Here is a 57,517-nt window from a genome sequence, read left to right as displayed (position 1 = left end):
AAGAAGACTGTGAACCGCTCGTCGGTGTCCTTCGCGCTTTCTGCGCTGTCGGGATCCCCGTCCGGTGTCCGCTCGAGCGTCGCGAAGACGTAGGACGGCCACAAGTGCGGGGTCGTGTAGTCGTCGAACAGACCGAGCAGGTGCTCGTGGATGGTGTCGGGATCGGCGGGATCGTGCCGGATGGGTCGCACCGACACCCGGCCGGGGGGAGCGGTGCGCCGCACCAGACCGCCGCCGCTCTGCTCCTCGTCGAGGTGCGCGTGGCTGCGCAGCGGTTCGTGCCGATCGATCCAGCGCTGCAGGGCCCGCCGGAACCGCTCGGTGTCGAGGGGCCCGGGGACCTCGAAGGCCGTGCCGAGCCAGGAGTCGCGGCCCCCGCCGTACCGGACCCCCGAGGTGCGCCTGAGATGCGCCTCGTGGATGTACGAGGCGGGACGAGGGTCCTCGCGCCAGTCGTCCTCGGCCGCACACGGCAGCCATTCGGTGAGAACGCCCGGGGGGATCCGGTAGTCGGCGAGCTCGGTGAACTCCATGACCGCGTCAGGTTCGGAGATGCCGCTTGATGCGCGTGAGCATCGCGCTCATCCCTCGCAGCCGCAGCGGGCTGACCGCCTCGGCGAGACCGAGCGAGGCATAGAAGTCGTCGGGCACGTCGAGGATCTCCTGTGCGCTGAGACCGTCGAGTCCCTGCTGCAGGATCGATGCGAATCCGCGGGTGGTCGGGGCTTCGGCGGGGGCGCTGAAGTGGAGCTTCACCTGCGACCGGTCGGATGCGTCGACGGACAGGAACAGCGGCGACTGGCACTCGGGCACCGGCTCCATCGCCGCTTCCTCGAGTTCGGCGGGAAGCGGCGGGAGCTCGCGGCTGAATTCGAGAAGCAACTGCAGCTTGTCCTGACCTTCGACGGCAGCGAAGTCGTCGACGATCTCGGCGAGGGGGGCGGGAATGCTCATGCGGCCGGCGCTTCTCCGGGCTCGTCGCCCTTGGCGATGGGCACGCGGACGGCGTTGCCCCACTCGGTCCACGAACCGTCGTAGTTGCGCACGTTCGAGTATCCGAGCAGGTAGGTGAGGACGAACCAGGTGTGGCTCCAGCGCTCGCCGATCCGGCAGTAGGCGATCACGTCGGCGTCCTGGTCGATGTCGCCGTAGATCTCCTCGAGTTCGGGCCGCGCACGGAACCGGCCGTCGGGCGCCGCTGCCTTCGCCCACGGGATCGACACCGCGGTGGGGATGTGGCCACCGCGCAGGGCGCCTTCCTCCGGGTAGTCGGGCATGTGGGTGCGCTCGCCGGTGTACTCCTGCGGCGACCGCACGTCGACCAGCGGGCCCTTGCCCAGGTGCGCGAGGACATCGTCCTTGAATGCGCGGATCCGGGCGTCGTTGCGCTCGACGACCGGGTAACCGCTCGTCGTGGCGGCGGGGATGTCGAGGGTGGTGTCGCGGTTCTCGGAGATCCACGCGTCGCGTCCACCGTCGAGCAGGCGGACGTCCTCGTGGCCGAAGAGGGTGAAGACCCACAGTGCGTAGGCGGCCCACCAGTTGGACTTGTCGCCGTAGATGATCACGGTGTCGGTGCGGCGGATGCCCTTGCGATCCATGAGCGCGGCGAACTGCTCGCCGTCGATGTAGTCGCGGGTGACGGGGTCGTTGAGATCGAGATGCCAGTCGATCTTCACCGCACCGGGGATGTGCCCCACGTCGTAGAGCAGGACGTCCTCGTCGGACTCTACGACCTTCACTTCGGGATGACCGAGATGAGCGGACAACCACTCCGTCGACACGAGACGGTTGGGATCGGCGTATACCGCGAACGAAGGGTTGCTATCGGGTGCGACGGGCACATGGGCTCCTGAGGCTGTGGTGGCAGGTGCGCCGTCGATTCTAGGCGGTACCGTGACGGGACGTGACCCGCAGTGACACCCACGGCGACCGGCCGGCCCCGGTCGAGCTCGCATCGCGGGAGCACATCGACCTGCTGGTCCGGCGGTTCTACGAACGGGCCCTCGACGATCCCGTGCTCGCGCCGGCCTTCGACGTCCTCGCCGTGATCGGACTCGACGACCATCTGGTGGTGGTCGGCGACTTCTGGGAGCAGATCCTCTTCCGCACCACCCGCTATCGCGGAGCGTTCGTGCCGGTGCACCGGGCGCTGCACGGACACCACGGACTGACCCCCGCCCGGTTCGAGCGGTGGTTGCAGTTGTGGTGCGGGACCGTGGACGAGATGTTCCACGGCGTGGATGCCGAACGTGCGAAGACCAAGGCCGAGGCGATGGTGGGCTCGTTGCAGAAGACCTTGTACGGCGGCACGGCCCGATAGTGCCGGGTACGGCTCAGTTCTCGAGCGCCTCGACGGGGATCGCGGCGTTCTCGGCCCACAACCGGGCGACGGAGATGCCGACCTCGGCGAGGAGGCGCCGCACCAGCGGGAGCCCGATGCCGATCACCGACGACGGATCGCCTTCGATGCCCTCGACGAACCAGCCCCCGTGACCGTCGAGCGTGAAGGCCCCGGCCACCTCGAGCGGCTCACCGCTGTCGAGATAGGCCTCGAGTTCCTCGTCCGTGGGGATGCCGAAGTGCACCACGGTGCCGCTGTGGTCGGCGGCCTCCGCGACGACCTCGTCGTCGCGGAGACGGAGCACGGCATGACCGGTGAGCAGCTCGCCGCTGCGGCCGGCCATCGCCTGCCAGCGCTCGCGGGCCGCCTCGACGGTGCCGGGCTTGCCCTGCAGAGCGCCGTCGATCAGCAGCATCGAGTCGCAGCCGATGACGACGGCGTCGCGCAGCTTCTGCTCGCGCAGGACGGGCAGGATGTCGGTGGCCTTGGCGCGGGCAAGCTCGGTGACCACCTGCGCCGGCGGCGTGCCGGGGCCGAGGGACGCGATGAGCGCGTCCTCGTCGACCTCCGACACCTGCACCAACGGCTTCACGCCCGCCGCGTGGAGAACCGCGAGGCGGGCGGGTGAAGCCGAGGCCAGAACGAGCCGGGGCATGTCAGCCGCGGTTCGGGTACGAATACGGCGAGAACGGCGCCCACTGCCGGTGCGTCCGCGTCGGATCGCCCCAGGTCTCGGGCGGCCGGGTGTCGACCACCTCGTCGCCCGCCGACGCAGCGGCAGCGGCGAGCACGGCGACGAGAGCCGCGATCTCCTCGTCGGCGGGGTTGCCCTTGACGATGCGGATGGCAGCCGCGGTTTCGGCGACCGCGGTGCTCTCCTGGGCGGCTTCGGTCGCGTCGTCGGCGGCCGTGGCCTCGACCGCGGGCGGCTGCTCTTCGACTTCGAACTCGGTGATGATCTTGTCCTCTGCCGTCGCTGTCACAGGGCCCCCCCCCGGTACGCGTCCACACAGGCATCGGATGCCCACCGGGTCGCTGTCATGTCGATCCCTCTCTCGGGTTCATCGCACGTCGTCGGCGACGTGCTACGCCGTACGGTCGCGGCAGGACCGAGCTGCGCCCGGTCCTGCCGCCGAGCGTCACAGCGGAATGTTTCCATGCTTCTTCGGCGGGAGCGAAACCATCTTCCGCTCGAGCAGGCGCAGCGCGGAGACGATCTGTCCGCGCGTGTGCGACGGCGGGATCACCGCATCGACGTAACCGCGCTCGGCGGCGACGTACGGGTTCACCAGGGTGTCCTCGTACTCGTTCTGCAGCTCGAGGCGCAGCGCGTCGACGTCCTGACCGTTCTTGGCGGCCTCGAGCAGGCGCTTGCGGTAGACGAAGCCGACGGCGCCGGAGGCACCCATGACGGCGATCTGCGCGGTGGGCCATGCGAGGTTGACGTCGGCACCCATGTGCTTGGAACCCATGACGTCGTACGCGCCGCCGTAGGCCTTGCGGGTGATGACCGTGATCTTGCCGACGGTCGCCTCGCCGTAGGCGTAGAGCAGCTTGGCGCCGCGGCGGATGATGCCGTTGTACTCCTGCTCGGTGCCGGGCAGGAAGCCGGGAACGTCGACGAGCGTGATGATCGGCACGTTGAACGCGTCGCAGGTGCGGACGAAGCGCGCGGCCTTCTCGGACGCGTCGATGTCGAGGCAGCCGGCGAACTGCGTGGGCTGGTTGGCGACGATGCCGACGCTGCGGCCGTCGACGCGCCCGAAGCCGACGATGATGTTCTTCGCGCGCTCGGCCTGGACCTCGAGGAACTCGTCGTCGTCGAGCAGGCGACGAATGACCTCGTGCATGTCGTACGGCTGGTTCGGTGAATCCGGGATGAGCGTGTCGAGCTCGATGTCCTCGGCGGTGAGGGAGTCCTCGATCGCACCCTCGATCGGGTCGCTCGGCGCGAGGCGCGGTGCAGCGGCCTGGTTGTTGCTCGGCAGGTAGGACAGCAGGTCCTTGACGTAGTCCAGGGCGTCCTGCTCGCCGTCGGCGACGTAGTGCGCGACACCCGACTTGACCATGTGGGTGTGGGCGCCGCCGAGGTCCTCCATCGTGACGTCCTCGCCGGTGACGGTCTTGATGACGTCCGGGCCGGTGACGAACATCTGGCTGGTCTGGTCGACCATCACGACGAAGTCGGTGAGAGCGGGGGAGTAGACGTGACCACCGGCCGCGGGGCCCATGATCAGCGAGATCTGCGGGATGACACCGGAGGCCTGCACGTTTCGGTGGAAGATCTCACCGTAGAGACCGAGGGAAACGACACCTTCCTGGATGCGCGCGCCGGCGCCTTCGTTGATGCCGATCAGCGGACGGCCGGTCTTGAGGGCCAGGTCCATGACCTTGACGATCTTCTCGCCGTAGACCTCGCCGAGGCTGCCGCCGAAGACGGTGGCGTCCTGCGAGAAGACGCAGACGTCGCGGCCGTCGATCGTGCCGTAGCCGGTGACGACGCCGTCGCCGAGCGGACGGTTGTCGGCCAGGCCGAAGTTGGTGCTGCGGTGGCGAGCGAGGGCGTCGAGTTCGACGAACGATCCTTCGTCGAGGAGCGCCTGGATGCGCTCGCGAGCGGTCAGCTTGCCCTTGGCGTGAACCTTCTCGACTGCGGCCTCACCGACCGGGACCTTGGCCTGTGCTTGACGGTTGCGCAGGTCGGCCAGCTTGCCGGCGGTGGTGTGGATATCGGGCGTACTCGCCGCCTCGGGCGCGGACGGCTCCTGGACAGTGGTCATGGCCAGTCAGCTTAGCGATCGTCATACAAGGCCGCTGCATCGAGGTCCCGAAGGCCGGACCACCGCTCCGGACCTACCGGCGGGTAGGTGGCGAAGGCCCACTTTAGGCTGTGTACATGGCATCCGACCGGCCCACGACCGATCTCCTCGCCCTCCGCACACCGCTCGACGAGGCGGCGTTGCGCGATGCCCTCGTCGGCGTCGAGCGCGAAGGTTTCTACACACGTCTCGACGTCGTCGCCGACACGGCCTCGACGAACGCGGATCTGCTCGCCGTCGCCGCGACCGGCGACGACCGTCGCGTGCTGCTCGCCGAGTTCCAGCACGGCGGCCGCGGTCGCCACTCCCGCACCTGGAACGGTGTGCCCGGCGCGCAGGTCATCGTGTCGGTCCTGCTGCGGCTGCCCGAGTGCCCCCTGCAGAACCTCGGTTGGCTCCCGCTGTTGTGCGGCATCGCCGCCGTCGACGCTGTGCGATCCGTGACCGGCGTTGCGGCACAACTGAAGTGGCCCAACGACGTCCTCGTCGACGGACGCAAGCTCGCCGGGATCCTCGTGGAGGTCGCGGCCACCTCGCCGGTGCCCACGGTCGTCGCTGGCATCGGCATCAACGCCACCCTCGGACGCGACGAACTGCCCGTCCCCACCGCCACCTCGCTGCTGCTCGAGGACGCCACCGAACTCGATCGCACGCCGCTCGCGCAGGCGCTGCTCGCCGGCTTAGGCGAGCGGATCCGGGCGTGGGCCCGGGCGGGATGGGACACCACCGAACTCGCCGCGGCCTACCGCGAACGATGCGGCACGGTCGGGCAGCGCGTCCGTGCGATCCTGCCCGGCGACACCGAACTGCACGGCGTCGCGACCGACGTCGACGATCAGGGACGGATCGTGATCCGCCCCGACGGCGGGGAAGAGTCCGTGGCGGTCGCTGCGGGCGACATCACACATCTGCGACCGGTCTGAGCACCCTGCGACTGCTCGCATCGGTACAAGACCGACATATGCCATCGTGGGCGGTATGGGATACCCGGAGGACGCCCTCGCACCCGAGGAAGAGTTGCTGCTGCACCGGCATCCGCACTGGAAGTCTCTCGTACTGCCGACGGCCACCTTCCTCGTGTCGACGATGGTCGCCGGTTTCCTGGTGGGACTCGTCCAGGCGCGGCTCGACGGTGCCGCCGCGACCTGGTGTGGCCTCGCCGTGGCCGCGGCGTGGATCGGCCTCGTCGGCTGGCGGTGCGTCCCTCCCTTCGTCGGGTGGCTCACCACGCACTTCATCGTCACCGACCGGCGCGTCCTCGTCCGCACCGGTGTGCTCACCCACACGGGTATCGACATCCCGATGGGCCGGATCAGCAACGTCCAGTTCCGGCACGGCCTCGCCGACCGGATGCTCCGGACCGGCACGCTCGTCGTGGTGTCCGCCGCCGACGATCCCATCGAGTTCGACGACATCCCTGACGTCCAGCAGGTGCACGCCCTGCTCTACCGGCAGGCCTTCGACGCGCAGAACCAGCGCCCCGGTGACCGTCACACCACCCGCTACCGGCGCGACGAGCACGGGCATGAGCACCGCAAGGGGTGGTGACCGCGAGTCGTAGGTGCGCCGACGCGAGTCGTAGGTGCGCCGACGCGAGTCGCAGGTGCGCCGACACGACCCGCCGGTAATCCCGACGAAGCGAACCGCGATCCGTACGCTGGCGTGGTGACTGCCGTTCTACTCGCCGAAGACGACGACGCAATCGCTGCACCGCTGTCCCGCGCGCTGGGACGCGAAGGGTACGACGTGACCGTCGAGGACAACGGTCCGGCCGCGCTCGAACAGGCACTGTCGGGCAGGTTCGAACTGCTCATCCTCGACCTCGGTCTACCTGGGATGGACGGACTCGAAGTGTGTCGCCAGATCCGGGCGAGCCGCTCCGATCTGGCCGTGCTCATGCTCACCGCCCGCACCGACGAGGTCGACTTCGTCGTCGGTCTCGATGCCGGCGCCGACGACTACGTCGGCAAACCGTTCCGTCTCGCTGAGCTCATGGCGCGTGTGCGCGCGCTGTTGCGCCGGCGCGGCGGCCCGGAGAACGACGACATCGTGGACGTCGCCGGGATCCGGCTCGAACGTGCCGCGCGCCGTGTCCTCGTGGACGGCTCCGAGGTGACGCTCGCCAACAAGGAGTACGAGCTCCTGCGTGTGCTGCTCGAGCACGCGGGGCAGGTCGTCTCCCGCGACGCGATCCTCGAGGAGGTGTGGGGCGACGCCGACCTGCGCGGTTCGAAGACGCTCGACATGCACATGTCGTGGTTGCGCCGCAAGATCGGCGACGAGGGGCCGGCCGGGGAACGTCGCATCGCCACGGTGCGCGGTGTCGGTTTCCGGCTGAACACCGACTAGCGTCTCCGGCGTGCGCAGCCGCATCCTCAACGCCGTCCTGGCGACCGTGCTGCTCGTCGCGCTGTTGCTCGGCATTCCGCTGGCCTACACGGCGTTCCTGTTCGTCGAGGACACCGCCCGCCGCGACCTGCAGAACCGGCTCGAACGCATGGCCGACGAGATCATCGCCCAGGAGGGCACCGACGGATTCGTCGTCGGTGGTCTCGACACGAGTTCCCTGCGTCTGCTCGTCCCCACCGACGGGCGGGCTGTCGTGGTCTACCCGACACCCGAGAACGTCGCGGCGCGGCTGGACATCGGCACGCCGGTGCTCGGGGCGTCGATCGTCGAGTCGTTGTCGATGGGGACGTCCGGCTCGCTGCTCATCGAGGTGCCCTCGGAGAGCATGCGAACTCTGCAGCAGCAGGTGCTCGCCGCGGTGAGCCTGCTGGTGCTGCTGTCCGTGGCGGCCGGGGCGCTGGTCGCGGTGGCGACCGCCCGAAGACTCGCCGACCCGCTGCGCGACGTGGCGAACCGGGCGGCCCGTCTCGCCGAGGGCGACTTCCGCCCGGTGGCCCGGCGGCACGGTATCCCCGAACTCGATCGCGTCTCCGACGTGCTGGATTCGGCCGCCGTCGAGATTTCGCACCGCCTGCAGCGCGAGCACGCGCTCGTCGGCGACGTCTCGCATCAGCTCCGCTCCCGGATGACCGCGATCCGGCTGCGGCTCGACGAGTTGTCCACCCACGAGGATCCTGCCGTGGTGGAGGAGGCCGAGGCGGCCATGGCACAGGTGGACCGGCTGACCACCGCGATCGACGGTCTCGTGCGCCAGTCCCGCGACAGCAGTGCCGACCAGCGCACCGACGTCTCGGTGGTCGGCGAACTCACCGGTGTCGTCGCCGACTGGCGCGGTCCCTACGAGGAGGCGGGACGGGAGCTGGTGTTGCGCGGCGATCCGTCGTTGCGGGCGGCGGTGACCGGTTCGCGGTTGCGTGAGGCGGTGGCGGTGCTGGTCGACAACGCGCTCGTGCACGGAGGAGGCACGTGCACGGTCTCGGTGCGGCAGGTCGCGACCCGCGGCGACGTCACGGTGTGTGTCGAGGTGGCCGACGAGGGAGAGGGTGTCAGCGACGAGGTCGCGCCGTACGTCTTCGACCGCGGCTTCTCCGGGGGCGGGTCGACCGGGGTGGGACTGGCGCTCGCACGTGCCCTCGCGGAGGCCGACGGCGGTCGCCTCGAACTGCAGCGACGCCGGCCGGCACTGTTTGCGCTGTTCCTCGGCGCGCCCCGCGATCGGGACACCTGTACGCCGACCGGCACGCGCGAACCCCGCTAGACCGTCTTCCCGTCAGGAGCGGTCGAGCTGCTCGCTGGGCTCGCCCAGGGGAGCGTCCGGGACCATCTCCTCCGGAAAGACGAACTTCTTGAAGCAGTAGAAGCGGAAGATCATCTGCAGCAGGTTGCCGATGATGTACGCGCTGACGAAGTCGGCGATGTTCTCCGTCGCGAGGCTCACCTCGGGTACGCGCAGGTCGAAGACGTAACTCGAGATCCATAGCGGGATGAACGAGAGCACGACGCCGATACCGCTGACGAAGAAGAACAGGAACGCCTCGTGGGCGCGCTCGCGACCGCCGCGATTACGGAAAGACCATTCGCGGTTGAGGATGTACGAGCAGATCACCGCGACGACACCGGCGATGATCTTGGCGGTCACCGGCTTCTCGGACAGAACTGTGAGCTTGAGCGTGTAGAAGATCGCCGAGTCGATCACGAAGGTGGTGCCGCCGACGATAGCGAATTTGATCAATTCGCGATGCCGGAGCAACAGCCCCCGGAAAGGCTGGGGAACTCTGCTCAACGCTTCATCGACGATTGTCACTTGGAGAAGTGTACGAAACGAAGAGGTGAATTTCCGAAACCCGACCGCACATGTCGGCGTTCCCACACCGCTGGGCGGGCCGGTGGGAGGTCCCTCGACGCTCGGCGGGGGAGCAGCGGAACGACGTCACGACATGCTGTGACACCATGGACAGCCGTGACAGGCAGACCTGAATCGTCCCCCAGATCCGATACGCCCCGCACCCTGACGACGGGCATGCCGGTCGTCACGATGATCGGTGGTGGACAGCTCGCGCGGATGACCCATCAGGCGGCGATCGCGCTCGGCCAGACGCTCCGCGTGCTCGCCGGGAGCGCCGACGAACCCGCCGCGCAGGTCAGCCCGAATGTGGTGCTCGGCAGCCATGACGACCTCGACGCCCTCCGCCGCGCCGCGACCGGCGCGCACGCGCTGACCTTCGATCACGAGGGTGTCCCGACCGAACATCTCGAGGTCCTGCAGCGCGAAGGCGTCGCGGTGCTGCCGCCCCCGCAGGCCCTGATCTACGCCCAGGACAAGATCGCGATGCGCAAGCGGCTCGGTGAGCTCGGCGCACCGATGCCGAAGTTCGCGGAGATCACCTCCGTCGAGGATGCCCGCGCCGCCCTCGACGCGCTCGGCGATCCGTACGTGCTCAAGGCCGCACGCGGTGGCTACGACGGCCGTGGCGTGTGGATTCTCGACGACCACGCCGAACTCGAGCGGGTCGTCGCCGACCAGCTCGCTGCCGGTGTCCCGCTCCTCGCCGAGGAGAAGGTCGAGTGGACGCGCGAGCTGTCGGCGATGGTCGCGCGGTCCCCGTTCGGCCAGGGCGCGTCGTGGCCGGTCGTCGAGACCGTCCAGCGCGACGGCCAGTGCGCCGTCGTCATCGCCCCCGCCCCGAACCTGCCCGAGGACGTCGCCACCGCCGCCGAGCAGCTCGCGCTGCGCATCGCCGGTGAGCTCGGCGTCGTCGGTGTCATGGCGGTCGAGCTGTTCGAGACGCGCTCCGGTGAGCTGATCGTCAACGAACTGGCGATGCGTCCGCACAACTCCGGTCACTGGGGCATGGACGGTGCCCGCACCGGCCAGTTCGAACAGCACCTGCGCGCCGTGCTCGACTACCCGCTCGGCGACACGAGCCCGATCGCGCCGGTGACGGTGATGGCGAACGTGCTCGGCGCGCCCGAGGCGCCGGCGATGAGCATGGACGAGCGACTGCACCACCTGTTCGCCCGGATGCCCGACGTGCACGTGCACCTCTACGGCAAGGGTGAGCGCAAGGACCGCAAGATCGGCCACGTCAACGTGCTCGGCGCGCCGTCCGGGTCGATCGACGATCCCGAGTACGTCGCCGCCGTGCGCGAACGCGCGGAACGCGCGGCGCACTGGCTCTCGCACGCGGTGTGGACCGACGGTTGGAACGAACACACGGGAGAAATCGGTGAGTGACGTGGCACAGGGTGCACAGGTCGGCCTGATCATGGGCAGCGACTCGGACTGGCCGACCATGCAGGCCGCGGCCGAGGCGCTGGTCGAGTTCGGGATCCGCTTCGAGGTGGGTGTCGTCTCGGCGCACCGCACGCCGCAGCGGATGCTCGACTACGCCAAGGACGCCGCCGGCCGCGGGATCAAGGTCATCATCGCGGGCGCCGGCGGCGCCGCCCACCTACCCGGCATGGTCGCCTCGGCGACCCCGCTGCCGGTGATCGGCGTTCCGGTGCCGCTGAAGTACCTCGACGGTATGGACTCGCTCCTGTCGATCGTGCAGATGCCCGCCGGTGTCCCCGTCGCCACCGTCTCGATCGGCGGCGCCCGCAACGCGGGGCTGCTCGCCGCGCGCATCCTCGGTGCCTCCGATCCGGCGCTGCGCGAGCAGATGGAGAAGTTCCAGGCGGGGCTCGAGCAGATGGTGCTCGAGAAGGACGAGGCGCTGCGGCAGAAGCTGCTCGGCTGACGGAGCGTCGCCGTGCAGACGACCCCGCTGCTCGAACGCTGGAACCGGTGGGCCCGCGGGCACACCGGAGTGATCGACGGGGCGTTGGCCGCGGTGCTCGCGCTGTTCGGGGTCGCCCTGCACGTGGCGGACGCGCGATCGGTGGCGGGTCTGTTCGTCACCCTCGCGCTCACGCTGCCGCTGGCCTGGCGCAGGACCCGCCCGGTGGTGGCGGGTTCGCTCGTCGCGCTCGCCGCCTACGCGCACCTGCTCGTCCTGCCGGAGGTCCTGCCGATCGCGGCGATCGCGGTACCGATCGCGGTGTACGCGCTCGCCGCCTACGCTCCGCGGTGGGCCGCCAACACCGCGCTGCCCGTCGCGGTGGTTGGGGGCGCACTCGCCGGAGTGCTCTATTTCGGCTACGACGGCCGCACCGCGCTCGAAGCGTTCGTGACGGCCACCTTCGTCGCGGTCTTCCTCGCTGGTGTGTGGGCGTTCGGGCGGGTCCGCGGGTTGCGTTTGCGCGAGATGGATTCGCTCACCGAGCGCAACCGGTTGCTCGAACTCGAACGCCTCAAGGAGGCCGAACTGGCCGCCACCCAGGAGCGCACCCGCATCGCCCGGGAGATGCACGACATCGTCGCGCACTCGCTCACGGCGATCATCGCGCAGGCCGACGGTGGTCGCTACGCCGCCGCGACGAACCCGGAGGCGGCCGCAGGGGCGTTGACCACCATCGCCGAGACCGGGCGTCGCGCGTTGACCGACATGCGCGGGTTGCTGTCGGTGCTCCGTGAGGACACGCCGCGCGAGTTCACCACCACACCAGGCGTCGGCGACGTGCCGGCGCTCGTCGAGCAGATGCGCACGAGCGGGCTCGAGGTCGAGTTCTCGGTCGACGGGCAGAGCCGCGAGGTGCCCGAGGGACTGGGGCTGTCGGTTTACCGGATCGTGCAGGAATCGCTCACCAATGTCCTCAAGCACGCGGGTCCCCGCGCCCGCACCCACGTCCGTCTCGACTGGCGGCCCGACACGCTCGTCGTCGAGATCGTCGACGACGGCAGGGGAGCGGCGGCGCTCGTCGAGGCCCGCCCGGGTGGGCAGGGGCTGACCGGTATCGAGGAGCGGGCCCGGCTGCACGGCGGTCGCGCGGCGGCCGGTCCGAGAGACGGTGGCGGCTACCGGGTCCGTGCCGAACTGCCCGCACCGGCGGTCTCCCCCTAGGGTGGCGTCCGTGACCGAACCCGCCCGCGACACCCGATCCGACACGACCATCCGTATCGGGCTCGTCGACGACCAGCAACTCGTGCGCGCCGGTTTCCGCATGGTGCTCGAATCGCAGCCGGACATCGAGGTCGTCGTCGAGGCGTCCGACGGCGAGGCCGCCGTCGCCGAACTCGAACGGGTCCGCGCCGACGTCGTGCTGATGGACGTGCAGATGCCGCGGGTCGACGGGATCTCGGCGACGCGGTCGTTGCTGCGCTCGGCCGACGCGCCGAAGGTCGTGGTGCTCACAACCTTCGACAACGACGACTACATCGTCCAGGCGATCGCCGCCGGTGCGAGCGGCTTCCTGCTCAAGGACGCGCCGCCCGAGGACCTGCTGGCCGCGGTACGGACGGTGCACCGCGGTGACGCCGTGATGGCCCCGCGCGCCACCCGCTCACTGCTGCACCATGTCTCGCCGTTGCTCGACGGTGCGGAGCGGCGCGCGGTGCCGGTCGCGGTGCCCGAGGATCTGACTCCACGCGAACTCGAGGTGCTCGTCGCGATGGCACACGGCCTGACCAACGGGGAGATCGCCGAGCGGTTCGTGCTCTCCGAGACGACCGTCAAGACCCACGTGGGCCGGGTGCTGGCGAAGACGGGATCGCGCGACCGCGTGCAGGCGGTGCTGTTCGCCTTCCGCGCCGGTCTCGTGCATCCCGACGATCTGCTCGGCTCGGAGGAGTAGGACCGTGGTGCCATCCCGGAGACGACCGGTCCTCCCGGGGTAGGACACCGGGGCGGCGAAGATCGACTCGCGGGTCGATGTGCGTGCGCCGCATCGTTTCTAGCGTCGAAGCATGACTTCGATCAGCTCTTTCGTACCGGCATGTTCGGCTCAGGGGGTCGCCCGCGTCTACGGGCGCGGCGACGCCGAGGTGCGTGCCCTCGACGGGGTGTCCGTCGCCTTCGCGCGGGGACGCTTCACCGCGATCATGGGACCGTCCGGATCCGGCAAGTCGACACTCATGCACACCCTCGCCGGTCTCGACGGTGTCGATTCCGGGCGCGTGATCCTCCACGGCGACGGCCGCCGCGCCGACGTCGAGATCAGCACCGCCCCCGATGCGGTGCTCACCGAACTGCGCCGCGACCGCATCGGATTCGTCTTCCAAGCGTTCAATCTGCTGCCCGTGCTCACCGCCCGCGACAACATCCTGCTGCCGATGCGGCTGGCCGGCTCGCGCCCGACGCCCGAGTGGTTCGACGAGGTGACCGGCCGGCTCGGTCTGACCGACCGGCTCGACCACCTTCCCCACGAGATGTCCGGCGGTCAGCAGCAACGCGTCGCCGTCGCGCGGGCGCTCCTGCCGCAGCCCGACGTGATCTTCGCCGACGAACCCACCGGAAACCTCGACTCGCAGTCCGGCGGGGAGGTGCTCTCGATGCTCCGGTCGAGCGTGCGGGAGACCGGTCAGACCGTGGTGATGGTGACGCACGATCCGGTCGCGGCCTCCTACTCCGATCGGGTGGTGCTGCTCGCCGACGGCCGGCTCGCCGGTGAGATCGCGCAACCCACAGCGGATTCGGTGATCGATGCGATGCGCGACCTGCGCACCTCCCGAACGGTGGTGCCGGTCCGATGAGGCATCTCGTCCTGGCCCAGGCCCGCGCCCATCGGGGGCGGTACGTCGCGTCCGTGCTGGCGGTCTTCGTCGCGGTCGCGTTCGTCGTCACCACCCTCGTGCTCGGCGACACGGTGAGTGCGTCGGTCTCGAAATCCACGGCGGCCCGGTATGAGGGGGTCGCGGCAGTCGCTCTTCCCGCCGACTCCACTGTCGCACCCGACGAGGTGCTCACGCTGGTCGCTACGACACCGGGCGTCGAGGCGGCGGCGCTCGACGTCAGCGGTCCCGTCCGGCTGATCGGAGCCGACGGGTCGTCCTCGAACGGCACCGCGACGAGCATCGCACCCGAGGGCGCCCTGCGGTGGCAGCAGCTCGGGGACGGACGCTGGCCGTCGAACCCGGCTGAGGTCGCCGTCGGCTCGTCGTCCGGCCGGGCGATCGGTGACGAGATCACCGTCGCCGGCCCGACGGGTTCCGTCCCCCCGACCACCGTGGAGGTCGTCGGTGTCGTCGATCTCGACGGATCACCGCTCGCCCTGAGCCCGGGATCGGTCTTCGGCGACGCCGCGCAGGTGCGGTCGTGGTCCGGGGACACGACGGACTGGGAGGTCCGTGCAGTCGGTGACGCCGACGCCGTGCGAGCGGCACTCGCGCCGGTGCCGGGCGTCGACGTCGTGCCGGGTGCCGATCGCGCCACGGCGGTCGCCGACGACTACGTCGGGGACGTCGCCCTGCTGCGCAACGTCCTGTTGTGCTTCGCGGCGATCTCGGTGGTCGTGGCCGGCCTGGTCATCGCCAACACCTTCTCCGTCCTGCTCGCCGCGCGCACCCGCGAACTGGCCCTGATGCGCTGCGTGGGCGTGACGTCCACCCAGGTCCGCCGCAGTGTCCGCGGCGAGGCGTTCGTCGTCGGCCTCGTCGCGGCCGTCCTCGGCGTGCTCGGCGGGTCCGGACTCGCCGCGGCCGTGGTGTCCGCGGCGCGGGCCGTGGACGCCCCGATCCCGCTCACGTCGGTCTCGGTGACGGCCACCACGGTGATCGCGGGTCTGATCGTGGGAACGGGCATGACGGTGGTCGCCGCGAACGGTGCCGCGCGGGCGGCGACCCGCGTGCGGGCGCTCGCGGCCCTGCAGCCCCTCGAGACCCGCCCCGAACCGGTGCGCGATTCGTGGGTGCGCCGCATCTGTGCCGCGCTGGCGATCGTCGGGGGCACGGCCCTGCTCGGTCTCGGGGTCGTCATGGCGAACGTGCTCGTCGCGTGCCCTGGTGGACTGCTGCTGTTCGTCGGTGTGGTGCTCGCCTCCCGCCGTCTCGTGCCCGCCGCGGTCGGTGCGGTGGGGGACGTGCTCGCCCGTGCCGGTGGCCCGCTCGCGGTGCTCGCCGCCGGCAACGCCCGGCGCAATCCGCGCCGCACCGCGTCGACGGCCACCGCGCTGTTCATCGGCGTGACGTTGACCTCGACCCTCGTCGTGGGGATCGGCACGCTCGAGGCTGGGGCGCCGGACGTGATCGACGAGCAGTTCCCCGTCGACATGGCCGTGACCGCGCCCGAACGCGACGGGCTCGCACCGGAGGTGACCGAGCGGCTGACGGCGGTCGACCGGGTGAGCAGCGGCGCCGAACTCGCGGCGGTCGACCTCACGATCGGCGGCACGGAGGCGTCGGTCCTCGGCGTCGATCCCGCGGCGATGGCCTCGACCGTCCGGACCGACGTGCGCCTGCCCGAGGCCGGGACGATCGTGCTCGAACGCTCTCTGGCGAGGTCGGTGGGCGTGGACGACGGAGCCGTCATCACCGTCGGCGGCCCGGTGGGCACCCGCGAGCTGACCGTCGCCACGACCGAGCCGGGGATGCCCGACATGATCGAGTGGAGCGACCTGACCGCCGTCGCCGGCCCCGTCACGGCGGACACCGTGTGGCTGAAACTCGATCGAGGAATGTCGGACGAGGACCTCGTCGCCGTTTCCGACGACCTGTCTCGGGTCGCCGCGGCCGAGGTTCCGGGCAGCGAGGTGGTCGGTGCGGTGCAGATGCGGCAGATGCTCGAGAAGATCCTCGACACGATGCTGCTGATCGTCGGCGGGCTGCTGTCCGTGGCCGTGGTGATCGCCCTGATCGGCGTGGGCAACACGATGGCGTTGTCCGTGCTCGAGCGGCGACGGGAGACCGCGATGCTGCGCTCGGTGGGTCTCTCGCGGGCCGGTGTGCGGAGTCTGCTCGTGCGGGAGGCGTCGATCATAGCCGGCGTGGCGTCGCTGCTCGGCGTGGTGCTCGGCCTGCTGCTCGGGGCGGCCGGCACGGCCTCGGTAATCGGCCCGGGCCACATCGCACCAGGTTCGGTGCCGTGGTGGCAGCTCGCGGCGATCGTCCTGGTGGGCGGTGTGGCGGGCGTCGTCGCCTCGCTCGTCCCCGCCCAGCGCGCGAGCCGGGTGTCGCCGGTCGCGGCGATGGCGGGGTGACGGTCGGTCCTCCTCCCGACGGTGCTCCCCGTCGACCGGAACGCGCCCGAGTCCTTCCGCGGCTCGGGGGCGTTCGTCGTCGAATCGGCGGTTCGAGACGACCGGCCGAGAACTAGGCCGACGAAGTCGGCAGAGAATCAGGCCGACGAAGTCGGCAGAGGATCGGACCGATCGAGTCGGCGTAGGCTCGAGCCGTGTCGGGACGGGACCGGAAGCGTGCCAGGGCGATACGGGTGTCGCGCGGGGTCCCGTCGGTGCGGTTCGTCACCGCGCTCGCGACGGTGTGGGGCAGGGCCTGGGGCGGCTCGGTGTCCTTCGACGACGAGTTCGGCTTGTTCGTCTGCAGCGGTATGCGCGGTGGCTTCGCGCGCGGCGGCACCACCGTCGGCGGTGTCTTCCTCACCCGTAGGCCACCGACGCGGGCGCTGCTGCGCCACGAATCCGTGCACGCGGACCAGTGGGCCCGTTACGGCATCGGCTTCGCGGTGCGTTATCTGTGGGAGGAACTCCGCAACCCGGGGTCCCGCAACAGGTTCGAGATCGAGGCGGGACTCGCCGATGGCGGCTACCGCGCGGAGCGCGGGATCACCCGTCCAGACGAACCGTGATCTTCTCGCTCGCGACGCGGCGTTCGGTGGCCTCCGGGTCGGGATTGCTCACCTGTACCAGCGACGCCCGGGCCGCGAGCACCGCGAGCAGTCCGGCGACGAGAGCGTCGGGCTGCGACCAGGACCGGGACGACAACACGCGGTCGCCGCTGCCGATACCCGCCGCCGACGCCGACTCCGTGGCGGCAGCGAGCACGTCCGACTGCGAACGTCCGGCGAGCACCGCGTCGCCCGCACCGGAGGATCGGAACTGGTCGCCGTGCATCCGCACGTCCGTCGCATAGTCCGTGATCCCTGGCGGCAGGTCGCGCACGGGGGCACCGAAGGCGTCGAGCGACAACGCCGCGACCTCGGCAACCGTGTCGACCTCGTCCAACCGGTCGGGGGTGACGAGAGCGAGATCGGCATCCGGGTCGGCGTCGAGGACGACCTCGGCCCCTGCCCACCACACGCCCAGCAGGACCGCGGCGCTCTGCCAGTGGGCGGGAAGCAGCACCGCCACCCGACCTCCCGGAAGGACTCCGAACTGGTCGCGAATCATATTGGCCGTCTTGGCAGCCCAGTTGGCGAGGGTGAGCGCCGACAGTTCGATCCGCGCGCCGGTCGCGTCGTCGTACCAGGTGATCCGCGGACCCGCCGGATCTTCGGCGAGGATCGGGTCGAGCAGTGCGTCGGTCAGGGTGGTCACGATGTCCTTCTTCTCGGATTCTGTTCGCGCGACTGTCGGTTCACACAGGTGTCAGTTCACGCAGCGCGGGCCGTCGGAGCCCGCATCGATGGGCGGTGCGGCGGGAGCCGGGGGGGCGGTGCCACCGGCCGGGCTCACGCCGATGTCGGAGGCGGATGCGGCGGTGGACGAACCGGAGTACGACGACGAGCCGGGGCCGGTGTAGTCGCCGGCGAGCACGACCCGCACGGTGCCGGCCGGGAGCGAGGGATCGGACTCGGTGGCGAGACCACCGAGCGCCGCGGCCACCGCGCGGGTCTCGTCGGAGTCCTCGTCGGCACCGAAGACCGTCGACGTGCCCACACCGGAACCGGTGTAGTTGCCCACCTCGCCCTCGACGTAGCCCTCCTCGGACAGAGCCGTGGAGACCTGGGAGGCCAGGCCGGACACGGATCCGGCGTTCGCGACGTCGACCGTAACGGTCGACGCGTCGATGTCGGGAGCGGGCACCGGGGTCGAGGTGGTCTCGCTGCCGTCCGGTTCGCGGCCGATCAACTCGGCGACGAAGGAGCGCACCTCGTCCGGATCGACCTGCACGACCGACTCGCCGTAGTCGGTCATCGCGTTGATGTCCTGCACCGGGATCGTCGAGAAGGTCACGTCGCCACCGGCGAGGCCCTGCAACTGCGTCGCGAGCGCCATGATGTCCCAATCGGAGTCGAGCACCACCGAGCGCTGCACTGCGGCGGTCAGCTGACTCACCTTCGACGGGTTGGACAACGTCTTGGCGCTGAGCACCTTCTGTGCCAGCGACGCCATGAACACCTGCTGCCGCACGATCCGGTCGAGATCGCCGCGCGGCAGGTCGTGACGCTGGCGGACGAAGCTCAGTGCGTCCGAACCCTGCAGGGTCTGCTCACCGGCATCGAAACGGGCACCCGACAGTGGCTCGTCGACCGGTGCGTTCAGGCACACCTCGACACCGCCGACGGCGTCGGTGAGCAGCACGAAGCCGAGGAGTCCGACCTCGGCGTAGTGGTCCACCGTCACACCCGTCAGGTCGGCGACCGACTCGATGAGCGCCTCCCGGCCTGCCTGGGTCGATTCCTTCTCGAGTTCGGCCTCGGTCGCGTCGGCGTCCGCTTCGACGAGCTCGGCGCGCCGGTTCGCCTTCGTGGCGCCGTAGGCCGCGTTGATCTTCGACATCCCGATCTCGGGCACCTCGACGTAGGTGTCGCGGGGGATCGACATCGCAGTGGCCGACCGGCCGTCGTTCGGCACGCGGATCAGGATGATCGTGTCGGTGTTGTTCGCTACTTCTTCGCCGGCGCGCAACGCGTCGAGCTCGCGCTGGGAGAGAGGATTGCCGTGCGCGTCGGTGCGGCTGTCCGTGCCCACCAGCAGGATGTCGACGGCGCCGTCCTCGCCGTCGCCGAGGGCCAGGCCGCGGACCGAGGCCAGCGACGACTGCAGCGCGTCGACGCTGCGCCACGCCGCACCGGTGACGACCAGCACGAGGCACGCCGCGATCGCGACGGCGATCTGCCACGGCCTTCCGCTGTACACCCGTGCCTCCGCCGGTGCTCCGGGGCTGTGTGAGGGGGGCTCGCGACGCGCGGAACGCCGGGACTGCCGGGGACCGGGATCCGACCCGTACCTGCCGTCGGCAGCTGTCGGATCGCCCGCGCGGGTGCGACGTCCCGTGGGGGCGGGACGTCGGCCGGTGCGGCGACGCGGCTCTGGCGGCACCTGGTACTCCTCCTGTGGGTGGTACGGGGTCTGTGGATGTAGCTCTCGGTTGAAGGCTACTGGTGGGGACGCTCGCCCGGCGCGCACCACTCCGGCGTGCCAGACTTCTCCGAGTGCGTAGCGTTCTCGTCACCGGAGCCCGTGGCCAGCTCGGCCGTCATCTCGTGAACCGCGGCACCGCGGCGGGGATACCGATCCGCGGTGTCGGATCGTCCGAGGTGGACATCACCGATCCGCAGGCCGTGGCCGCCGCGGTCGAACCGGGATCCGTGGTGATCAACGCCGCCGCGTACACCGCCGTCGACGCGGCCGAGACCGACGAGGACCGGGCCGCTGTGGTGAACGGCACGGGCCCGGGCGTGTTGGCCGCCGTCTGTGCCGACAAAGGTGCCCGTCTCGTCCATGTCTCCACCGACTACGTCTTCGCCGGCGACGCGACCGAGCCCTACTGCGTGGACGCGCCGACCGGCCCGCGCACGGCCTACGGCCGCACCAAACTCGCCGGTGAACGGGCGGTGCTGGAGGTGCTTCCCACCGCGCACGTCGTGCGCACCGCCTGGGTGTACACCGGCGACGGCAACGACTTCGTCGCGACCATGCGGCGGCTCGAAGGCGAGCGGGAGACCCTGCGCGTCGTCGACGACCAACGCGGTTGCCCCACCTACGCGCGCGACCTGGCCGACGGACTGATCGAACTCGCCGAGCACGGTGACCGGATCCCCGGTGGGATTCTGCATGCCACGAACGCCGGAGAAGCGACGTGGTTCGACCTCGCCCGGGCGGTCTTCGAGGAGATCGGCGCCGACCCGGAGCGGGTGCAACCCTGTGGCAGCGACGAGTTCGTCCGCCCCGCGCCGCGGCCGGCCTATTCGGTGCTCGACGACAGTGCCTGGATCGGTGCCGGCCTGACGCGCTTCCGTCCGTGGCGGGAGGCACTGCACGAGGCGATCGCCGGTAGCGGAACCGTGCCGCCCGCGCGATGACGTGTGAGGAAACGGCCCGTGAGGTGTCGCACACTGTCGAGGTCGCTAAGGTGACCGGCGTGGATTCGACGCTGGCCGTGGTGACGGTGACCTATTCGCCCGGTGAGCACCTCGAGAACTTTCTCACCTCGCTCACCTCCGCGACCGTTCTGCCGACGCAGGTGATCCTGGCCGACAACGGTTCGATCGACGGTGCTCCCGAGGCCGCCGAGGCGGCACACGAGAACGTGCGACTGCTCCGGACCGGGGGAAACATCGGATACGGCGGGGCGATCAATCGCGCGGTCGCCGAGATCGACCCGTCCGCGGAGTTCGTGATCGTCGCGAACCCGGACGTCCGGTGGCACCCCGGTTCGATCGACGAACTGCTCGAGGCGGCGCGTCGCTGGCCGCGAGCCGGCTCGCTCGGGCCGCTGATCCACGAACCCGACGGAAGCGTCTACCCCTCGGCACGCACCGTCCCCACCCTCGCCTCCGGTGCCGGTCACGCGCTGCTCGGCACCGTCTGGCCGGCCAATCCGTGGACGCGTCGCTACCGGCAGGAGAGCGAGGAGATCAGCGAACGCCCCGTGGGCTGGCTGTCCGGATCGTGCCTGCTGCTACGGCGAGCGGCCTTCGATTCGATCGACGGCTTCGATTCGCGGTACTTCATGTACATGGAGGACGTGGACCTGGGCGACCGGCTCGGACGAGCGGGCTGGCTCAACGTGTACGTGCCGTCCGCGGTGGTCACGCACGCCAAGGGCCACGCGGCCGGACGGCACCCCGAACTGATGCTTCCGGCACATCATGAGAGTGCCTACCGCTTCCAGGCGGACCGTCACCCCCACGGGTGGCAGGCACCGCTGCGGTGGGCTCTGCGGGCCGGGCTCGCGGTGCGATCGCGAGTGGCGGTCGCAGCGGCCGTGCGGGAGCGTCGGAACGGGAGGACCGACCGGAACATTCGGGTCGGCACGACAGTGAACAGGGGAGACGATGACGAGTGAGTCGGCACCGCACACCGATGCGGTGATTCTGGTCGGCGGACAGGGCACGCGGCTACGCCCGTTGACGCTGTCGGCACCCAAGCCGATGCTGCCCACCGCGGGGGTGCCTTTCCTCACCCATCTGCTCGCGCGGATCCGTGAGGCAGGCATCAAACACGTCGTCCTCGGCACCTCGTTCAAGGCCGAGGTCTTCGAGCAGCACTTCGCCGACGGTTCCGACTTCGGTCTCGAGATCGAGTACGTCACCGAGACCGAGCCGCTCGGCACCGGCGGCGGTATCCGCAACGTGCTGCCGAGGTTGCGCGCCGACAACGTGATGGTCTTCAACGGCGACGTGCTCGGTGGCACCGATCTCGGTGCGGTGCTCGACACCCACGTGCGGACCGAGGCGGACGTGACCCTGCACCTGGTGCGGGTGAGCGATCCGCGTGCCTTCGGCTGTGTGCCGACCGACGAGGACGGCCGGGTGACCGCCTTCCTCGAGAAGACTCAGGATCCGCCGACCGATCAGATCAACGCCGGTTGCTACGTCTTCCGCCGCGAGATCATCGAGCAGATCCCCGAAGGCCGTCCGGTGTCGGTGGAGCGCGAGGTGTTCCCGGCGCTGCTGACCGAGGGCAAGAAGGTGTTCGGGCACGTCGACGCGGCCTATTGGCGCGACATGGGAACCCCGGAGGATTTCGTCCGCGGCTCGGCCGATCTGGTCCGCGGTATCGCCCCGTCGCCGGCGCTCCCGCCGCAGCGCGGCGAGTCGCTCGTGCATCCGGGTGCCTCCGTGGCCCCGGGCGCCCTGCTCATCGGGGGCACGGTCGTCGGTCGCGGCGCCGAGATCGGTGCGGGTGCCCGCCTGGACGGCGCGGTGATCTTCGACGGTGCGCGGGTCGAGGCCGGTGCGGTGGTCGAACGGAGCATCATCGGTTTCGGTGTACGGGTCGGTCCGCGGGCCTTGATCCGCGACGGTGTGATCGGTGACGGCGCCGATATCGGTGCGCGATGCGAGCTGCTGCGCGGTGCCCGGGTGTGGCCGGGAGTGAAGATCCCCGACGGCGGTATCCGGTTCAGTACCGACGTGTGAGTCGAGAGGTCGAAGTGGGTTTCGAAAGATACGTGGCCCTCGGTGATTCGTTCACCGAGGGAGTCGGCGACCCGGATCCGGCGCGTGCCAACGGGCTGCGCGGTTGGGCCGATCTCGTCGCCGGTGAGCTGGCGCGGCACTCGGAGAGCTTCGCGTACGCGAACCTCGCCATCCGGGGCCGGTTGCTGCGACCGATCATCGACGAGCAGCTCGAGACCGCCGTGGCGATGCGTCCCGATCTCGTGACGATCTATGCCGGCGGCAACGACCTCATGCGTCCGAAGCTCGACCTCGACACGCTTGCGGCGGAATACGACGAGGCGATCGGCAAGCTCGCCGCGACCGGCGCCCGCATCCTGATGTGGACGGCCTACGACGGCAGCTGGGCGCCGGTCTTCGGGATGCTGCGCGGCCGCTGGGCCGTGTACAACGAACTCGTCCGGGCGATCGCCGATCGACACGGGGCGACCATCGTCGACTTCTGGCGGTTCGACGAGTACCGCGATCTGCGCATGTGGGACTTCGACCGGCTGCATATGTCCGCGGCCGGCCACCACAACATGGCGATCCGCGTGCTCGATCTGCTGGGCGTCGCACACGGTCTCGGACCGGTGGAGTTCGACGAGGCACCCGTCCTCACACGGGCCCAGGAACGCGCCGCGGACCGCGCGTGGATGCGCGAGTTCCTCGTCCCCTGGGTGGGCCGGCGGCTGCGCGGAGTATCCTCCGGCGACGGCATCACCCCGAAATACCCCGACCTCGGCCCTGTCCGGTTCTGACCTCACGGCCCGGTTCCGACCTCACGCTCGTCCCGGCAACCCACCGGGACGAGCGTGGTCGTCTCAGGCCCGTCGGGCCGCGTCGTCTCAGGCCCGTCGGGCCGCGTCGTCTCAGGCCCGTCGGGCCGCGGCGAGCCGGACCATGTGCGCGATGGTCTCGTGCTCGGCCTCCGGCGGAAGCGCGTCGACGGGCCACCACTGCAGGTCGGTGGATTCGTCGCTGCGCACCGGCCGGGCACCGACGGGTGCGGTCACCAGGAACCGCAGGTCGAGGTGACGGGTGGGCACGCCGAGGGAGCACGTGATCGGATGCGTGTGCGCCGACAGCAGTTCCGGATCGATCACCAGATCGGCGATGCCGGATTCCTCGGTGGCCTCGCGCAGGGCCGCGTCGACGACCGTGTCGTCCGACGGCTCGCAGTGACCGCCGAGCTGGATCCACCGCCCCACCCGCGGATGCAGGGTGAGCAACACGTTGCGGTGGTCGGCGTCGAGCACGATCGACGACGCCGTGATGTGGCCGGGCACGTGTTCGCGCAGGCACCCGTCGGGCGCCGAATCGAGGAACGCCAGCATCGTATGCCGCAGCGATTCGGCGTCTTCCGAGTCGGTGCGCCAGGCGGTGAGCCGGTCGATCGCCGAGGCGTGCAGGGAACGCGCCGACACGACTACAGCTCCACGAGGGCGTCGCCCGGGTCCGCGGGTTCGCGCGGTTCCGGTTCGGTGAGCGGGTAACCGACGGCGACCGCCCCGAGCGGCGACCACTCGGCAGGAAGACCGAGTTCCTCGCGGACCACCTCGGGCGCGAAGATCGTCGAACCGATCCAGCAGCTGCCGAGCCCGCGGGTGGCCAGGGACACGAGCAGGCCCTGCACCGCGGCGCCGGCGGCGACGGTGAACATCGTCGCCTCGGCCGCGGTGCGACGGGCATCCGGATAGTGGTGTGCGCCGTCGGGCACCCAGAAGGGGACGATCACCTCGGGTGCGTCGTAGAGGATCGCGCCGCGGGAGATCCGGCGTTCGACGGCCACCGGGTCGAGTCCGTCGCCGTGGAGATCCTCGGCCCACCTGTCGCGCATGCGGTCGAGGAGCCGGCGGCGCACCTGCTCGGTGCGCACCCACACGAACCGGACCGGACGGGTGTGATGAGGTGCGGGTGCGGTGAGGGCCTCGGCGACCGCCTCGCGCAGATCCTCGGGATCGACGGGCTCGGAGGCGAACTGCCGCACCGACCGGCGCAGCAGCAGCGCCTCGCGCCGACCGCGTTCGAGAGCCTCCTCGGTGCCGAGCCAGAACAGGTCGTCCTCGCCGCTGCGGATCAGGGCGCGGGCGGTGGATCCGTCGTCGGGCAGGTCGAGTCCGCGCACCACGGCGACGGGCACACCGCCGAGCTTGCCCTTGACCAGATCGCCTGCGGCGGCGATCTCGTCGGCGACCGCCACGGACGTCACCTGCAGTTCGTTGCCCTGCGAGTCGTGGGAGCCGGCGTAGCCGTGCAGGACTGGAAGCCCGGACGAGCCGATCGCGGCGTCGGTCTGGCCGTTGCGCCAGGCGCGGCCCATGGTGTCGGTGACCACCACGGCGACCCGGACGCCGAGCAGCGCACCGATCCGTTCGCGGAGCGCCGCTGCGCTCGCATCGGGGTTCTCGGGCAGCAGCGCGAGTTCGGCGCTGTCGACATTGGATCCGTCGATGCCGGAGGCTGCCTGCACGATGCCGAGCTTGTTCTCGGTGATGAGGGTGCGGCCCTTGCGTGCCAGCACGCGCACCGCTTCCTGGTTCACCAGGCGCCGGCGGAGCGCGTCGCGGGCGTCGGGATCGGTGGGCGCGGCCACGATCCGTCCCTCGACCTTCGAGACCACTTTGCTGGTGACGACGAGGACGTCCCCGTCGGCCAGCCACGGTGCGGCCTGCGCGACGGCTGCGGCCAGGTCGTCGCCGGGCCGGAATTCGGGAAGCCCGGCGACGGGCAGGATCTCGATCGGGCCGCCCGGCGCGTGGTCGCGCACTGCAGGGTCGGCGACGGCGTCCGGCATCACAGGGTCACTCCGGCGAGGTCGAGGGCGGCGCGGGCCATCTCGGCCGTCGCGTCGGTGTCGGTCATGAGCAGGGGAACGGATCGGACCTCGACGCCTGGCACCTCGGCGTTGTCGGTCGAGTGCACGAGCCAGCCGTCGAGAATGCCTGTGCCCGAGCGGGCGCCGTAGTACCGGCCGACCGCCTCGGCGGTGGTCTCCACTCCGATGACGTCCAGGCACGCATCGGCCATGCCGCGCAGGGGCTTGCCGTCGATGACGGGGGACAGGCCGACGACCTTCGCCGACGTGGTGCGCAGCGCCCCACGGATACCGGGGATCGCGAGGATCGCTCCGACGCTCACGACGGGGTTCGACGGGGCCAGGACGACGGCGTCGGCGTTCTCGATCGCCTCGAGCACACCGGGAGCGGGCTCTGCCTCTTCTGCGCCGATGTGGGCGAAGCTGTGGGTGGGCACCTGGGCGCGGTGGCGGACCCACCATTCCTCGAAGTGCACGGCCCGCTGTTCACCGTCCTCGGGATCGGTGATGACGACGTGGGTCTCGCTGCGGTCGTCGGAGACCGGCAGCAGGGTCACACCCGGCTTCCACCGCGTGCACAGTGCTTCGGTGATCGCGGAGAGCGGATAGCCGGTCCGCAGCATCTGCGTCCGGATGAGGTGGGTGGCGATGTCGCGGTCGCCGAGACCGAACCAGTCGGGGATCGCCCCGTAGGCGGCGAGTTCCTCCTTGGCGTTCCAGGTCTCACCGGCGCGGCCCCAGCCGCGTTCGGTGTCGATCCCACCGCCGAGGGTGTACATGCAGGTGTCGAGATCCGGACAGATCCTCAGGCCGTGCATCCACACGTCGTCGCCGACGTTGACGATCGCGGTGATGCGGTGTGCCGCGTCCGGATTCGGCTCCACGCCCGGAGAAATATCGAGAAGCCGGCGCAAACCTGAGAGAAAACGCGCCCCACCGACACCTCCGACCAATACAGTCACATTCACGGCCCAAGCCTAAGCGGTGCGTCGCCTACCCGGTCGCGCACCGTCCGAAACGCGTTTCGGCAAAGCGGCCGATGATATGTGAACAACGCCGCTCCGCTTGACCGCGACACACCCGAAGTGTCTAATCACATACATGTCATTCGATAATCGAATTCGAGATCCCTTGCGGTGAACCCGCATTCGAACGAGTATTCGAAGGATGGCAGCGGGTTGATCCCCGGTCATGATTCGGCGCTGCAGGTGAGGAGGGACAATGGCCGGCGAGCGCGACAGCTTCGAGCTCACTCGAAGCGATACTGCAGTCGAGGCTGTCTGTGACTACCCGGACGTCGGGGTGCCCGTCCTGAGTTTGATCTCGGGATTCGGTGACCCAGCGGACGGCGAGGAGCAGTGGCAGGAGCGTGCGCTCTGTGCGCAGACCGATCCGGAGGCATTCTTCCCCGAGAAGGGTGGCTCCACCAGAGAGGCCAAGCGCATCTGCATGGGGTGTGAGGTCCGGGACGAATGTCTCGAATACGCTCTCGCTCACGACGAGCGGTTCGGTATCTGGGGCGGGCTCTCCGAGAGGGAACGCCGTCGCCTCAAGCGCGGAATAGTCTGACGAGGAGTTCGGCCCGGTACGGGGAGTGCGGGACCGAGTGAAACACCGAATCGGATGACGAAGGCCGGGTTGCGGCCGTGGGGGACGAGCAACCCGGCCTTCGTCATGTATCCGGAACGTTTCTCAGTCCTCGTCGTCCTCGTCGAGTGTCGGATCCACCACTTCCGGTTCGACACCGAGATAGGTGGCCACCTGGTGCACGAGGACGTCGTGCACCAGATCCGTCAGATCGTCCGGATCCTTCGCGCGCACCTCGAGAGGTCGGCGAAACAACACGATCCGCGCCCGGGTGGCAGCGCCTCGTCGATCGATCCCCGCCGGCACGAGCCGGGACAGCGGCACCGGCCCGTCGGCAACCACCTCGTCCGGCCAGTTGACCGAGTCGGGGTCGCGTGCCCGGATCTTCGGGACCTCGTCGACGGCAATGTCGAGCTTGGTGAGGCGGTCGTGCCAGCGCGCGTCGATCGGCGCGAACGCCCCCAATACGAGCAGGTCGAATTTCTCTGCGCGTGTCTTCCACGCCGGCAGGCTCTGCGGGAACAGGGGACCGCGGATTCCCCTGCCGCGGCGTGCCACGGCACGGGACGACACAGGGCGGGAACGTCGTGCGCGGACCATGCCATGGACACTACGACACGAAAATCGCTCCACCCTTTCGGTGTGTCCGAATAGTCCTGGCGCGTCCGGCGCGCTACGCTCCCAGTCGTGAGAACACTGCGTCGATGCTGCCGGCCTGGGTGCAAGAACCCTGCTGTTGCGACGCTGACCTACGTGTACTCGGACTCCACTGCCGTTGTCGGTCCCCTGGCGACCGTCGCGGAACCGCACTCGTGGGATCTCTGCGAGATGCACGGTTCGCGCATCACGGCACCCAAGGGCTGGGAACTCGTCCGATACGAGGGAGCGTTCTCGTCGGCCACCCCCGACGAGGACGATCTGACCGCCCTCGCCGAGGCCGTACGCGAGGCCGGCCTGGGGGAGCGTTCCCGTTCCGACGCGAGCGACGACGACGCCGAGCAACCCCAACGGGCCGTCGTGCCTCCCACCGCACGCACCGGCCGACGCGGTCACCTGCGTGTTCTTCCCGATCCCACGTCCTGAGCCGTTCGCACTAGGCTGAGCGAGTGCGATGGCGCGGAGGACGGTATCGCACGAGTCGAGTTCAGGAGCTAATACAGTGGCGAGAGCTGCCGAGTCGGTGTCAGCAGTCATCAAGGCCTACGACGTACGGGGTGTCGTCGGAGAGCAGATCGACGAAGAGTTCGTCCGCGAGGTCGGAGCGTCGTTCGCACGCCTGTTGCGCAGTGAGGGCAGCGCGGACCGTGTGGTGATCGGGCACGACATGCGCGCCTCGTCCCCCTCGCTCTCGCAGGCCTTCGCCGACGGGGTCACCGCCCAGGGACTCGACGTGGTGCTGATCGGCCTCGCATCCACCGACCAGCTCTACTTCGCGTCGGGCCTGCTCGACGCACCCGGCGCGATGTTCACGGCCAGCCACAATCCCGCGAAGTACAACGGCATCAAGCTCTGCCGTGCCGGTGCCAAGCCCGTCGGTCAGGACACCGGTCTGGCGCAGATCTCCGCCGACCTCGTCGAGGGGGTGCCCGCCTACGACGGCGAGCGCGGCAACATCACCGAGCAGGACGTCCTCGAGGACTACGCCTCGTTCGTCCGCGGCCTGGTCGATCTCGCGGAGATGCGTCCGCTGAAGGTGGCGGTCGACGCCGGCAACGGCATGGGAGGCCACACCGTCCCCGCCGTCTTCGGTGCCCTGCCCGTCGATCTCGTGCCGCTGTACTTCGAACTCGACGGCACCTTCCCGAACCACGAGGCCAACCCCCTCGACCCCGCCAACCTCGTCGACCTCCAGCGTCTGGTCGTCGAGTCCGGTGCCGACGTGGGCCTGGCCTTCGACGGCGACGCCGACCGCTGCTTCGTCGTCGACGAGCGCGGCGAGCCGGTCACCCCGTCCGCGGTCACGGCGCTCGTCGCCGCCCGCGAACTCGCCAAGGAACCCGGCTCGACGATCATCCACAACCTCATCACCTCGCGCGTGGTGCCCGAACTCGTCGCCGAGCAGGGCGGCAAGCCGGTGCGCACCCGGGTCGGGCATTCGTTCATCAAGCAGCAGATGGCCGAGACCGGTGCCGTCTTCGGCGGGGAACACTCGGCGCACTACTACTTCCGCGACTTCTGGGGTGCCGACTCCGGCATGCTCGCGGCGCTGCACGTCCTCGCCGCACTCGCCTCGCAGGACGGTCCGCTCTCCGAGTTGATGAGCTCCTACAACCGGTACGCGGCGTCGGGCGAGATCAACTCGACGGTCGCCGATGCTGCCGAGCGCACCGAGGCCGTCGTCGCGGCGTTCGAGGACCGCGCGGTATCGATCGACCGGCTCGACGGTGTCACCGTCGACCTGCCCGACAACGCATGGTTCAACCTGCGTGCGTCCAACACCGAGCCGTTGCTGCGGCTCAACGTGGAGGCCCGCACGGACGGTGAGGTCGAGGCATTGGTGAAGGAGATCCTTTCCGTCGTTCGTGCGTAGGCGGAGGGACAACGGGAATAATCGAAGTGCCGGGACAGGTCGTGCCGGTGTCGGTTCGGCGGAGCACCGATCTCGGGTCGGTGGCCCCACCGGGCACTGTCAGCCGGCTCGCCGAGGTCGCGGCGGCGGAAGGAAGGTGATGCGGTCGTGACGGCACCCTCACCGCTGTTCGACTTCGACGATGCGGGCGGTGTTCTCGCCGCCGATGTCGACGGCATCCTCAGGAGCGCGGCCCTCGGCGGCGCCCAGATCCGCGCGGTCGCCGCGGCGGTCGACGAAGGTCTGCTCGGCCGGCTCACCGACATGCACCCCCGCAGTGTGGTCTTCGTCGGCACCGACGCCCGCGCCCGCTCGGCCGCGGAACTGGTCGTCGCGATGTTCGGTGGGCAGGCCGGTGTACCGCTGATCTCCGCGCCGACCACACCGCCGTGGGTCGGCGCGCTCGATGTCGTGGTGGTCTCGGGAAACGACGCCGGCGATCCAGAGCTGGCGCGCAGCATCGACGCCGGACTGCGTCGCAGCGCTGAGGTCGTCGTCGACGCCCCCGACGAAGGTCCGGTGCGGGCGGTCTCGGCCGGTCGCGCGATGTTGTTGCCGCCGCGCGTCCGGGTCCAGACCCGGTACGTGCTCGCCCGGCACGTCGCGGTGTTCTGTGCGGTGCTCGGCGTGTTGCAGCGCGCCGTCCGGATCACCGGTGTCCCGCCGCTCGCCGAGGTCGCCGACACGGCCGACGAGGAAGCGGCGCGCAATCATCCGGCGAACGAGGTCTTCCACAATCCCGCAAAGTCGCTCGCGGTGCGCATGCAGTCGCGTCGCGTGGCGTTCGCGGGAGACTCCGCCGCGACGACGGTGCTCGCACGGCACGCGTCGGAGGCCCTGCTCCAGGAGGCGGGTGTGGTCGCCGGCGCTGCGGCACTGAGCGACGTGCTGGTCGCGCGCGACCGGCTCACGAATGTGGTCACCGCGAGCGGTGAGAACTACGACCCGTTCTTCCACGACGAGGAGCTGGACGGACCGGCGCCGATCGCACCGGCACGGGTGTTCGTGCTCAGCACCGACCCCGACCGCTCGGCGGCGCAGCGCAGGACGGCGGCACTTCCGGATGTGGAATTGATGTCCGTGATCGGAGAATTCGAATCGAGCACGGTTCCGACCGTGCTGGAACAGGTGGCAGTGTTGACCGTCCGCACAGAGATGGCGGCCGCATATCTCGGATTGGCAGGGGGGAGATAGTGCACCGACTCGAAGGTGCGGTGCGCTCGTACGCCTGGGGATCGCGGACCGCGATCGCCACCCTGCGTGGCCGCAATGTGCCGTCCCATCATCCCGAGGCCGAGTTGTGGCTCGGTGCGCACCCGGCCGATCCCGCCAGGCTGGTGGATCCGGACGGCGACGAGCACTCGCTGCTCGACGTGTTGTCGGCCGATCCGCAGCGACACCTCGGTGATCGCACGGTGGGGGCGTTCGGTCCCCGCCTGCCCTTCCTGCTCAAGCTACTGGCGGCGGAGGAGCCGCTGTCGCTGCAGGCGCATCCCAGCGCCGGCCAGGCGGCCGAGGGCTTCGCTCGTGAGGAAGCACTCGGCATCCCGATCGACTCGCCCGTCCGCAACTACAAGGACGCCAGCCACAAGCCCGAACTCGTGGTGGCGCTGACCCGGTTCGAGGCCCTGGCCGGCTTCCGTGACCCGAAACGGACCGTGGAGCTGTTCGAGGCGCTGGCCGTGCCGGAACTCGACCCCTATGTGGGACTGCTCGCGGGCCAACCCGATTCGAGCGGTCTGCGGGCGCTGTTCACCACCTGGATCACGTTGCCCCCGCCCGCTCTCGCAGCGTTGCTGCCGCGTGTGCTCGACGGTTGCGTCACCTATCTCGCGGCCGGACGGGACGGCGAACGCGATTTCGTTCCGGAGGTACGCACGGCCCTGCAGCTGGCGGACTTCTATCCCGGCGACGCCGGAGTGCTCGCCTCGCTGCTGCTCAACCGCATCACCCTGCAGCCGGGCGAGGGCCTGTACCTCGACGCGGGAAATCTGCACGCCTACCTGCACGGCATGGGTGTCGAGGTCATGGCGAACTCCGACAACGTGCTGCGCGGTGGTCTCACCCCGAAGCACGTGGACGTGCCCGAACTGCTGCGGGTGCTCGACTTCGGTGCGGCCTCGGTGCCGATTCTCGAAGCCGTGCCGGAGGCCTCGGCGGAGACCGGGTCGGGGCAGAGTCCGATCGAACGCCGCTACCGCACCCCGGCACCGGAGTTCGCGTTGTCCCGCATCGATCTCGGCGCGGGCGACGCCCTCGGGGTCGGTGCCGACGGACCACAGATCCTGCTGTGCACCGCAGGCGATGCCCGCGTCGAGTGCGACGGCGAGTCGGTGACGCTGAGGCCCGGCGACTCGGCGTGGTTGTCGGCGTGCGACCGGAATCCGACCGTCCACGGTTGTGCCGCGGACACCCAGGTCTTCCGGGCCCGGCTCGGGGAGATACCGGGATCGGCGACCGACGAGTCCTGAAGCAGAGTCCCGGTAGGGACGGAATCGAACCGAAGGCGAGCCCGCACGGGCTCGCCTTCGTCGTTTCCGGATGCATCTTCGTGAGATTTACAAAATCGGCTATATGTCTAGACCTAGGACGAACAGTGGCCTAGAGTCAAGATATGAGTGGTGTGCGTCACCGTGCGGTGGCGTGCCCGGCGCCATCAACGGTGATGAAGGAGACCCGACATGAGTACGGCATCCGCGGATTCGGTGGATCGACCCGACCTTCAGTGGCGCGACCGGAAACGCCATCTGTGGCTTCTGGGGCTGGTGCCCCCGACGGCGCTGTTCGTCGCCGCCGCCCTGGTGTGGGGCGGTAACGAACTCGGTCTGCAGAGCGTCACCCCGGTCCTGTGGTGGATAGGCCCCCTGCTGGTCTACGTCCTCGTCCCGCTGCTCGACCTGTTCGTCGGCCCCGACGGCGAGAATCCACCCGACGAGTTGTTCGAGCAACTCGAGAACGACCGCTTCTACCGCTACTGCACCTACCTCTACTTGCCCTTCCAGTTCGCGTCGCTGGTCTTCGCCTGCTACCTCTGGTCGGCCGGCGACCTGTCCTGGCTCGGCATCGACGGCGGGCTCGGCGTGATGTCGAAGATCGGACTCGCGATCTCGGTCGGCGTGGTCGCGGGCATCGGTATCAACACGGCGCACGAGCTCGGCCACAAGAAGGTCGAATTCGAACGGCGACTGTCGAAGTGGGCGCTCGCCCCGTCGTTCTACGGGCACTTCTACATCGAGCACAATCGCGGCCACCACGTGCGGGTCGCCACCCCGGAGGACCCGGCCTCGGCCCGGTTCGGGGAGAGCTTCTGGCGATTCCTGCCCCGCAGCGTCGTCGGCAGTCTGCGGTCGGCGTGGCGCCTCGAACGAGCCCGCCTCGAGCGGCTCGACAAGCCGGTGTGGAGCGTGCACAACGACGTCCTCAACGCGTGGGCGATCTCCGTCGTGCTGTACGCGGTGCTTCTCGGCGTCTTCGGTCTGTCGATCGCGCCGTATCTCGTGATCCAGGCGGTCTTCGGGTTCTCGTTGCTCGAGGTCGTGAACTATCTCGAGCACTACGGTCTGCTGCGGCAGAAGACGGCGAAGGGACGCTACGAGCGCTGCTCGCCCGCGCACAGCTGGAACAGCGACCACCTGGTGACGAACATCTTCCTGTACCACCTGCAGCGGCACAGCGACCATCACGCCAATCCCACGCGGCGCTACCAGACCCTGCGCAGCATGGAGATCTCACCGCAACTGCCCGCGGGCTACGCGACGATGATCACCCTCGCCTACATCCCACCGCTGTGGCGCAAGGTCATGGACCACCGCGTGCTCGACCACTACGACGGCGACATCACCCGCGTCAATATCGAACCGCGTCGACGCGAGAAGATCCTGGCCCGCTACGGAGCATCGGATCCCGCTGCCGCGGAAGGAAAATGATCGTGGCGTCCTACCGCTGTCCCGTCTGCGAGTTCGTGTACGACGAGACCGCCGGCGTTCCCCGCGAGGGCTTTCCGGCCGGCACCCCGTGGTCCGACGTACCCGACGACTGGCCGTGTCCCGACTGCGGAGTCCGGGAGAAGACCGATTTCGAGGAGCACACCCCGTGAGTACCGACTACCGTCTGTTCCGTTGTCTCGTCTGCGGATTCGAATACGACGAGGCCGAAGGGTGGCCCGACGAGGGCATCGGACCCGGCACCCGGTGGGAGGACATCCCCGACGACTGGTCGTGCCCGGACTGCGGCGCCGCCAAGGCCGACTTCGAGATGGTCGAGATCGTCCGCCGGTGAACCGCTGCCCGGGGGATCACGACCCGCCTTGCTTTGACGAGCACTTCCGCGCGTGAGAGCGTTCCCACCATGTCGAACGCGCGGGTTCCCTTCCACGAGGCAAGTCGGGTGCTGCTGCGCTCGACGATCCTCGACGCCATGCGCGAGCTGCTGCACGAACGCGACTGGTCGGCCGTCACCATGAGCGACGTCGCCCGGGCTGCCGGCATCAGCCGGCAGACCCTGTACAAGGAGTTCTCCTCCCGGCAGGGGCTCGCCCAGGGCTATGCGCTGCGTCTGGTCGACGAGTTCGTCGACGCCGTGGCCGATTCGGTGTACGCCCACGTCGGCGACGCGCGGGCCGCGCTCGTGGACGGATTCACCTTCTTCTTCGAGGCGTCCGCCGCCGACCCCCTGGTGCAGTCGCTGCTGAGCGGGGAGGCCAAACCCGACCTGCTGCGGTTGATCACGACCGACGCCGCCCCCATCCTCGAACGGGGCGCGGGTCGCCTCACGGAGACCTTCCACCACAGCTGGATCGCGGCGTCCGAGTCCGACGCCGGGATCCTCGCGCGCGCTGTCGTGCGGGTCGCGCTGAGCTTCGTCTCGATGCCCCCGGCCTCGGGGCGTGATGTCGCCGCCGACCTCGCCGATCTGCTCGTGCCGTTCGTCGAACGGGCCGCCGTACGCGGTTGACGCCCGGGCGCCGTACGGAGGTGCGACGGACGGATCCCGTCGGGGGACGATCTGCCGGGCCTCTTCTTGCGCAGGTTGTATAGCCTGGAACCAACATCGTCTGCCGACAGGAAGAGGCATCTGCACGTGTCTGACACCACGCTCGTAGCCGACCGGGTCAACGGTCTCGATTTCAAGGTCGCCGATCTGTCCCTCGCCGAGTTCGGGCGCAAGGAGATCCGGCTCGCCGAACACGAGATGCCGGGCCTGATGGCGCTGCGTCGCGAGTACGCGGAAGTGCAGCCGCTGAAGGGCGCACGGATCTCCGGCTCGCTGCACATGACGGTCCAGACCGCTGTGCTCATCGAAACGCTCGTCTCCCTCGGCGCGCAGGTGCGCTGGGCGTCGTGCAACATCTTCTCCACCCAGGACCACGCCGCCGCGGCCGTCGTCGTCGGCCCGCACGGCACCCCCGAAGAGCCCAAGGGCGTCCCGGTCTTCGCCTGGAAGGGCGAGACCCTCGAGGAGTACTGGTGGGCGGCCGAGCAGATGCTCACCTGGCCCGGCGAACCCGCCAACATGATCCTCGACGACGGCGGCGACGCCACGATGCTCGTGCTCAAGGGCGCCCAGTTCGAGAAGGCCGGCGTCGTCCCGCCGATCGACGAGGAGCAGGACTCCGCCGAGTACAAGGTCTTCCTCGAGCTGCTGCGCCGCTCGCTCGCGGCCGACTCGAAGAAGTGGACCACCGTCGCCGAGTCCGTCAAGGGCGTCACGGAGGAGACCACCACGGGCGTCCTGCGCCTGTACCAGCTCTCCGCAGCCGGCGAGCTCGCGTTCCCCGCGATCAACGTCAACGACTCGGTCACCAAGAGCAAGTTCGACAACAAGTACGGCACCCGGCACTCGCTGCTCGACGGCATCAACCGCGGCACCGACGTCCTCATCGGCGGCAAGGCCGCGCTCGTGTGCGGCTACGGCGACGTCGGCAAGGGCTGCGCCGAGGCCCTGCGCGGCCAGGGCGCACGCGTCTCGGTCACCGAGGTCGACCCGATCAACGCCCTGCAGGCCATGATGGACGGCTACGACGTCGTGACGGTCGAGGACTTCATCGGCCAGGCCGACATCGTCATCACTGCGACCGGCAACAAGGACATCATCACCTTCGAGCACATGAAGGCGATGAAGCACCAGGCCATCCTCGGCAACATCGGCCACTTCGACAACGAGATCGACATGGCCGGCCTCGAGCGGGCCGCCGACGTCACGCGGATCAACATCAAGCCGCAGGTCGACGAGTTCACCTTCGCCGACGGCCATTCGATCATCGTCCTGTCGGAGGGCCGCCTGCTCAACCTGGGCAACGCCACGGGCCACCCCTCCTTCGTGATGAGCAACTCGTTCGCCAACCAGGTGATCGCCCAGATCGAGCTGTGGACCAAGCCCGACGAGTACGACAACGAGGTCTACCGCCTGCCCAAGCACCTCGACGAGAAGGTCGCGAAGATCCACGTCGAGGCGCTCGGTGGACAGATCACGAAGCTGACCAAGGAGCAGGCCGAGTACATCGGTGTCGACGTCGAGGGCCCGTACAAGCCCGAGCACTACCGGTACTGATCCCGTTGATTCGACGGGAATCACAGGGCACATGGGTGATCTGATCGTCGTCGAGGGTCTCGACGGGGCCGGCAAGCGGACGTTGTCCGCCGGTCTCGTCGAGACCTGGCGCGAGGCCGGACGGAAGGTCGCGACGCTGGCCTTCCCGCGGTACGGGCAGTCGATCCACGCCGATCTGGGCGCGGAGGCGTTGCGCGGGCAGCACGGCGACACCGCCTCGAGCGTCGAGGCGATGGCGTTGCTGTGGGCGCTCGACCGACGCGATGCTGCCGACGAGCTGCGGAAGCTGCTCGCCGACAACGACATCGTGCTGCTCGACCGGTACGTCGCGTCCAACGCCGCGTACACCGCGGCGCGCCGGAACCAGGGCGCGACCGGCCCGGCGGTGGAGTGGATCCGCCGTCTCGAGTTCGAACGGTTCGGGCTTCCGGTGCCCGATCTGCAGGTGCTGCTCCGCGTTCCGGTCGCCCTCGCCGCCGAGCGTGCCCGTAACCGCGCCGCGACCGAGGTCGACCGCGATCGCGACGCCTACGAGCGCGATGCCGGTCTGCAGGAGCGCACCGGCGCGGTCTACGACGGGCTCGCGCAGCAGCAGTGGATGTCTCCGTGGGAGGTCGCAGGCCCGCAGACCTCCCCGCGACAACTCGCCGTTGACATCTCAAATCTGCTTCACGACGCTCGAGGGGTGACACGATAGAGGCTATGAAGCCGAGGATTCTGGTAGTCGACGACGACACCGCGCTGGCCGAGATGCTCACGATCGTGCTGCGCGGCGAGGGATTCGAACCGTTCGTGGTGGGGGACGGCACTCAGGCGCTGGGTGCCGTGCGCGAGATCCGGCCCGACCTCGTCCTGCTCGATCTCATGCTCCCCGGCATGAACGGCATCGACGTGTGCCGTGTGCTCCGCGCGGATTCCGGTGTGCCGATCGTGATGCTCACCGCCAAGTCCGACACCGTCGACGTCGTGCTCGGCCTCGAATCGGGCGCCGACGACTACATCGTCAAGCCGTTCAAGCCGAAGGAGCTCGTCGCACGCGTGCGGGCCCGGCTGCGTCGCACCGAGCAGGAGCCGGCGGAGGTCCTGAACATCGGGGACATCACCATCGACGTCCCCGCCCACAAGGTCACCCGCGGCGACGAGGCGATCTCGCTCACGCCCCTCGAGTTCGACCTGCTCGTGGCGCTCGCACGCAAGCCGCGCCAGGTGTTCACCCGTGAGGTCCTGCTCGAGCAGGTCTGGGGTTACCGGCACGCCGCCGACACCCGGCTCGTGAACGTCCACGTCCAGCGTCTGCGCGCGAAGGTCGAGAAGGATCCCGAGAATCCCGAGGCGGTGCTCACGGTGCGGGGGGTCGGCTACAAGGCCGGACCGCCGTGATTCGAACCTACCGGCTTCGGCGGCGTATCACGCGTAGGACGCTGCCGCTGGTGAGGTGGTCGCGGTCGATGAGCAGCCGACTCGCGCACACCTGGCGACGATCCCTGCAGCTCCGGGTCGTGACCTCGACCCTCACGCTGTCGCTGATCGTCATGTTCGTGCTCGGAGTGGTACTCACGAGCCAGATCACCGACCGACTGCTCGAAGTGAAGATCGACGCGGCGACCGAGGAGATGGATCGCTCGCGCGCACTCGTCGAGGGACAACTCGCGGGCGCCGACGACTCCGGCTCGCTCGCGGTCCGCCTCGACGGTGCCGCGGCGATCCTCACCAGCCGTGGCAGCGACGGGGGACAGGACACCGGCGTCGCCGGAACCTTCGACCCCGTCCTGATCGTTCCCGGCGACGGTCCGCGGGCCCCCACCTCGAGCGGGCCCGCCGACCAGATCCCGCAGAACCTGCGTGCCTTCGTCCAGAACGGGCAGATCGCGTACCAGTTCGCGACGGTCGCCGATCCCGACGGCTACACCGGGCCGGCCCTGATCATGGGCAGCCCCACCGACTCCGACATCTCGACACTCGAGCTGTATCTCGTCTTCCCGCTCGGCGGTGAGGAACGCACCCTCGCCCTCGTCCGCGGCACCCTGCTCGTCGGTGCCGTGGTCCTGCTCGTGCTGCTGGCCGCGATCTCGATGATCGTCGCGCGGCAGGTCGTGCTGCCCATCCGGTCGGCCTCCCGGATCGCCGTGCGCTTCGCCGACGGACGGCTCAAGGAACGCATGCCGGTCCGCGGTGAGGACGACATGGCGCGCCTGGCGATGTCGTTCAACGAGATGGCCGAGAGCCTGTCGCGGCAGATCACCCAGCTCGAGGAGTACGGCAACCTGCAGAAACGGTTCACCTCCGATGTGAGCCACGAACTGCGCACCCCGCTCACGACCGTCCGTATGGCCGCCGACCTCATCCACGACGGCAGCGACGAGCTCGACCCCGTCCTCAAGCGGTCCTCCGAACTGCTCGTCGCCGAACTCGACCGCTTCGAGAGCCTCCTCAACGATTTGCTCGAGATCAGCCGGCACGACGCGGGTGTCGCCGAACTCGCCTCCGAACGACTCGATCTGCGGATGTGCGCGCGTGCCGCCGTCTCGACCGTGCGGCACCTCGCCCGCGAGACCGCCACCGAGCTCATCGTCGACCTTCCGGACGAGTCCGTCGAGGCCGACGTCGATCCGCGCCGCGTCGAACGCATCCTGCGCAACCTGCTCGCCAACGCGATCGATCACGGCGAGGGCAAACCCATCCTGCTGCGGTTGCGCGCCGACGACGCGGCCGCGGCCTTCGTCGTGCGCGATCAGGGCGTGGGCCTGCGACCGGGGGAGGAGAAACTCGTCTTCAACCGGTTCTGGCGCTCCGATCCGTCGCGGGTCCGGCGCTCCGGCGGCACCGGCCTCGGTCTCGCGATCAGCGTCGAGGACGCCAACCTGCACAACGGCAAGCTCGAAGCGTGGGGCGAACCGGGACGAGGTGCCAGCTTCCGGCTCACCCTCCCGCGCGAACGCGGACGTAAGGTGGGTCGCAGCCCCCTGCCTCTCGTGCCCAGCGCCGCGAAGGCCGTACAGGGCAAGCCCCCCCCGGGTGACGACACCCCGGAGCGGCCTTCGACGGGAGAGATCCCGACCGACCCTGCGAGCACATCGTCCGAAGGAGCCAATACATGAGCCGCTCGACTCCGCGTGCAGCGGGCGTGCTCGTCGTACTCCTGACCGTGGCCGGACTCGTGCTGTCGGGATGTGCCACGCTGCCGGATTCGTCGTCACCGCAGGCCATCGGAACCCTTGAACGCGGCCCCGCGACCACCGAGGTCGCCGCTCCCGTGCCCGGTCGCGAACCCGACCTGCTCCTGCGCGACTTCCTGCAGGCGAGCACGGATCCGACCAACCGCCACCGCGCGGCCCGGCAGTTCCTCACCCCCACGATGTCCGAGTCCTGGGACGACGCGGCGAGCGCGACGATCGTCGACAAGGTCGACGTCCTCGTCGAGGAACGCGACGGCGACAGCGCCACCTACGTGGTGCGGGCCAGCACCGTCGGCTACCTCGAGGAGGGCGGCATCTACCGTCCCGCCGACGGGGAGTTCGAGGCGCGGTTCTCCCTGGTCCGCACGGACGGGGAGTGGCGCATCGACCGGTTGCCGGCCGGCGTCATCATGGACCGCCCGCGCTTCCTCAACACCTATCAGCGCCGCTCGCTGTACTTCCTCGACCCGACCGGCACCGCCGTCGTCCCCGACCCCCGCTGGATCACGGGTACCCCCGAACAGACGGCGTCGCAGTTGATCGGGTTGCTCGTCGAAGGGCCGAAAGAGGTCCTCGCGCCTGCGGTCAAGAATCTCCTCGAGGACGTCACCGTCATCGGCTCGGTGACGAAGGCGGACGGCCGCACGACCGACGTCGGCGTCGGACTCGGCGGTATCCGCATCGACTTCCAGGGGGTCGGCTCGATGGGCCGGCAGGATCGCGAACTGCTCGCCGCGCAGGTGATCTGGACCCTCGCCAACGCAGACATCAGCGGCCCGTACCAGCTCCTCGCCGACGGCCAGCCCCTCGACGAACGGTTCCCGAACGGGTGGACCACCGCCGACGTGGCATCGATGAACCCCCTTGCCGCATCGAGCGTGACGGTGGGCCTGCACGCGCTGCTCGACGGGACGCTGGTGAGCGTCGCCGAGACCGGCGTGACACCGGTCCGCAGCTTCTTCGGCATGTCCGACGATCTGCAGTCCGTCGCCTTGTCGCTGGACGGGGAACTCGTCGCCGCCGTCGAGAACACCGGGAAACCGGCACCGGAGCCGGCCGTGCAGCTGATGGTCGGTGCCTACAGCGAAGGCGCTGCCGAACCCGCGGTCGACGGCGAGTCGATCACCCGGCCGTCCTGGTCACCGAACAACAACTCGGTGTGGGCCGTCGTCAACGGCACGGCGGTAGTGCGTGCGGTGCGCGAGCCCGGCACGGGGCGGGTCACCGTGGTCGGCGTCGAAGCGGGTGCGATCCGTGCCCTCGGGGGCCGCATCACCGAGCTGCGCCTGTCGCGCGACGGTGTCCGCGCCGCCCTGATCATCGACGGACGGGTCTTCGTCGCGACGGTCGTACCGACCACGACCGGCGAGTACTCGCTCGCCAACCCGCGCGAGATCGGCTTCGGCCTCGGCGGTCCCGCGCTCGCCTTGGACTGGAGCACGGCCGACACGATCGTCGTCTCCCGAGCGTCGGCCGACGTGCCCGTCGTGCAGGTCGCGGTGGACGGCTCACGCATCGACGCACTCCCGAGCCGCAATCTCACCCCTCCGGTGGTGGCGGTCGAGGCGTCGACGGCCAGCGAGTTCGTCGCCGATTCCCGGACGGTCTTCCAGCTCAACAACCGCGACCCCGCCGGCGACCGGTACTGGCGGGAGGGACCCGGACTGGCCGGGATGGCGGCGATCCCGGTTCTTCCCGGCTAGAGCGTGCCGACGGTGACGCCCAGGCGTCGGTGACTTCGGGCACACTCCCGGTGTGCTCACCGCCTTTCTCGATCTCGTCCTGCCCGCCCGGTGCGGTGGGTGCGCCGCTCCTGGAGCGAGCTGGTGCCGGGCGTGCGCACGCGAGCTCTCCGATCACCCCGTGGCCGTCGCGCCGCGCGTCGACCCCGGGACCCCGGTGTGGAGCCTGGGCCCGTACACCGGCCCCAGGCGCCGCGCGGTGATCGTCGCGAAGGAGCGTGCCCGCCGGGATCTCGCCGAGCCGCTCGGGCTCGCGTGGGCCGTCGCGATCGCGCGGCTGCGCCGATGGAGCGAGCTGCCCGAGGGTCCCTTGATCGTGACGCCCGCCCCCACCCGGACGCGTGCGGCGCGGGCACGCGGAGGCGATCCCGTCACGCGTGCCGCCCGGGCCGCCGCGACCCACGACCGTCGCCTCCACGTGCATCCGATCCTGAGTGTGGCGGCCGGGGTGCGTGATTCGGTGGGGCTCTCGGCAGCCGACAGGCAGCGCAACCTCGCCGGCCGTGTCGGGGTGCGCGCCGACGGTCTGCCGCGCACGATCCCGGTCCTCGTCGTCGACGACGTGCTCACCACCGGAACCACCGCGCGCGAGTCGGTGCGGGCACTCCGACGCGCCGGATTCGACCCTCTCGGAGTGCTCGTGGTCGCCCACGCGTGAGCCCGCGGACGGGCCCGGAAAGTACCTCACCGAGTGACCGGAAGGCGACGCGATGGGAAATCGCGCGGGAACGGTGGCACACCTCCGCGTTACGTACTACCGTCGCCATCAGACCCGGAAACAACAAGGTAGACGGGTGGAAACGCCTGTTCTTCCGATTCCGGGTGAGCGCGCTCTCGCGCTCATACATCATGCCGGCGCGCGGGCTGCGCCGGCCGTAACTCGGGAGGTACGCGTGACGACCCCTTCGAAGTCCAGAGGTTCCGTTGCAGAGGCCGATGCAGCCACGGAAGGCCCACGTGCCGACGTTGTCGTGAAAGGACGCAACGTCGAGGTCCCCGATCACTTCCGGATCTACGTCTCCGAGAAACTCGCTCGGCTCGAACGTTTCGATCCGACGATCTTCATCTTCGACGTCGAGTTGCAACACGAACGCAACAGGCGTCAGAGGAAGAGTTGTCAGCGGGTCGAGATCACTGCCCGCGGAAAGGGACCTGTCGTACGCGCCGAGGCCAGTGCCGACAGCTTCTACGCTGCCTTCGAGTCTGTGATCAGCAAGCTCGAATCGCGCCTGCGACGGACGAAGGAGCGCCGCAAGGTCTCCTACGGTGAGAAGACGCCCGTGTCCGTGGCGGAAGCCACCGCGGCCCTCGCCCAGGATGACGAGCTCGCGATCTCGCCCGACCTGTCGCTCGGCGACAGCGAGAAGGAGCCTCAGGACGGTCCCGGTCGCATCGTCCGGACGAAGGAACACAACGCTGCGCCGATGACCGTCGACGACGCCCTCTACGAGATGGAACTCGTCGGTCACGACTTCTACCTGTTCCACGACAAGGAGACGGACACGCCGTCCGTGGTCTACCGGCGACACGCCTTCGACTACGGTCTGATCAGGCTCGTGTGACACTGCAGGGAGTGACCGAAGGCACCTCGCCATCGCGGTCACTCCCGCGCAGCGCCTACCATGGAATCCGGCCGGGGTCCGACAAGGCCTCGGCCGGATTTCTTGTCCGTGCAGGTACCCGAGATTGAGGACGAACACACCAGTGCTGTCGCTGACGAAGCTGCTCCGGATCGGTGAAGGTCGCATGGTCAAGCGGCTCAAGCACATCGCCGAGCATGTCGATTCCCTCTCCCCGGACTTCGAGGCCCTGACCGACGCCGAGCTCCGGGCCAAGACGGACGAGTTCCGGAGCCGCTACCAGGACGGCGAGACGCTCGACGATCTGCTTCCGGAAGCCTTCGCGACCGCCCGGGAGGCGTCCTTCCGTGTGCTCGGCCAGAAGCACTATCTCGTCCAGATCATGGGTGGCGCGGCGCTGCACTTCGGCAACATCTCCGAGATGAAGACCGGTGAGGGCAAGACCCTCACCTGCGTGCTGCCGGCCTACCTCAACGCGATCTCCGGCGACGGCGTCCACGTCGTCACCGTGAACGACTACCTCGCCAAGCGCGACGCCGAGTGGATGGGCCGCGTGCACCGTTCCCTCGGACTCGAGACCGACGTGATCCTGTCCGGCATGACCCCGGCCCAGCGCCGCGCGGCCTACTCCGCGGACATCACCTACGGCACCAACAACGAGTTCGGTTTCGACTACCTGCGCGACAACATGACGCACTCGCTCGACGATCTCGTCCAGCGTGGCCACAACTTCGCGATCGTCGACGAGGTCGATTCGATCCTCATCGACGAGGCCCGGACCCCGCTGATCATCTCGGGTCCCGCCGACGCGTCGAGCAAGTGGTACTCCGAGTTCGCGCGCATCGCCAAGCTGCTCAAGCCCGAGGTGCACTACGAGATCGATATCCGCAAGCGGACCGTCGGTGTGCACGAGGCCGGCGTCGAGTTCGTCGAGGACCAGCTCGGCATCGACAACCTGTACGAGGCGGCCAACTCGCCGCTGGTGAGCTACCTCAACAACGCCATCAAGGCCAAGGAGCTCTACGCCAAGGACAAGGACTACATCGTCCGCAACGGCGAGGTCGTCATCGTCGACGAGTTCACCGGCCGCGTCCTGTCGGGCCGCCGCTACAACGAGGGCATGCACCAGGCGATCGAGGCAAAGGAAGGCGTCGAGATCAAGGCCGAGAACCAGACGCTCGCCACGATCACGCTGCAGAACTACTTCCGCCTGTACGACAAGCTGTCGGGCATGACCGGTACGGCCGAGACCGAGGCCGCGGAGCTCCACCAGATCTACAGCCTGGGTGTCATCCCGATCCCGACCAACCGCCCGATGGTGCGCGTCGACCAGGGCGATCTGATCTACAAGACCGAGGAAGCGAAGTTCGCGGCCGTCGTCGACGACGTCGTCGAGCGTCACGAGAAGGGCCAGCCGGTCCTCATCGGTACGACGAGCGTCGAGCGGTCGGAATACCTGTCGCGGCAGTTCACCAAGCGCGGTGTGCCGCACAGCGTGCTCAACGCGAAGTTCCACGAGCAGGAAGCGCAGATCATCGCGCAGGCCGGCCGGTCCGGCGCGGTGACGGTCGCGACGAACATGGCCGGTCGCGGTACCGACGTCGTGCTCGGCGGCAACCCCGATATCCTCGCCGACATCGAGCTGCGCAAGCGCGGCCTCGACCCGGTCAACACGCCGGACGAGTACGAGGCGGCTTGGGACGAGACCCTCGAGCGGATCAAGGCCGAGTCGAAGGCCGACGCCGAGAAGGTGCGAGCGGCCGGTGGCCTGTATGTGCTCGGCACCGAACGGCACGAGTCGCGTCGTATCGACAACCAGCTCCGTGGCCGTTCCGGTCGTCAGGGTGATCCGGGCGAGTCGCGGTTCTACCTCTCGCTCGGCGACGAGTTGATGCGACGTTTCAACGGCGCCGCGCTCGAGTCGATCATGACGCGACTGAACCTGCCCGACGACGTGCCGATCGAGGCGAAGATGGTCTCCAAGGCCATCAAGAGCGCGCAGACGCAGGTCGAGCAGCAGAACTTCGAGATCCGCAAGAATGTCCTCAAGTACGACGAGGTGATGAACCAGCAGCGCACCGTCATCTACGAGGAGCGTCGCCGGATCCTGCGCGGCGAGGACCTCGAGGGTCAGGTGCAGCACATGCTCACCGACGTGATCACCGCCTACGTCGACGGTGCGACCGCCGAGGGCTACGTCGAGGACTGGGATCTCGAGCAGCTGTGGACGGCGCTCAAGACCCTCTACCCGGTGGGTGTCGACCACAAGACGCTCGTCGCCGAGAACGAGGACCTCGACCGCAACGGTCTGCTCGAGGTCCTTCTCGAGGACGCCCGCGCCGCCTACGCACGTCGCGAGGCCGAACTCGAGGCCATTGCCGGTGAGAACGCGATGCGCGAACTCGAGCGTCGCGTGCTGTTGTCGGTTCTCGACCGCAAGTGGCGCGAGCACCTCTACGAGATGGACTACCTCAAGGAGGGCATCGGCCTGCGCGCGATGGCGCAGCGTGATCCGCTCGTCGAGTACCAGCGCGAGGGCTTCGATATGTTCACCGCGATGCTCGAGGGCCTGAAGGAGGAATCGGTCGGATTCCTGTTCAACCTCCAGGTCGAGGCCGCGCAACAGCAGCAGTCCGCGGGTGTGGCGGTCACGCCGGCCTCTGCGGCGGCCGCCGCGCAGGCGGGCCCGAGCCTCGCCAAGGCTGCTCCCGCCCGACCCGCACAGCCGGCCCCGGCGGCACAACAGGTACAGCCGGCCCCGGCGGCACAACAGGCACAGCCGGCCCCGGCGGCGCAGGCGGAGCCCGCACCGGCCGCGCTGCGGGCCAAGGGTCTCGACGAGACCGAGCGGCGTCTGACCTACACCGGTCCCGACGAGGACGGCCGCGCCCACGTCGCGCGTACGACCGCCGGTTCCGACGCGGGCTCCGCGCCCAGGCAGGCGGGCACTCGCAAGGAGCGTCGTGCCGCGGCCCGGCGCGATGCGAAGACCAACCGGCGACGCTGAACGCGCTGAGTCGAAGACTCACGTAGGCGTTGAGTCGAAGACTCACGTAGGCGCTGAGTCGAGGACTCACGATCACCCCACGACCCTGTGGCTCACCCCGAGCCACAGGGTCGTGATCGTCCAGCGGTGCGGAGCACGAGGACGGGGACGCTTGCGCACCATCCGGCCGGCGAAGGCGAACACCCGGTCCCCGCGACCGTAGCTGCCGAACAGTTCCACGGTGTCGGCGTCGACGGGACGCACCCGCGTCCGCAGCAGTATCGCGGTGCTGCGTCCGGCACGCGGAGGCCGGCCCGCGGTGATCGTCGCGACGAGACGCGGATCGAGGACCGTGGTGGACTGCACCGCGGGACGGCGGCCGTCGACGACCTCGAGGACCAGGCGCACCGCCGTCTCCGCGACCCGCACGACACCCGGATCGAGCACGATCGCGGGTCGGTCGCTCGGCTCTGTGGCCGGACCTTCGATGCTCGGGCCCTCGGCCGGACGTCCGGTTCCGTCGCGGCGGAGCGTGGCGCGTCCCGAGCGTCCGTCGTGCGGCGTGGGCCGACGGGCGACGTGGCTGCGGGGACGGTGGCAGCTCTCCTCGACCGGAGGTTCGAGGCGGGGGAGGCGGCGCACGTAGCGCCCGGTGTGATGCGACATGGGCTCTCCCGAAGGGCATGAGAACGGATCGTCACGGTGACACCGTGACGGCGGATCGGTTCGGGAGAGGACGAACCGCGCACATGATGCCACATCTCCGGGCGACGGTCCCGGTTCGACGCGCGCGGGATGCGCTGCGCGAGCAGGACGTCCAGGACCTACGGTGGTGTCGTGATGCGAGGACTCGTACTCGACGTCGGTGGCGTCCTGGTCGGGCCGGGAAGCGACCCCGACACCTTCGGCGCGGCCGTGACGGTCCTGCGCGCGCGTGGGGTGCGGACCGCCCTGCTGAGCAACGATCCCGGTGGGCCCGGCGCGCAGTGGCTGCGCGATCTCGAGGGTCCGTTCGTCGACCGCGTGGTGCTCTCGGGTGACGCACGTGTCGCCAAACCCGACCCCGAGAGCTACCTGCTGGTCGCCCGGCTGCTGGACCTCGAACCCGGCGAGTGCGTCTTCGTCGACGATTCGGTCGGCAATGTGCGAGGCGCCGCCGCTGCGGGGATGGTCGGCGTACACCATGATGGTTCACACGACGCGCCGGGCGAACTGGCCGTACTCTTCGATCTCGATCCCGAGGAGATCGGGAGCGGAGCCACGGACGGCGCCGAGTCGTGGTGGCGATGTTCGGGAGGTTCGGGTCAGGAGGGGGAACGGGGTCGATGACGAGCCGGATGACGGCGCAGGACGCGTCGTACTACTACCTGGAGACGAGCAACACGCCGATGCACGTCGGGTCGCTCGCGATCCTCGAACCCCCCGAGGGCGGTCTCGACTACGAGAGCGTGCTGCGGTTGGTCGAGCAGCGACTGCCCGAGGTGCCCCGTTACCGGAAGAAGGTGCGGGAGGTCGCATTCGGGCTCTCGCGACCCGTGTGGGTCGACGACCGCGATTTCGACATCACCTACCACGTGCGGCGCTCCGCGCTGCCGAAACCCGGCTCCGACGAACAGCTGCACGACCTCGTCGCGCGTCTGGTCTCGCGACCGCTCGACCGCACGCGACCGCTCTGGGAGATGTATCTCGTCGAGGGGCTCGCGAACGATCGGGTGGCGCTGTTCACGAAGTCGCATTCGGCGCTCGTCGACGGCGAGGAGGCCCTCGACATCGTCCAGGTGCTCTTCGACAAGGAACCGGTGCCGCGTGAGGTCCCCGAGGAATTGTGGATGCCCGAACGCGAACCGTCGGAGTCCGCTCTGCTCGTCGGAGCGCTCGCCGAACTCGTCGCGCGCCCGGGGGAGGGGATCGCCGCCGTGCGATCGGCCGTGGGCGATCTCACGGCGACCCTCACCGAGACCGTCGACGCCGTCGGCCGGATCGCCCGCACGGCAGCGCAGTCGGCGCCCGAGACTCCGCTGAACACGCAGATCTCGAGGAGCCGTCGGTTCTCCGTGGTGCGCTCCGATCTGGAGCCCTACCGCAAGATCCACTCCCGCTACGGCTGCACGATCAACGACGTGGTGCTCGCGGTCCTCGCCGGCGCGTTGCGGTACTGGCTGCTCTCCCGCGGGGAGCCGGTCACCGAGGCGACGGTGGTGCGGGCGATGGTCCCGATGTCGGTGTACACCCAGGATCCGGACGACTGCGGCGACAACGACACGATCCAGGTGCACCCGCAGGGCGAGGTGTCGTCCTTCCTGCTGGATCTGCCGGTGGGGGAGCCGAACGCGGTGGTCCGGTTGTCGCACATCGCGCATGCGGGCGAGGCCTACTCGCGGCAGCGGCGGCGGGTGGCGGCGCAGACGATGGTCCGCTTGTCGGGCTTCGCCCCGGCGACGATGCACGCGGTGGGAGCCCGGGTCGCGATGGGTTTCTCGCAGCGGATGTTCAACCTCATGATCACCAATGCGCCCGGTCCGCAGCACCCGCTCTACCTCACCGGAGCCCGGCTGCTCGAGATCTTCCCGGTCTCGCCGCTGCTGAAGAATCAGGCCCTGAGCATCGCGTTGACGTCCTACGACGGCAAGATCTACTACGGTTTGAATGCGGATCGTGATGCGATGCCCGATGTGGACGTGGCAGCGACGCTGATCCAGGAATCTCTCGAGGAGTTGACGGATGCCGGCAGGTGAGAAGTGACGCGTGTCTATGTACCGGCAACGCTCGCGATGTTGCAGGGCCTCGTCGCCGACGGTGAGGTCGACGCGGTGGGCCGGACGGCCTTCGCGGTGACCCCCGCTCTGCGCGAGGCCTACACGGCGGGCGACGACGAGGAGCTCGCCGAGGTCGCTATGGCCGAGGCGGCACGCGCGTCGCTGCGGTTGCTCGGGTCCGAGGAGCCGAACGATCATCCGTCCTTCGCGTCGCGTCGGGTGGTGATCGCGGCCGACGTCGACGAGGTGAAGCCGCGACCGGATCTCGACGATGCGGTCGTCAAGCTCGCCGGGCCGATCACGATGCGTGCGGTTGCGTCGGTGCACATCGACCTGCAGGAGGCGGAGGCCGACGTCGCGCGGGCACGCGAGATCGTCGATGCCGCCGAACTGGGCGACGAGGAGGCCGAGTTCGTCCTCGGCGACGCGGAGGACCACGAATTGGCGTGGTACGCGGCACAGGAACTGCCCTTCCTCCTCGAACTGCTCTGACCTCGCATATCGCCACGTCATAGGTGTGACGACCGTCTCTTGCTCAACCTACGCTTCCGTAACCTCTGATAACCTACGGAGCCGTAACCGGAGTGAGGAGAAACGGTCGGATGGGCCTGAAGGAATGGATCGAGAAGCCTGCGGCACACGTCGCGCCAGGGGAGAAGTCGCTCTCCAACGTCCTGCGTGGCGCGGTGGCCCGGCTGACCACCCCTCTGCTCCCCGACGACTACCTGCATCTGGTCAACCCGCTGTGGTCCGCCCGTGAACTGCGCGGGCGCATCGTCTCGGTGCGCCAGGAGACCCCCGATTCCGCGACGATCGTCATCCGTCCCGGCTGGGGCTTCGACTTCGGATACGCGCCCGGCCAGTACATCGGCATCGGTCTGCATGTCGACGGTCGCTGGCACTGGCGCTCCTACTCGCTGACCTCGTCGCCCACCTGGGACGACAAGGTCATCTCCATCGCCGTGAAGGCGATGCCCGAGGGTTTTCTGTCCAGCCACCTCGTCGGTGGGGTTCCCGAGGGCACCGTCGTGCGCCTCGCCGCCCCGAAGGGCGATTTCGTCCTGCCCGACCCGCCGCCGGCGAAGATCCTCTTCCTCACGGCCGGCAGTGGCATCACGCCGATCATGTCGATGCTGCGGACGCTCGACCGGCGTGCGGTCGAGCGCGAACTCGACCTGCCCGACGTTGTGCACATCCACTCCGCGCCGTCGGCCGAGAACGTGATGTTCCGGTCCGAACTCGAGCGTTTCGACGCCACCCACGATCGCTTCCGCGTGCACGTGCGTCACACCCGTGAGAAGGGCAAGTTCGCGCTCTCGGAGCTCGACGAGGTGTGCCCCGACTGGCGCGAGCGTCAGACCTGGGCGTGCGGTCCCCAGCAGATGCTCGACGACATCACCGCGCACTGGGCCGCGGAGGGCATCGAGGATCAGGTCCACCTCGAGCGCTTCGCCGTCAGCCGCGCCGACACCTCTGGCTCGGGCGGAACGATCACGTTCGCGAAGTCCGGCAAGACCGTCACTGTGGACGGCGCCACGACGATTCTCGAGGCCGGTGAGAGCGTCGGTGCGCTGATGCCTTTCGGTTGCCGCATGGGAATCTGTCAGACTTGTGTTGTGCCGCTCGAGAAGGGGCACGTCGTCGATCTGCGATCCGGCAAGGAGCACGCAGAAGGCGAACGCGTCCAGACCTGCATCTCCGCCGCTGCCGGCGACTGCACACTGGACGTGTAGACACCGACAGCAAACCTCCGAAGGATCCCGCTTGGCCATCACCGACATCCGCGCGTTCTCTCATCTGACCGAAGACGACATCGTTGCTCTTGCAAACGAATTCGACGCGATTCGACGGGATGTGGAGAATTCGCGCGGCCCGCGGGACGCCCGCTACATCCATTCCGTCATCCGTGCGCAGCGTGTGCTGGAGGTGGTCGGACGCTGCGCGCTGTTCGGTTCGCGTCGACGGTCGCGCTGGATCATCGGTACCGCTGCGCTGTCGCTCGCGAAGATCATCGAGAACATGGAACTCGGGCACAACGTGATGCACGGGCAGTGGGACTGGATGAACGACCCCGAGATCCACTCGACATCGTGGGAATGGGATCAGACCGGTCCGTCCGAGCACTGGAAGCGCGCCCACAACTACGCGCACCACACCTACACGAACATCGTGGGCATGGACGAGGACGTGGGATTCGGCATCCTGCGGATGACGCGCGACGAGAAGTGGCGTCCGCGCAATCTCGCGCAGCCGATCGCGAACATCGTCCTCGCGCTGACCTTCGAGTGGGGGATCGCGCTGCACGACCTCTCGGCGAAGAAGGAACTCGAGGGCGTCCCGCCCGTGCAGTGGAATTCGGGGCCCAACAAGGAATTCGCAGCGAAGGCCGGCCGGCAGGTCGTCAAGGACCTGGTGTTCTTCCCGGCGCTCACCGGGCCGGCCTGGCGCAGCACGTTGTCGGCGAACCTCACCGCGAACGTGATCCGCAACATCTGGGCGTATCTCGTGATCTTCTGCGGCCACTTCCCCGACGGCGCAGAGAAGTTCACGACCGAGCACTACGAGAACGAGACGCGCGGAGAGTGGTATCTGCGCCAGTTGCTCGGTAGCGCAAACATTTCCGGTGGGCGTGCGATGGATTTCCTCACCGGGAATCTCAGTTATCAGATCGAGCATCACCTGTTCCCGGACTTGCCGAGCAACCGCTACCCGGAGATCGCCGCCCGTGTACGGGCGCTGTGCGGCAAGTACGCCCTGCCGTACACGACCGGTTCGCTCGCCCGGCAGTACTGGCTCGCCCTGCGCACGATCCACAAGCTCGCGTTGCCCGACCGATTCCTCAAGGCGACGGCCGACGACGCCCCCGAGACCTCCTCCGAGCGCAAGTTCGACAGGTGGCGCCCGGAGGCGCCCGCGGTGGTCACCGAGGCGTCCACCGGACGTCACCGGGGTCTGCTCACGGCGCTGCGGGTCCATGCCGAGCATGCGGTAGCAGAACGTCGTCGTCGCCTGATGAATCGGGTCACCGGCGACCTTCCGTCACTCTGTGATTCGCGCCACAGCTCCGAATCCGCCTAACCTACGGGACCGTAACCTACGGTAGAGTAGCCCGCATGGCGATATCGGATGTCAAGGAGTACGCGCACCTGACGGAGGCGGACGTCGAGGCCATCGGCCGCGAACTCGACGCCATCCGGCACGATATCGAGGAGTCCCGCGGTGAGCGCGACGCTCGGTACGTCCGCAACACGATCCGGCTGCAGCGCGGCCTCGAGATCGGCGGGCGCCTCGTGCTGCTCGGCTCGAACAAGCGTCCGCTGTGGCTGCTGGGCACGGGCATGCTCTCCCTGTCGAAGATCATCGAGAACATGGAACTCGGGCACAATGTGATGCACGGGCAGTGGGACTGGATGAACGACCCCGAGGTGCACTCGGCCAACTGGGAGTGGGACAACGTCGACCCGTCGGCGCACTGGAAGATCACCCACAACTACCTGCATCACAAGTACACCAACATCCTCGGCATGGACGACGATGTGGGATACGGCCTGCTGCGCGTCACCCGCGACCAGCGATGGAAGCCGTTCTACCTCGGCAACGTCGCGTACAACGCCATCCTCGCAGCGCTGTTCCAGTACGGCATCGCCATCCAGCTGCTCGAGCTCGGCAAGGTCATCCAGGGGCGCGACGACCGCGAGCTCACCAAGGCACGCGGCAAGGAGGTGCTTGCCAAGCTCGGCAAACAGCACCTCAAGGACTACGTGATCTATCCGGCGCTCACCGGCAAGTCGTGGAAGTCCACGATGAGGGCCAACGCCACGGCCAACTTCGTGCGCAACATCTGGACCAACGCGGTGATCTTCTGCGGTCACTTCCCGGACGGTGCGGAGAAGTTCACGAAGCAGGACATCGAGACCGAGACGCGTGCCGAGTGGTACCTGCGTCAGATGCTCGGCTCCGCGAACATCTCCGGCGGTAAGGTCATGGACTTCATGACCGGCAACCTGAGCTACCAGATCGAGCACCACATCTACCCCGACCTGCCGTCCAACCGGTACGCGGAGATCGCGGTGCGCGTGCGTGAGCTGTGCGAGAAGTACGACCTGCCGTACACCACCGGCCCGCTCGCGGTGCAGTACTGGAAGTCCTGGCGCACCATCGCCAAGCTGTCGCTGCCCGACAAGTACCTCAAGGACGACCGCGACGCCGCCCCGGAGACCGCTTCCGAGCGGGGCTTCGGCGGAGCGCCGGAGATCGATCCGGCCACCGGCCGCCGCGTGGGTCTGGCCACCACCATCGAGAAGACACGCAAGCGCGGATTCGTCCGCCGCGCGCTCGGCATGCGCTGACGGTCACGAGAACGAGCACGAACCCCGGCACCTACAGGTGCCGGGGTTCGTGCGTTCGGCCGGGGTTCGTCGGTTCACCAGGGGTCGTTGGACGCGAGCGCCGTGAGCAGTTCGCGCACGGCCATCGCCCGGTTGTGCGACTTGCCCTCCAACGAGTCGAAGGCACATTCGGGATCGGCGGGCGGGCCGAGATGCGTGCACCCGCGCGGGCAGTCCTCGACCGCTTCGGCCAGGTCCCCGAACGCCGCGACGACGTCGTCGGGCCCGATGTGCGCGAGCCCGAACGACCGGATGCCCGGGGTGTCGACCACCCACCCGCCCTCGGGCAGATGCAGGGCCACCGACTGGGTGGAGGTGTGACGTCCCTTGCCCACCCCGGAGACCTCGCCGGTGGCGCGGTCGGCGTCGGGGACGAGCCTGTTCACCAGTGTCGACTTGCCGACCCCCGAGTGCCCGATCAGGGCGGTCACGCGACCGTCGATCCGCTCGTGCAGGGCGGTGAGATCGTCGTCCTGACCGACGAGCAGTACCGGGATGTCGAGATCCGCGAAGTGCGCGGCGAACTCGTCGGGATCGGCGAGGTCGCTCTTGGTCAGTCCCAGCAGGGGAGCGAGACCGCCGGCATAGGCCGCGACGAGTGCGCGTTCGACGAGTCCGGTCCGTGGTGGGGGATCGGCGAGCGCGACCACGATGAGCAGCTGTTCGGCATTGGCGACGACGATGCGCTCGAACGGATCGGTGTCGTCGGCCGTGCGCCGCAGGACGGTGCTGCGGTCCTCGACCCGCACGATGCGCGCGAGCGTGTCGGGGCGACCGGAGAGATCGCCGACGACACCCACCTGATCGCCCACCACGATCGGGGTCCGGCCGAGCTCGCGTGCCCGCATCGTCGTCACGATCCGGTCGGGATCACCGCCGAGCGCGACACCCCACCGCCCGCGGTCGACGGAGACGACCATGCCCTCCTCGGCATTGCGGTGGGCCGGGCGGTCCTTCGTGCGCGGCCGCGAGCCGCGCCCGGGGCGGACCCGGACGTCGGACTCGTCGTACTCCCGCCGCCTCAGGAGTCGCTCCCCGTCAGCAGCGACTCCCACAGGCCTTCGAAATCGGGGAGCGTCTTGGCAGTGGTGCCGATGTCCTCGACCTCGATCCCGTCGACGACGAGCCCGAGGATCGCACCGGCCGTGGCCATCCGGTGGTCGGCGTAGGAGTGCCAGATACCACCGTGCAGCGGCGTCGGCTCGATGTGCAGACCGTCCTCGGTCTCGGTGATCGAACCCCCGAGACGACCGATCTCGGTGGCGAGCGCCGCCAGCCGGTCGGTCTCGTGACCGCGCAGGTGCGCGATACCGCGCAGGTCGGAGGGCGAGGCGGCGACCGCGGCGAGGGCCGCGACGGTCGGCGCCAGCTCGCCGACGTCGTGCAGGTCCACGTCGATGCCTCGCAATTCGCCCGGGCCGCGCACGGTCAGCGTCCCGTCGGCCCACGTCACCTCGGCGCCCATCTGCTCGAGGATGCCGCGGATCGCGTCGCCGGCCTGGGTGGTCGACTCGGGCCACAGGGGCACCGAGACGACACCACCGGTGACCGCCGCGGCCGCGAGGAAGGGCGTGGCGTTCGACAGGTCGGGCTCGACGGTGACGTCGACGGCCTTGATCGTCGTCGGGGGCACCCGCCAGGTGTCGGTCTCGGAGGTGTCGACGGGGACCCCGGCCGTTCGGAGCATCTCGACCGTCATCTCGATGTGCGGCATCGACGGCACCGGTTCACCGGCGTGGCGGACCACCACGCCCTCGTCGAAGGCGGCCCCGGACAGCAGCAGACCCGAGACGAACTGCGAGGACGCGGAAGCGTCGATGGTCACGGAACCGCCGCGCACCGCACCGCGGCCGTGCACGGTGAAGGGCAGCCGGTCGCCGTCGATGTCGGCGCCGAGGGCGCGCAGGGCGTCGAGCACGGTGCTCATCGGGCGGACGCGGGCCTGTTCGTCGCCGTCGAACCGCACGTCGCCGTCGGCCAGTGCGGCCAGCGGCGGTACGAACCGCATGACGGTGCCGGCCAGTCCGCAGGCGACCTCGCCTCCGCGCAGGGGGCCGGGGGTCACGTCGAGGGTGGTGCCGCCGTCGCGCTCGGTGACGGTCGTGCCGAGCGTGCGCAGGGCCCCGATCATCAGGTCGGTGTCGCGGCTGCGCAGCGCGCCGGTCAGGGTGGACGGCCCGTCGGCGAGTGCGGCCAGGATCAGGGCACGGTTGGTGATCGACTTCGATCCCGGCAGCGTCACCGACGCTCGAACCGGGGACACGGCGCGGGGTGCTCTCCACAGACTCACCCGACCATCTTCGCCCATCCGGACCGGTGCGGGCACCCTCGCCCACCCGGTGCGCGCCGGTGTCGGTTCCGTCACCCGGCGATGCCACACTCGACGGCATGTGCGGAAGGTATGTCTCCACCGCCGACCCGGCGACGCTCGCCGTCGAACTCGACGCGCTCGACGAGACCGGCGACGACAGCAGCCGGGACGGGCGGGGGCCCGACTACAACGTCGCGCCGACGACCGAGGTGCTCACCGTTGTCGCCCGGCACGACGGGGAAGATCCCGACGGTCCCGTCCGCCGCCGTATCCGCCGCATGCGCTGGGGACTCGTGCCGCACTTCGCCGAAGAGGTGGGCGGAAGCGCACCACTGATCAACGCGAGATCCGAGTCGGTCGCCACCAAGCCGAGCTTCGCGCGGTCGCTGCGCTACAAGCGGTGCCTCGTCCCGATGGACGGCTGGTACGAATGGCAGGTCGAACCCGCGCCGGACGGCAAGCCTCGCAAGGTGCCGTACTTCATGGCGCCGGCCGACGGCTCGCGGATCTGCATGGCCGGGGTGTGGGCGGAGTGGCGCGACCCGCGGAACCCGAAGGCACCGCCGCTGTCGAGCACGACGATCCTCACCGCGCAGTCGGTCGAGCAACTCGGCAACGTGCACGAACGGATGCCGCTGATCCTCCCGCCGGAGCGGTGGGATGCGTGGCTCGCCCCCGACAGTCTCGGCCATCCGGATCTGATCGTGCCGAGCGTCGACGCGATCTCGGCGATCGAGATCCGCCGCGTGTCCGCGAAGGTCAACAGCATCCGCAACAACGGCCCCGAACTGCTGCAACCCGACGACGGCGCCGGCGATCAGATGGTGCTGTTGTAGGCGCTGACGGAGCGGACGGGCCCTACGGACCGGCCGTGATCGGTGCCACGACGGCGCCGGTCAGCCGGATCAGATCGTGCGGATCCAGTTCGATCTCGAGCCCTCGCCGACCCGCGCTGCACAGCACCCGGTCCCACTGCTCGGCGGAGACGTCGATCACGGTGCGCAGACGCTTGCGCTGCCCGAGCGGGGAGATGCCGCCGACGACGTACCCGGTCGCGCGTTCGGCGGCGGTGTGATCGGCCATCACGGCCTTGCCGCCGCCCAGCGCCCCGGCTGCGGCCTTGAGCGACAGCGTCGCCGGGACCGGGATCACCGCGACGGCGAGCGTGCCGTCGGACAGCGACACCACCAGCGTCTTGAAGATCTGTTCGGCGGAAACCCCGAGGTGTGTGCCGAGTTCCTCGACGGCTTCGGCGCCGAAGGACGACGACCTCGGGTCATGTGCGTATTCGTGGACCCGGTGCGCGACCTTCTCGCGCTTCAACAACACCGTCGCGGGAGTGGATGTCGAGGCCATCCGATCACTCTAGAGAACCGGAGGTGGGGAACAAGCGCGGTGGGCACGGCGTTGCACACCGACGGGTGGATCCACCGGCCACCCGAGACCCGACGATCGGAGAATTCGTGGCAGTGCTGTGCCCGCCTCGACCGGACGCCATCGGACGTCCCCCCGATCCGGACGCCGTCGGACCGGTAGCCTTCTCGACAGGCGTCGATGAAGGGATCGGTGTGATCGAGGAGTCTGTGGAAGAACTGACCGAGCGGTTCGAGCGGGACGCGCTTCCCCTGCTCGATCAGCTCTACGGCGCTGCGCTGCGGATGGCCCGCAATCCCTCTGACGCCGAGGACCTCGTACAGGAGACCTACATCAAGGCGTTCTCCGCCTTCCGGTCGTTCCGCGAGGGCACCAACCTCAAGGCCTGGCTGTACCGGATCCTCACCAACACCTACATCAACTCGTACCGGAAGCGTCAGCGGCAACCCGCGCAGTACCCGACCGACGAGATCACCGACTGGCAGCTCGCCGCCACGGCCGAGCATTCGTCGACCGGTCTGCGGTCCGCGGAGGTCGAGGCACTCGACGCGCTTCCCGACGACGACATCAAGGCGGCGTTGCAGGAGCTTCCCGAGGAGTTCCGCATGGCCGTCTACTACGCCGACGTCGAAGGGTTCCCCTACAAGGAGATCGCCGAGATCATGGGGACGCCGATCGGCACCGTGATGTCGAGACTGCACCGGGGTCGCAAGCAGCTGCGGGGTCTGTTGGCCGACGTGGCGCGCGATCGCGGTTTCATGCGGGAGAAGGCCGTGGACGCCACAACCGGAACATCGGATCAGCCCGAGAGCGGAAAGGGAGCACCGCAGTGAGCGAACCCGACTTCGATCGACTCGACTGCTCGGCGGTCATCGCGGACGTCTACCTGCTTCTCGACTCCGAATGCGACGCCGGTTCCCGCGAGAAGCTGCAGCGGCACCTCGACGAGTGCGGCACCTGCCTCGAGGCCTACGGGATCGAGGAGAAGATCAAATCGCTGCTCAGCCGCAA

The 57,517-nt window shown here is 69.2% G+C and carries 59 protein-coding genes (2 of these 59 running past the window's edge); 42 read left to right on the top strand and 17 right to left on the bottom strand.

Annotation, left to right across the window (positions count from 1 at the left end):
- The 3 genes in view from IM25_RS22105 to IM25_RS22095 are tightly spaced (at most 7 nt apart) and all read right to left on the bottom strand, a layout consistent with a single transcriptional unit that may run on beyond the window.
- Positions 1-533, bottom strand: partial view of a condensation domain-containing protein gene (locus IM25_RS22105; protein WP_019288523.1) — the 5' end (the start) only. It extends 928 nt beyond the left edge of the window; 533 of the gene's 1,461 nt are visible here — the first part of the coding sequence; it begins with the start codon at positions 531-533; its stop codon lies off the left edge, out of view.
- Between the two features lie 7 nt (positions 534-540).
- Complete coding sequence (locus IM25_RS22100; protein ID WP_006550177.1) at positions 541-954, bottom strand: SufE family protein; 414 nt, start codon at positions 952-954, stop codon at positions 541-543.
- Positions 951-1,844: a sulfurtransferase gene (locus IM25_RS22095; RefSeq protein ID WP_065996416.1), complete on the bottom strand. Its 894-nt coding sequence runs from the start codon at positions 1,842-1,844 to the stop codon at positions 951-953. Before IM25_RS22095 ends, IM25_RS22100 begins: the two co-directional genes overlap by 4 nt.
- Before the next feature lie 62 nt (positions 1,845-1,906).
- On the opposite strand from IM25_RS22095, the gene IM25_RS22090 reads away from it, so the two are divergent.
- Positions 1,907-2,323, top strand: a complete 417-nt coding sequence (locus IM25_RS22090) for a group III truncated hemoglobin (RefSeq protein ID WP_019288521.1) — start codon at positions 1,907-1,909, stop codon at positions 2,321-2,323.
- Positions 2,324-2,336: 13 nt separating this feature from the next.
- Here the strand turns inward: IM25_RS22090 and IM25_RS22085 are convergent, their stop codons facing one another.
- The 3 genes from IM25_RS22085 to IM25_RS22075 form a co-directional block, all read right to left on the bottom strand.
- Positions 2,337-2,999, bottom strand: a complete 663-nt coding sequence (locus tag IM25_RS22085; RefSeq protein WP_033097085.1) for a Maf family protein — start codon at positions 2,997-2,999, stop codon at positions 2,337-2,339.
- 1 nt (position 3,000) lies between these two features.
- On the bottom strand, positions 3,001-3,327 hold the full coding sequence (locus tag IM25_RS22080; protein ID WP_006550181.1) for an acyl-CoA carboxylase subunit epsilon: 327 nt from the start codon (positions 3,325-3,327) through the stop codon (positions 3,001-3,003).
- A 156-nt stretch (positions 3,328-3,483) separates the two neighbouring features.
- Complete coding sequence (locus IM25_RS22075; RefSeq protein WP_019288520.1) at positions 3,484-5,124, bottom strand: acyl-CoA carboxylase subunit beta; 1,641 nt, start codon at positions 5,122-5,124, stop codon at positions 3,484-3,486.
- A gap of 116 nt (positions 5,125-5,240) precedes the next feature.
- On the opposite strand from IM25_RS22075, the gene IM25_RS22070 reads away from it, so the two are divergent.
- The 4 genes from IM25_RS22070 (at position 5,241) to IM25_RS22055 (ending at position 8,830) form a co-directional block, all read left to right on the top strand.
- Complete coding sequence (locus IM25_RS22070; RefSeq protein ID WP_033097197.1) at positions 5,241-6,086, top strand: biotin--[acetyl-CoA-carboxylase] ligase; 846 nt, start codon at positions 5,241-5,243, stop codon at positions 6,084-6,086.
- 55 nt (positions 6,087-6,141) lie between these two features.
- The gene (locus IM25_RS22065) at positions 6,142-6,711 is read left to right on the top strand and encodes a PH domain-containing protein (RefSeq protein ID WP_033097086.1); all 570 of its coding nucleotides are present in this window, start codon (positions 6,142-6,144) and stop codon (positions 6,709-6,711) included.
- A 117-nt stretch (positions 6,712-6,828) separates the two neighbouring features.
- Positions 6,829-7,512 (top strand): response regulator transcription factor, encoded by a 684-nt coding sequence (locus IM25_RS22060; RefSeq protein WP_024101522.1) that lies wholly within the window; start codon positions 6,829-6,831, stop codon positions 7,510-7,512.
- 10 nt (positions 7,513-7,522) lie between these two features.
- On the top strand, positions 7,523-8,830 hold the full coding sequence (locus IM25_RS22055; RefSeq protein WP_006550186.1) for a sensor histidine kinase: 1,308 nt from the start codon (positions 7,523-7,525) through the stop codon (positions 8,828-8,830).
- Positions 8,831-8,842: 12 nt separating this feature from the next.
- On the opposite strand, the gene IM25_RS22050 is transcribed toward IM25_RS22055, so the two are convergent.
- Positions 8,843-9,376, bottom strand: a complete 534-nt coding sequence (locus tag IM25_RS22050; RefSeq protein WP_024101520.1) for a GtrA family protein — start codon at positions 9,374-9,376, stop codon at positions 8,843-8,845.
- Positions 9,377-9,532: 156 nt separating this feature from the next.
- Here IM25_RS22050 and IM25_RS22045 point away from each other — a divergent pair, with 156 nt between their 5' ends.
- The 7 genes from IM25_RS22045 (at position 9,533) to IM25_RS22015 (ending at position 17,192) form a co-directional block, all read left to right on the top strand.
- On the top strand, positions 9,533-10,807 hold the full coding sequence (locus IM25_RS22045; protein WP_033097087.1) for a 5-(carboxyamino)imidazole ribonucleotide synthase: 1,275 nt from the start codon (positions 9,533-9,535) through the stop codon (positions 10,805-10,807).
- Positions 10,800-11,312 carry a 5-(carboxyamino)imidazole ribonucleotide mutase gene (gene purE / locus IM25_RS22040; protein WP_019288515.1) on the top strand — a complete coding sequence of 171 codons (513 nt, stop codon included), beginning with the start codon at positions 10,800-10,802 and terminating at the stop codon, positions 11,310-11,312. The genes IM25_RS22045 and purE overlap by 8 nt, the downstream gene beginning before the upstream one ends.
- 12 nt (positions 11,313-11,324) lie before the next feature.
- Positions 11,325-12,515, top strand: a complete 1,191-nt coding sequence (locus IM25_RS22035; RefSeq protein ID WP_019288514.1) for a sensor histidine kinase — start codon at positions 11,325-11,327, stop codon at positions 12,513-12,515.
- Between the two features lies 1 nt (position 12,516).
- Positions 12,517-13,245 carry a response regulator transcription factor gene (locus tag IM25_RS22030; RefSeq protein ID WP_019288513.1) on the top strand — a complete coding sequence of 243 codons (729 nt, stop codon included), beginning with the start codon at positions 12,517-12,519 and terminating at the stop codon, positions 13,243-13,245.
- Between the two features lie 112 nt (positions 13,246-13,357).
- Complete coding sequence (locus IM25_RS22025; RefSeq protein WP_019288512.1) at positions 13,358-14,143, top strand: ABC transporter ATP-binding protein; 786 nt, start codon at positions 13,358-13,360, stop codon at positions 14,141-14,143.
- A complete protein-coding gene (locus IM25_RS22020; RefSeq protein WP_033097088.1) occupies positions 14,140-16,584 on the top strand; it encodes an FtsX-like permease family protein in 2,445 nt (814 codons plus the stop codon). Before IM25_RS22025 ends, IM25_RS22020 begins: the two co-directional genes overlap by 4 nt.
- A gap of 194 nt (positions 16,585-16,778) precedes the next feature.
- On the top strand, positions 16,779-17,192 hold the full coding sequence (locus IM25_RS22015; protein ID WP_228044581.1) for a hypothetical protein: 414 nt from the start codon (positions 16,779-16,781) through the stop codon (positions 17,190-17,192).
- On the opposite strand, the gene IM25_RS22010 is transcribed toward IM25_RS22015, so the two are convergent.
- Together IM25_RS22010 and IM25_RS22005 are read right to left on the bottom strand one after the other, a co-directional pair.
- Complete coding sequence (locus IM25_RS22010; RefSeq protein WP_006550195.1) at positions 17,170-17,880, bottom strand: TIGR03089 family protein; 711 nt, start codon at positions 17,878-17,880, stop codon at positions 17,170-17,172. The two genes, IM25_RS22015 and IM25_RS22010, sit on opposite strands and share 23 nt — an antisense overlap.
- 51 nt (positions 17,881-17,931) lie before the next feature.
- The gene (locus IM25_RS22005) at positions 17,932-19,425 is read right to left on the bottom strand and encodes an LCP family protein (protein ID WP_065996411.1); all 1,494 of its coding nucleotides are present in this window, start codon (positions 19,423-19,425) and stop codon (positions 17,932-17,934) included.
- A gap of 296 nt (positions 19,426-19,721) precedes the next feature.
- Between IM25_RS22005 and rfbD the strand changes: the two genes are divergently transcribed.
- From rfbD to IM25_RS21985, 4 genes are read left to right on the top strand one after another with little or no spacing between them, the layout of a single operon-like run.
- Positions 19,722-20,591 carry a dTDP-4-dehydrorhamnose reductase gene (gene rfbD / locus IM25_RS22000; protein ID WP_006550197.1) on the top strand — a complete coding sequence of 290 codons (870 nt, stop codon included), beginning with the start codon at positions 19,722-19,724 and terminating at the stop codon, positions 20,589-20,591.
- Positions 20,592-20,650: 59 nt separating this feature from the next.
- Positions 20,651-21,577: a glycosyltransferase family 2 protein gene (locus IM25_RS21995; protein ID WP_052040046.1), complete on the top strand. Its 927-nt coding sequence runs from the start codon at positions 20,651-20,653 to the stop codon at positions 21,575-21,577.
- Positions 21,567-22,652, top strand: a complete 1,086-nt coding sequence (locus IM25_RS21990) for a sugar phosphate nucleotidyltransferase (RefSeq protein WP_006550199.1) — start codon at positions 21,567-21,569, stop codon at positions 22,650-22,652. The genes IM25_RS21995 and IM25_RS21990 overlap by 11 nt, the downstream gene beginning before the upstream one ends.
- 14 nt (positions 22,653-22,666) lie before the next feature.
- Positions 22,667-23,431 (top strand): SGNH/GDSL hydrolase family protein, encoded by a 765-nt coding sequence (locus IM25_RS21985; RefSeq protein ID WP_033097090.1) that lies wholly within the window; start codon positions 22,667-22,669, stop codon positions 23,429-23,431.
- 111 nt (positions 23,432-23,542) lie between these two features.
- Here the strand turns inward: IM25_RS21985 and IM25_RS21980 are convergent, their stop codons facing one another.
- From IM25_RS21980 to cofD, 3 genes are read right to left on the bottom strand one after another with little or no spacing between them, the layout of a single operon-like run.
- Positions 23,543-24,097: an NUDIX hydrolase gene (locus tag IM25_RS21980; protein ID WP_006550201.1), complete on the bottom strand. Its 555-nt coding sequence runs from the start codon at positions 24,095-24,097 to the stop codon at positions 23,543-23,545.
- A gap of 2 nt (positions 24,098-24,099) precedes the next feature.
- Entirely contained in the window at positions 24,100-25,467 is a 1,368-nt protein-coding gene (locus tag IM25_RS21975; protein ID WP_033097202.1) for a coenzyme F420-0:L-glutamate ligase, read from the bottom strand.
- Positions 25,467-26,456, bottom strand: a complete 990-nt coding sequence (gene cofD / locus IM25_RS21970) for a 2-phospho-L-lactate transferase (RefSeq protein WP_072740421.1) — start codon at positions 26,454-26,456, stop codon at positions 25,467-25,469. The genes IM25_RS21975 and cofD overlap by 1 nt, the downstream gene beginning before the upstream one ends.
- A gap of 334 nt (positions 26,457-26,790) precedes the next feature.
- On the opposite strand from cofD, the gene IM25_RS21965 reads away from it, so the two are divergent.
- Positions 26,791-27,057, top strand: a complete 267-nt coding sequence (locus IM25_RS21965) for a WhiB family transcriptional regulator (protein ID WP_167414258.1) — start codon at positions 26,791-26,793, stop codon at positions 27,055-27,057.
- 123 nt (positions 27,058-27,180) lie between these two features.
- Here the strand turns inward: IM25_RS21965 and IM25_RS21960 are convergent, their stop codons facing one another.
- Complete coding sequence (locus IM25_RS21960; protein ID WP_033097091.1) at positions 27,181-27,675, bottom strand: metallopeptidase family protein; 495 nt, start codon at positions 27,673-27,675, stop codon at positions 27,181-27,183.
- Positions 27,676-27,762: 87 nt separating this feature from the next.
- On the opposite strand from IM25_RS21960, the gene IM25_RS21955 reads away from it, so the two are divergent.
- From IM25_RS21955 to secA, 16 genes are all read left to right on the top strand, one after another.
- Positions 27,763-28,158: a DUF3499 domain-containing protein gene (locus IM25_RS21955; protein WP_170318468.1), complete on the top strand. Its 396-nt coding sequence runs from the start codon at positions 27,763-27,765 to the stop codon at positions 28,156-28,158.
- A 76-nt stretch (positions 28,159-28,234) separates the two neighbouring features.
- A complete protein-coding gene (locus IM25_RS21950; RefSeq protein WP_019288507.1) occupies positions 28,235-29,605 on the top strand; it encodes a phosphomannomutase/phosphoglucomutase in 1,371 nt (456 codons plus the stop codon).
- Positions 29,606-29,752: 147 nt separating this feature from the next.
- Positions 29,753-30,838 carry a hypothetical protein gene (locus IM25_RS21945; RefSeq protein ID WP_033097092.1) on the top strand — a complete coding sequence of 362 codons (1,086 nt, stop codon included), beginning with the start codon at positions 29,753-29,755 and terminating at the stop codon, positions 30,836-30,838.
- A complete protein-coding gene (manA, locus tag IM25_RS21940; RefSeq protein ID WP_006550209.1) occupies positions 30,838-32,115 on the top strand; it encodes a mannose-6-phosphate isomerase, class I in 1,278 nt (425 codons plus the stop codon). The genes IM25_RS21945 and manA overlap by 1 nt, the downstream gene beginning before the upstream one ends.
- Before the next feature lie 210 nt (positions 32,116-32,325).
- Positions 32,326-33,570, top strand: a complete 1,245-nt coding sequence (locus IM25_RS21935) for an alkane 1-monooxygenase (protein ID WP_033097093.1) — start codon at positions 32,326-32,328, stop codon at positions 33,568-33,570.
- A gap of 2 nt (positions 33,571-33,572) precedes the next feature.
- Positions 33,573-33,740: a rubredoxin gene (locus IM25_RS21930; RefSeq protein WP_174247009.1), complete on the top strand. Its 168-nt coding sequence runs from the start codon at positions 33,573-33,575 to the stop codon at positions 33,738-33,740.
- Entirely contained in the window at positions 33,737-33,922 is a 186-nt protein-coding gene (locus IM25_RS21925) for a rubredoxin (RefSeq protein WP_019288502.1), read from the top strand. The genes IM25_RS21930 and IM25_RS21925 overlap by 4 nt, the downstream gene beginning before the upstream one ends.
- A gap of 69 nt (positions 33,923-33,991) precedes the next feature.
- On the top strand, positions 33,992-34,597 hold the full coding sequence (locus IM25_RS21920; RefSeq protein ID WP_019288501.1) for a TetR/AcrR family transcriptional regulator: 606 nt from the start codon (positions 33,992-33,994) through the stop codon (positions 34,595-34,597).
- Between the two features lie 126 nt (positions 34,598-34,723).
- Positions 34,724-36,193, top strand: a complete 1,470-nt coding sequence (gene ahcY, locus IM25_RS21915; protein ID WP_019288500.1) for an adenosylhomocysteinase — start codon at positions 34,724-34,726, stop codon at positions 36,191-36,193.
- A gap of 31 nt (positions 36,194-36,224) precedes the next feature.
- Positions 36,225-36,890 carry a dTMP kinase gene (locus IM25_RS21910; RefSeq protein WP_033097094.1) on the top strand — a complete coding sequence of 222 codons (666 nt, stop codon included), beginning with the start codon at positions 36,225-36,227 and terminating at the stop codon, positions 36,888-36,890.
- A 5-nt stretch (positions 36,891-36,895) separates the two neighbouring features.
- On the top strand, positions 36,896-37,573 hold the full coding sequence (gene mtrA / locus IM25_RS21905) for an MtrAB system response regulator MtrA (RefSeq protein ID WP_024101503.1): 678 nt from the start codon (positions 36,896-36,898) through the stop codon (positions 37,571-37,573).
- 68 nt (positions 37,574-37,641) lie between these two features.
- Positions 37,642-39,291 (top strand): MtrAB system histidine kinase MtrB, encoded by a 1,650-nt coding sequence (gene mtrB, locus IM25_RS21900; RefSeq protein WP_019288499.1) that lies wholly within the window; start codon positions 37,642-37,644, stop codon positions 39,289-39,291.
- Positions 39,288-41,072 (top strand): MtrAB system accessory lipoprotein LpqB, encoded by a 1,785-nt coding sequence (gene lpqB, locus IM25_RS21895; protein ID WP_065996409.1) that lies wholly within the window; start codon positions 39,288-39,290, stop codon positions 41,070-41,072. Before mtrB ends, lpqB begins: the two co-directional genes overlap by 4 nt.
- 52 nt (positions 41,073-41,124) lie before the next feature.
- Positions 41,125-41,769: a ComF family protein gene (locus IM25_RS21890; protein WP_033097095.1), complete on the top strand. Its 645-nt coding sequence runs from the start codon at positions 41,125-41,127 to the stop codon at positions 41,767-41,769.
- 235 nt (positions 41,770-42,004) lie between these two features.
- Entirely contained in the window at positions 42,005-42,673 is a 669-nt protein-coding gene (hpf, locus tag IM25_RS21885; RefSeq protein WP_033097096.1) for a ribosome hibernation-promoting factor, HPF/YfiA family, read from the top strand.
- A 184-nt stretch (positions 42,674-42,857) separates the two neighbouring features.
- Positions 42,858-45,698, top strand: coding sequence for a preprotein translocase subunit SecA (secA, locus tag IM25_RS21880; protein WP_065996567.1), 2,841 nt, complete (start codon positions 42,858-42,860; stop codon positions 45,696-45,698).
- A gap of 72 nt (positions 45,699-45,770) precedes the next feature.
- Here the strand turns inward: secA and IM25_RS21875 are convergent, their stop codons facing one another.
- A complete protein-coding gene (locus IM25_RS21875) occupies positions 45,771-46,343 on the bottom strand; it encodes an Rv3235 family protein (protein WP_065996407.1) in 573 nt (190 codons plus the stop codon).
- Positions 46,344-46,517: 174 nt separating this feature from the next.
- On the opposite strand from IM25_RS21875, the gene IM25_RS21870 reads away from it, so the two are divergent.
- The 6 genes from IM25_RS21870 to IM25_RS21845 all read left to right on the top strand — a co-directional run bounded on the left by IM25_RS21870 (position 46,518) and on the right by IM25_RS21845 (position 52,782).
- On the top strand, positions 46,518-47,006 hold the full coding sequence (locus tag IM25_RS21870; RefSeq protein ID WP_024101497.1) for an HAD-IA family hydrolase: 489 nt from the start codon (positions 46,518-46,520) through the stop codon (positions 47,004-47,006).
- Complete coding sequence (locus tag IM25_RS21865) at positions 47,003-48,412, top strand: WS/DGAT/MGAT family O-acyltransferase (RefSeq protein ID WP_026061398.1); 1,410 nt, start codon at positions 47,003-47,005, stop codon at positions 48,410-48,412. The genes IM25_RS21870 and IM25_RS21865 overlap by 4 nt, the downstream gene beginning before the upstream one ends.
- A gap of 3 nt (positions 48,413-48,415) precedes the next feature.
- On the top strand, positions 48,416-48,925 hold the full coding sequence (locus IM25_RS21860; RefSeq protein ID WP_006550224.1) for a DUF6912 family protein: 510 nt from the start codon (positions 48,416-48,418) through the stop codon (positions 48,923-48,925).
- A gap of 110 nt (positions 48,926-49,035) precedes the next feature.
- Entirely contained in the window at positions 49,036-50,166 is a 1,131-nt protein-coding gene (locus tag IM25_RS21855; protein WP_033097099.1) for a ferredoxin reductase, read from the top strand.
- Positions 50,167-50,197: 31 nt separating this feature from the next.
- On the top strand, positions 50,198-51,511 hold the full coding sequence (locus IM25_RS21850) for a fatty acid desaturase family protein (RefSeq protein WP_084295051.1): 1,314 nt from the start codon (positions 50,198-50,200) through the stop codon (positions 51,509-51,511).
- A 35-nt stretch (positions 51,512-51,546) separates the two neighbouring features.
- The gene (locus tag IM25_RS21845) at positions 51,547-52,782 is read left to right on the top strand and encodes a fatty acid desaturase family protein (protein ID WP_024101492.1); all 1,236 of its coding nucleotides are present in this window, start codon (positions 51,547-51,549) and stop codon (positions 52,780-52,782) included.
- Positions 52,783-52,856: 74 nt separating this feature from the next.
- Here IM25_RS21845 and rsgA read toward each other — a convergent pair whose 3' ends face one another.
- Complete coding sequence (gene rsgA, locus IM25_RS21840; RefSeq protein ID WP_006550228.1) at positions 52,857-53,876, bottom strand: ribosome small subunit-dependent GTPase A; 1,020 nt, start codon at positions 53,874-53,876, stop codon at positions 52,857-52,859.
- A complete protein-coding gene (aroA, locus tag IM25_RS21835; RefSeq protein ID WP_033097204.1) occupies positions 53,843-55,129 on the bottom strand; it encodes a 3-phosphoshikimate 1-carboxyvinyltransferase in 1,287 nt (428 codons plus the stop codon). The genes rsgA and aroA overlap by 34 nt, the downstream gene beginning before the upstream one ends.
- Before the next feature lie 80 nt (positions 55,130-55,209).
- Between aroA and IM25_RS21830 the strand changes: the two genes are divergently transcribed.
- Complete coding sequence (locus IM25_RS21830) at positions 55,210-55,968, top strand: SOS response-associated peptidase (protein WP_065996566.1); 759 nt, start codon at positions 55,210-55,212, stop codon at positions 55,966-55,968.
- Between the two features lie 22 nt (positions 55,969-55,990).
- On the opposite strand, the gene ybaK is transcribed toward IM25_RS21830, so the two are convergent.
- Entirely contained in the window at positions 55,991-56,488 is a 498-nt protein-coding gene (gene ybaK / locus IM25_RS21825; RefSeq protein WP_033097100.1) for a Cys-tRNA(Pro) deacylase, read from the bottom strand.
- A gap of 212 nt (positions 56,489-56,700) precedes the next feature.
- On the opposite strand from ybaK, the gene IM25_RS21820 reads away from it, so the two are divergent.
- Both IM25_RS21820 and rsrA read left to right on the top strand, forming a co-directional pair.
- Entirely contained in the window at positions 56,701-57,339 is a 639-nt protein-coding gene (locus IM25_RS21820; RefSeq protein WP_051121509.1) for a sigma-70 family RNA polymerase sigma factor, read from the top strand.
- Positions 57,336-57,517, top strand: the 5' portion of a protein-coding gene (gene rsrA / locus IM25_RS21815) for a mycothiol system anti-sigma-R factor (protein ID WP_006550233.1). The gene runs 100 nt beyond the window's last position; the window shows 182 of its 282 coding nt (coding positions 1-182); its start codon is at positions 57,336-57,338; the stop codon falls past the right edge of the window. The genes IM25_RS21820 and rsrA overlap by 4 nt, the downstream gene beginning before the upstream one ends.

This window comes from Rhodococcus sp. p52 (assembly GCF_000763325.2).
GTDB classification, from domain to species: domain Bacteria; phylum Actinomycetota; class Actinomycetes; order Mycobacteriales; family Mycobacteriaceae; genus Rhodococcus; species Rhodococcus pyridinivorans.
The sequence above is the reverse complement of the archived record's forward strand: the minus strand, read 5'-3'. Positions and strand labels throughout refer to the sequence as shown.

Coding starts and splice junctions, on each gene's coding strand:
- IM25_RS22100 (WP_006550177.1), bottom strand. CDS start 954: ATGAGCATTCCCGCCCCCCTCGCCGAGATCGTCGACGACTTCGCTGCC.
- IM25_RS22085 (WP_033097085.1), bottom strand. CDS start 2,999: ATGCCCCGGCTCGTTCTGGCCTCGGCTTCACCCGCCCGCCTCGCGGTT.
- IM25_RS22075 (WP_019288520.1), bottom strand. CDS start 5,124: ATGACCACTGTCCAGGAGCCGTCCGCGCCCGAGGCGGCGAGTACGCCC.
- IM25_RS22070 (WP_033097197.1), top strand. CDS start 5,241: ATGGCATCCGACCGGCCCACGACCGATCTCCTCGCCCTCCGCACACCG.
- IM25_RS22065 (WP_033097086.1), top strand. CDS start 6,142: ATGGGATACCCGGAGGACGCCCTCGCACCCGAGGAAGAGTTGCTGCTG.
- IM25_RS22025 (WP_019288512.1), top strand. CDS start 13,358: ATGACTTCGATCAGCTCTTTCGTACCGGCATGTTCGGCTCAGGGGGTC.
- IM25_RS22020 (WP_033097088.1), top strand. CDS start 14,140: ATGAGGCATCTCGTCCTGGCCCAGGCCCGCGCCCATCGGGGGCGGTAC.
- IM25_RS21990 (WP_006550199.1), top strand. CDS start 21,567: ATGACGAGTGAGTCGGCACCGCACACCGATGCGGTGATTCTGGTCGGC.
- IM25_RS21975 (WP_033097202.1), bottom strand. CDS start 25,467: ATGCCGGACGCCGTCGCCGACCCTGCAGTGCGCGACCACGCGCCGGGC.
- IM25_RS21960 (WP_033097091.1), bottom strand. CDS start 27,675: ATGGTCCGCGCACGACGTTCCCGCCCTGTGTCGTCCCGTGCCGTGGCA.
- IM25_RS21935 (WP_033097093.1), top strand. CDS start 32,326: ATGAGTACGGCATCCGCGGATTCGGTGGATCGACCCGACCTTCAGTGG.
- IM25_RS21920 (WP_019288501.1), top strand. CDS start 33,992: ATGTCGAACGCGCGGGTTCCCTTCCACGAGGCAAGTCGGGTGCTGCTG.
- IM25_RS21910 (WP_033097094.1), top strand. CDS start 36,225: ATGGGTGATCTGATCGTCGTCGAGGGTCTCGACGGGGCCGGCAAGCGG.
- mtrA (WP_024101503.1), top strand. CDS start 36,896: ATGAAGCCGAGGATTCTGGTAGTCGACGACGACACCGCGCTGGCCGAG.
- mtrB (WP_019288499.1), top strand. CDS start 37,642: ATGAGCAGCCGACTCGCGCACACCTGGCGACGATCCCTGCAGCTCCGG.
- lpqB (WP_065996409.1), top strand. CDS start 39,288: ATGAGCCGCTCGACTCCGCGTGCAGCGGGCGTGCTCGTCGTACTCCTG.
- secA (WP_065996567.1), top strand. CDS start 42,858: ATGGTCAAGCGGCTCAAGCACATCGCCGAGCATGTCGATTCCCTCTCC.
- IM25_RS21875 (WP_065996407.1), bottom strand. CDS start 46,343: ATGTCGCATCACACCGGGCGCTACGTGCGCCGCCTCCCCCGCCTCGAA.
- IM25_RS21870 (WP_024101497.1), top strand. CDS start 46,518: ATGCGAGGACTCGTACTCGACGTCGGTGGCGTCCTGGTCGGGCCGGGA.
- IM25_RS21865 (WP_026061398.1), top strand. CDS start 47,003: ATGACGAGCCGGATGACGGCGCAGGACGCGTCGTACTACTACCTGGAG.
- IM25_RS21855 (WP_033097099.1), top strand. CDS start 49,036: ATGGGCCTGAAGGAATGGATCGAGAAGCCTGCGGCACACGTCGCGCCA.
- IM25_RS21845 (WP_024101492.1), top strand. CDS start 51,547: ATGGCGATATCGGATGTCAAGGAGTACGCGCACCTGACGGAGGCGGAC.
- aroA (WP_033097204.1), bottom strand. CDS start 55,129: ATGGGCGAAGATGGTCGGGTGAGTCTGTGGAGAGCACCCCGCGCCGTG.
- IM25_RS21830 (WP_065996566.1), top strand. CDS start 55,210: ATGTGCGGAAGGTATGTCTCCACCGCCGACCCGGCGACGCTCGCCGTC.
- ybaK (WP_033097100.1), bottom strand. CDS start 56,488: ATGGCCTCGACATCCACTCCCGCGACGGTGTTGTTGAAGCGCGAGAAG.